52 protein-coding genes and 1 other RNA gene (2 of these 53 running past the window's edge) are annotated in these 56,715 nt (G+C 62.8%); 15 read left to right on the forward strand and 38 right to left on the reverse strand.

Annotated features, from left to right (window positions below; all coding sequences use genetic code 11):
- A protein-coding gene (locus QD408_RS09735) for a DUF2164 domain-containing protein (RefSeq protein ID WP_088681362.1) crosses the window boundary here: on the reverse strand, window positions 1-204 show its 5' portion. 57 nt of this gene lie to the left of the window's left edge; 204 of the gene's 261 nt are visible here — the first part of the coding sequence; the start codon lies at window positions 202-204; its stop codon lies beyond the left edge, outside the window.
- Between the two features lie 131 nt (window positions 205-335).
- On the opposite strand from QD408_RS09735, the gene QD408_RS09740 reads away from it, so the two are divergent.
- Together QD408_RS09740 and QD408_RS09745 are read left to right on the forward strand one after the other, a co-directional pair.
- Window positions 336-1,067: an AzlC family ABC transporter permease gene (locus QD408_RS09740; protein ID WP_414139161.1), complete on the forward strand. Its 732-nt coding sequence runs from the start codon at window positions 336-338 to the stop codon at window positions 1,065-1,067.
- Between the two features lie 3 nt (window positions 1,068-1,070).
- The gene (locus QD408_RS09745; RefSeq protein WP_414139162.1) at window positions 1,071-1,379 is read left to right on the forward strand and encodes an AzlD family protein; all 309 of its coding nucleotides are present in this window, start codon (window positions 1,071-1,073) and stop codon (window positions 1,377-1,379) included.
- A gap of 35 nt (window positions 1,380-1,414) precedes the next feature.
- Here QD408_RS09745 and QD408_RS09750 read toward each other — a convergent pair whose 3' ends face one another.
- Window positions 1,415-3,250 carry an aminopeptidase P family protein gene (locus QD408_RS09750; RefSeq protein ID WP_414139163.1) on the reverse strand — a complete coding sequence of 612 codons (1,836 nt, stop codon included), beginning with the start codon at window positions 3,248-3,250 and terminating at the stop codon, window positions 1,415-1,417.
- 278 nt (window positions 3,251-3,528) lie between these two features.
- Between QD408_RS09750 and QD408_RS09755 the strand changes: the two genes are divergently transcribed.
- Window positions 3,529-3,702 (forward strand): hypothetical protein, encoded by a 174-nt coding sequence (locus tag QD408_RS09755; protein WP_414139164.1) that lies wholly within the window; start codon window positions 3,529-3,531, stop codon window positions 3,700-3,702.
- A gap of 427 nt (window positions 3,703-4,129) precedes the next feature.
- On the opposite strand, the gene QD408_RS09760 is transcribed toward QD408_RS09755, so the two are convergent.
- Window positions 4,130-5,008 (reverse strand): 50S ribosomal protein L11 methyltransferase, encoded by an 879-nt coding sequence (locus QD408_RS09760; RefSeq protein WP_414139165.1) that lies wholly within the window; start codon window positions 5,006-5,008, stop codon window positions 4,130-4,132.
- Window positions 5,009-5,062: 54 nt separating this feature from the next.
- The gene (locus QD408_RS09765; RefSeq protein ID WP_088681358.1) at window positions 5,063-5,665 is read right to left on the reverse strand and encodes an SCO family protein; all 603 of its coding nucleotides are present in this window, start codon (window positions 5,663-5,665) and stop codon (window positions 5,063-5,065) included.
- A 384-nt stretch (window positions 5,666-6,049) separates the two neighbouring features.
- Here QD408_RS09765 and QD408_RS09770 point away from each other — a divergent pair, with 384 nt between their 5' ends.
- Window positions 6,050-8,014: a methyl-accepting chemotaxis protein gene (locus tag QD408_RS09770; protein WP_414139166.1), complete on the forward strand. Its 1,965-nt coding sequence runs from the start codon at window positions 6,050-6,052 to the stop codon at window positions 8,012-8,014.
- Window positions 8,015-8,016: 2 nt separating this feature from the next.
- Complete coding sequence (locus tag QD408_RS09775) at window positions 8,017-8,487, forward strand: chemotaxis protein CheW (RefSeq protein ID WP_088681356.1); 471 nt, start codon at window positions 8,017-8,019, stop codon at window positions 8,485-8,487.
- A 176-nt stretch (window positions 8,488-8,663) separates the two neighbouring features.
- Here QD408_RS09775 and QD408_RS09780 read toward each other — a convergent pair whose 3' ends face one another.
- Window positions 8,664-9,155: a CreA family protein gene (locus tag QD408_RS09780; RefSeq protein ID WP_414139167.1), complete on the reverse strand. Its 492-nt coding sequence runs from the start codon at window positions 9,153-9,155 to the stop codon at window positions 8,664-8,666.
- A gap of 78 nt (window positions 9,156-9,233) precedes the next feature.
- Window positions 9,234-9,824: a 3'-5' exonuclease gene (locus tag QD408_RS09785; protein WP_414139168.1), complete on the reverse strand. Its 591-nt coding sequence runs from the start codon at window positions 9,822-9,824 to the stop codon at window positions 9,234-9,236.
- 273 nt (window positions 9,825-10,097) lie between these two features.
- Here QD408_RS09785 and QD408_RS09790 point away from each other — a divergent pair, with 273 nt between their 5' ends.
- Window positions 10,098-10,634, forward strand: a complete 537-nt coding sequence (locus QD408_RS09790; protein WP_414139169.1) for a GNAT family N-acetyltransferase — start codon at window positions 10,098-10,100, stop codon at window positions 10,632-10,634.
- Here QD408_RS09790 and QD408_RS09795 read toward each other — a convergent pair.
- From QD408_RS09795 to QD408_RS09845, 11 genes are all read right to left on the reverse strand, one after another.
- A complete protein-coding gene (locus tag QD408_RS09795) occupies window positions 10,631-11,008 on the reverse strand; it encodes a helix-turn-helix domain-containing protein (protein ID WP_414139170.1) in 378 nt (125 codons plus the stop codon). The genes QD408_RS09790 and QD408_RS09795 overlap by 4 nt on opposite strands.
- A gap of 19 nt (window positions 11,009-11,027) precedes the next feature.
- On the reverse strand, window positions 11,028-13,184 hold the full coding sequence (gene ligA, locus QD408_RS09800) for an NAD-dependent DNA ligase LigA (RefSeq protein WP_414139171.1): 2,157 nt from the start codon (window positions 13,182-13,184) through the stop codon (window positions 11,028-11,030).
- Window positions 13,185-13,280: 96 nt separating this feature from the next.
- Window positions 13,281-13,781, reverse strand: coding sequence for a GNAT family N-acetyltransferase (locus QD408_RS09805; RefSeq protein WP_414139172.1), 501 nt, complete (start codon window positions 13,779-13,781; stop codon window positions 13,281-13,283).
- On the reverse strand, window positions 13,778-14,065 hold the full coding sequence (locus tag QD408_RS09810; protein WP_088681349.1) for a DUF1778 domain-containing protein: 288 nt from the start codon (window positions 14,063-14,065) through the stop codon (window positions 13,778-13,780). Before QD408_RS09810 ends, QD408_RS09805 begins: the two co-directional genes overlap by 4 nt.
- Before the next feature lie 503 nt (window positions 14,066-14,568).
- Entirely contained in the window at window positions 14,569-16,242 is a 1,674-nt protein-coding gene (recN, locus tag QD408_RS09815) for a DNA repair protein RecN (RefSeq protein WP_088681347.1), read from the reverse strand.
- Window positions 16,243-16,247: 5 nt separating this feature from the next.
- Window positions 16,248-17,117, reverse strand: a complete 870-nt coding sequence (locus tag QD408_RS09820) for an outer membrane protein assembly factor BamD (protein WP_190237397.1) — start codon at window positions 17,115-17,117, stop codon at window positions 16,248-16,250.
- A 261-nt stretch (window positions 17,118-17,378) separates the two neighbouring features.
- On the reverse strand, window positions 17,379-18,335 hold the full coding sequence (gene lpxC, locus QD408_RS09825) for a UDP-3-O-acyl-N-acetylglucosamine deacetylase (RefSeq protein ID WP_414139173.1): 957 nt from the start codon (window positions 18,333-18,335) through the stop codon (window positions 17,379-17,381).
- A gap of 263 nt (window positions 18,336-18,598) precedes the next feature.
- Window positions 18,599-20,314, reverse strand: a complete 1,716-nt coding sequence (gene ftsZ, locus QD408_RS09830; protein ID WP_088681344.1) for a cell division protein FtsZ — start codon at window positions 20,312-20,314, stop codon at window positions 18,599-18,601.
- 56 nt (window positions 20,315-20,370) lie between these two features.
- Window positions 20,371-21,702: a cell division protein FtsA gene (ftsA, locus tag QD408_RS09835; RefSeq protein WP_064803798.1), complete on the reverse strand. Its 1,332-nt coding sequence runs from the start codon at window positions 21,700-21,702 to the stop codon at window positions 20,371-20,373.
- Window positions 21,699-22,631 (reverse strand): cell division protein FtsQ/DivIB, encoded by a 933-nt coding sequence (locus QD408_RS09840; protein WP_088681343.1) that lies wholly within the window; start codon window positions 22,629-22,631, stop codon window positions 21,699-21,701. Before QD408_RS09840 ends, ftsA begins: the two co-directional genes overlap by 4 nt.
- The gene (locus QD408_RS09845) at window positions 22,619-23,545 is read right to left on the reverse strand and encodes a D-alanine--D-alanine ligase (protein WP_088681342.1); all 927 of its coding nucleotides are present in this window, start codon (window positions 23,543-23,545) and stop codon (window positions 22,619-22,621) included. Before QD408_RS09845 ends, QD408_RS09840 begins: the two co-directional genes overlap by 13 nt.
- A gap of 450 nt (window positions 23,546-23,995) precedes the next feature.
- Here QD408_RS09845 and QD408_RS09850 point away from each other — a divergent pair, with 450 nt between their 5' ends.
- Complete coding sequence (locus QD408_RS09850; protein WP_414139174.1) at window positions 23,996-24,925, forward strand: UDP-glucose 4-epimerase family protein; 930 nt, start codon at window positions 23,996-23,998, stop codon at window positions 24,923-24,925.
- A 3-nt stretch (window positions 24,926-24,928) separates the two neighbouring features.
- Here QD408_RS09850 and murB read toward each other — a convergent pair whose 3' ends face one another.
- The 18 genes from murB to QD408_RS09940 all read right to left on the reverse strand — a co-directional run bounded on the left by murB (window position 24,929) and on the right by QD408_RS09940 (window position 44,525).
- On the reverse strand, window positions 24,929-25,903 hold the full coding sequence (murB, locus tag QD408_RS09855) for a UDP-N-acetylmuramate dehydrogenase (protein WP_414139175.1): 975 nt from the start codon (window positions 25,901-25,903) through the stop codon (window positions 24,929-24,931).
- Window positions 25,900-27,315 (reverse strand): UDP-N-acetylmuramate--L-alanine ligase, encoded by a 1,416-nt coding sequence (gene murC, locus QD408_RS09860; RefSeq protein WP_414139176.1) that lies wholly within the window; start codon window positions 27,313-27,315, stop codon window positions 25,900-25,902. The genes murB and murC overlap by 4 nt, the downstream gene beginning before the upstream one ends.
- Window positions 27,312-28,436, reverse strand: a complete 1,125-nt coding sequence (gene murG, locus QD408_RS09865; RefSeq protein ID WP_414139177.1) for an undecaprenyldiphospho-muramoylpentapeptide beta-N-acetylglucosaminyltransferase — start codon at window positions 28,434-28,436, stop codon at window positions 27,312-27,314. The genes murC and murG overlap by 4 nt, the downstream gene beginning before the upstream one ends.
- 6 nt (window positions 28,437-28,442) lie before the next feature.
- Window positions 28,443-29,597 (reverse strand): putative lipid II flippase FtsW, encoded by a 1,155-nt coding sequence (ftsW, locus tag QD408_RS09870; protein WP_088681337.1) that lies wholly within the window; start codon window positions 29,595-29,597, stop codon window positions 28,443-28,445.
- Window position 29,598: 1 nt separating this feature from the next.
- Entirely contained in the window at window positions 29,599-31,011 is a 1,413-nt protein-coding gene (murD, locus tag QD408_RS09875; RefSeq protein WP_414139178.1) for a UDP-N-acetylmuramoyl-L-alanine--D-glutamate ligase, read from the reverse strand.
- A 7-nt stretch (window positions 31,012-31,018) separates the two neighbouring features.
- Window positions 31,019-32,119: a phospho-N-acetylmuramoyl-pentapeptide-transferase gene (gene mraY, locus QD408_RS09880; RefSeq protein WP_088681335.1), complete on the reverse strand. Its 1,101-nt coding sequence runs from the start codon at window positions 32,117-32,119 to the stop codon at window positions 31,019-31,021.
- Between the two features lie 21 nt (window positions 32,120-32,140).
- Window positions 32,141-33,580, reverse strand: coding sequence for a UDP-N-acetylmuramoylalanyl-D-glutamyl-2,6-diaminopimelate--D-alanyl-D-alanine ligase (locus QD408_RS09885; protein ID WP_414139179.1), 1,440 nt, complete (start codon window positions 33,578-33,580; stop codon window positions 32,141-32,143).
- Complete coding sequence (locus QD408_RS09890; RefSeq protein WP_414139180.1) at window positions 33,577-35,097, reverse strand: UDP-N-acetylmuramoyl-L-alanyl-D-glutamate--2,6-diaminopimelate ligase; 1,521 nt, start codon at window positions 35,095-35,097, stop codon at window positions 33,577-33,579. Before QD408_RS09890 ends, QD408_RS09885 begins: the two co-directional genes overlap by 4 nt.
- A gap of 6 nt (window positions 35,098-35,103) precedes the next feature.
- On the reverse strand, window positions 35,104-36,861 hold the full coding sequence (locus QD408_RS09895) for a peptidoglycan D,D-transpeptidase FtsI family protein (protein ID WP_088681332.1): 1,758 nt from the start codon (window positions 36,859-36,861) through the stop codon (window positions 35,104-35,106).
- Entirely contained in the window at window positions 36,861-37,337 is a 477-nt protein-coding gene (locus QD408_RS09900; RefSeq protein ID WP_414139181.1) for a hypothetical protein, read from the reverse strand. The genes QD408_RS09895 and QD408_RS09900 overlap by 1 nt, the downstream gene beginning before the upstream one ends.
- Before the next feature lies 1 nt (window position 37,338).
- On the reverse strand, window positions 37,339-38,364 hold the full coding sequence (rsmH, locus tag QD408_RS09905) for a 16S rRNA (cytosine(1402)-N(4))-methyltransferase RsmH (protein WP_088681330.1): 1,026 nt from the start codon (window positions 38,362-38,364) through the stop codon (window positions 37,339-37,341).
- A 17-nt stretch (window positions 38,365-38,381) separates the two neighbouring features.
- On the reverse strand, window positions 38,382-38,819 hold the full coding sequence (gene mraZ / locus QD408_RS09910) for a division/cell wall cluster transcriptional repressor MraZ (RefSeq protein WP_245313492.1): 438 nt from the start codon (window positions 38,817-38,819) through the stop codon (window positions 38,382-38,384).
- 412 nt (window positions 38,820-39,231) lie between these two features.
- An RNA gene (rnpB, locus tag QD408_RS09915) (RNase P RNA component class A) lies at window positions 39,232-39,629 on the reverse strand.
- A gap of 55 nt (window positions 39,630-39,684) precedes the next feature.
- Window positions 39,685-40,860: an NAD(P)/FAD-dependent oxidoreductase gene (locus tag QD408_RS09920; RefSeq protein ID WP_414139182.1), complete on the reverse strand. Its 1,176-nt coding sequence runs from the start codon at window positions 40,858-40,860 to the stop codon at window positions 39,685-39,687.
- A gap of 10 nt (window positions 40,861-40,870) precedes the next feature.
- Window positions 40,871-42,058, reverse strand: coding sequence for an NAD(P)/FAD-dependent oxidoreductase (locus QD408_RS09925; RefSeq protein WP_414139183.1), 1,188 nt, complete (start codon window positions 42,056-42,058; stop codon window positions 40,871-40,873).
- Window positions 42,059-42,174: 116 nt separating this feature from the next.
- Window positions 42,175-42,798, reverse strand: a complete 624-nt coding sequence (locus QD408_RS09930; protein WP_414139184.1) for a lytic transglycosylase domain-containing protein — start codon at window positions 42,796-42,798, stop codon at window positions 42,175-42,177.
- Window positions 42,799-43,059: 261 nt separating this feature from the next.
- Complete coding sequence (locus QD408_RS09935; RefSeq protein WP_414139185.1) at window positions 43,060-43,821, reverse strand: N-acetylmuramoyl-L-alanine amidase; 762 nt, start codon at window positions 43,819-43,821, stop codon at window positions 43,060-43,062.
- Window positions 43,818-44,525, reverse strand: a complete 708-nt coding sequence (locus QD408_RS09940) for a J domain-containing protein (RefSeq protein ID WP_088681324.1) — start codon at window positions 44,523-44,525, stop codon at window positions 43,818-43,820. The genes QD408_RS09935 and QD408_RS09940 overlap by 4 nt, the downstream gene beginning before the upstream one ends.
- A gap of 392 nt (window positions 44,526-44,917) precedes the next feature.
- Here QD408_RS09940 and QD408_RS09945 point away from each other — a divergent pair, with 392 nt between their 5' ends.
- The 3 genes from QD408_RS09945 to QD408_RS09955 all read left to right on the forward strand — a co-directional run bounded on the left by QD408_RS09945 (window position 44,918) and on the right by QD408_RS09955 (window position 47,909).
- A complete protein-coding gene (locus QD408_RS09945) occupies window positions 44,918-46,129 on the forward strand; it encodes a pyrophosphate--fructose-6-phosphate 1-phosphotransferase (protein WP_414139186.1) in 1,212 nt (403 codons plus the stop codon).
- A 57-nt stretch (window positions 46,130-46,186) separates the two neighbouring features.
- Window positions 46,187-46,822, forward strand: coding sequence for a LysE family translocator (locus tag QD408_RS09950; RefSeq protein ID WP_088681322.1), 636 nt, complete (start codon window positions 46,187-46,189; stop codon window positions 46,820-46,822).
- A 145-nt stretch (window positions 46,823-46,967) separates the two neighbouring features.
- A complete protein-coding gene (locus tag QD408_RS09955; protein WP_414139187.1) occupies window positions 46,968-47,909 on the forward strand; it encodes a transglycosylase SLT domain-containing protein in 942 nt (313 codons plus the stop codon).
- A gap of 38 nt (window positions 47,910-47,947) precedes the next feature.
- On the opposite strand, the gene QD408_RS09960 is transcribed toward QD408_RS09955, so the two are convergent.
- Complete coding sequence (locus QD408_RS09960; RefSeq protein ID WP_414139188.1) at window positions 47,948-49,375, reverse strand: serine hydrolase domain-containing protein; 1,428 nt, start codon at window positions 49,373-49,375, stop codon at window positions 47,948-47,950.
- A gap of 190 nt (window positions 49,376-49,565) precedes the next feature.
- Between QD408_RS09960 and QD408_RS09965 the strand changes: the two genes are divergently transcribed.
- The 5 genes from QD408_RS09965 (at window position 49,566) to QD408_RS09985 (ending at window position 54,744) form a co-directional block, all read left to right on the forward strand.
- On the forward strand, window positions 49,566-50,810 hold the full coding sequence (locus QD408_RS09965) for a DUF3419 family protein (protein ID WP_414139189.1): 1,245 nt from the start codon (window positions 49,566-49,568) through the stop codon (window positions 50,808-50,810).
- Entirely contained in the window at window positions 50,807-51,481 is a 675-nt protein-coding gene (locus QD408_RS09970; RefSeq protein ID WP_414139190.1) for a class I SAM-dependent methyltransferase, read from the forward strand. The genes QD408_RS09965 and QD408_RS09970 overlap by 4 nt, the downstream gene beginning before the upstream one ends.
- Window positions 51,482-51,608: 127 nt before the next feature.
- Window positions 51,609-52,406: a GH25 family lysozyme gene (locus QD408_RS09975; RefSeq protein ID WP_414139191.1), complete on the forward strand. Its 798-nt coding sequence runs from the start codon at window positions 51,609-51,611 to the stop codon at window positions 52,404-52,406.
- An 81-nt stretch (window positions 52,407-52,487) separates the two neighbouring features.
- Window positions 52,488-53,708, forward strand: coding sequence for a lytic murein transglycosylase (locus QD408_RS09980; RefSeq protein ID WP_414139192.1), 1,221 nt, complete (start codon window positions 52,488-52,490; stop codon window positions 53,706-53,708).
- A gap of 130 nt (window positions 53,709-53,838) precedes the next feature.
- The gene (locus QD408_RS09985; protein WP_088681315.1) at window positions 53,839-54,744 is read left to right on the forward strand and encodes a DMT family transporter; all 906 of its coding nucleotides are present in this window, start codon (window positions 53,839-53,841) and stop codon (window positions 54,742-54,744) included.
- A 460-nt stretch (window positions 54,745-55,204) separates the two neighbouring features.
- On the opposite strand, the gene metF is transcribed toward QD408_RS09985, so the two are convergent.
- Window positions 55,205-56,107 (reverse strand): methylenetetrahydrofolate reductase [NAD(P)H], encoded by a 903-nt coding sequence (gene metF, locus QD408_RS09990; protein ID WP_088681314.1) that lies wholly within the window; start codon window positions 56,105-56,107, stop codon window positions 55,205-55,207.
- 1 nt (window position 56,108) lies between these two features.
- A protein-coding gene (locus QD408_RS09995) for an ArsR/SmtB family transcription factor (RefSeq protein WP_414139193.1) crosses the window boundary here: on the reverse strand, window positions 56,109-56,715 show its 3' portion. It continues 419 nt past the right edge of the window; 607 of the gene's 1,026 nt are visible here — the last part of the coding sequence; its start codon lies off the right edge, out of view; it ends in the stop codon at window positions 56,109-56,111.

Raw genomic sequence — 56,715 nt, forward strand, 5'->3', positions numbered from 1 at the left:
CAGATCCTCCATCTTCTTCAGGAGGGCCGCATGGGCGTCGCGCAGGCCCTGATTGTAATAATGGGCGCCGATTTCTTCCGCGAAAAAGTCGAGCAGGAATTCGGCCGGCAGGGCGCCGATGGGATCGAGTTCCCGATCGAAATAAGCGCGGATGCGCGAAACGATCTCAGCCTTTTCTTCCCTGGAAAATTCGATCTTCTGCATGCTTGCCTCTCCGCCGAATGCGCTCAGGACGTTGATGCTTCAGCGAAATCGATTGGTCAATCAACGAAATTCAATTGCCGCGGCAAGCCGTAGATCATAAGGGAAAGCTGAATTTCCAACAGGACACCCACATGAATCGCGCCGACTTTGTTGAAGGTTTGCGGGGCGGCTCGGCCGTTGCGCTGGCATCGGCGCCCTTTGGCGCGCTCTTCGGGGCGCTGGCGGTCGAAAACGGCATGTCGCTTTCCGAAGCCGCCTTCATGAGCGCCACGGTCTATGCCGGCGCCAGCCAGATGGTCGGCATCGAACTCTTCGGCCACGATGTCCACGCCTGGCTGATCGTGCTGTCGATCCTCGCCGTCAATTTCCGCCACGTGCTCTATTCGGCGGCCTTGGCGCGCTACATCGGCCATTTCACCCCGGTGCAGAAATTCTTCACCTTCTTCCTGCTGGTCGATCCGCAATTTGCCGAAGCGGTGAAACGCTGCGAGTCCGGCCGCCGGCTTACCTTCGCCTGGTATTTCGGCTTCGGCATCATCATCTACATTCCCTGGGTGCTGATCAGCGTCGCCGGCGGCATGCTCGGCGGCTTCATCGGCGATCCCAAGGTGATCGGCCTCGATATCCTGCTGCCGGCCTATTTCCTCGGCATCGTCCTCGGCTTCCGCAAGCGCGACAATTTCCTGCCCGTGGCGCTCGTCAGCGCGGTGGCCTCCGTGCTCGCCTATCGCTATGTCGGCTCGCCTTGGCATGTCAGCCTGGGTGCGGCCGCCGGCATCGTGCTCGCCGCCCTGCTCCCATTGCCGCGGCAGGCGCCCGATCTCGAAGCCGACGCCCTTCAATCCGAAGTGCACGAGGTCTAAGCCATGGAATTCGATCTTCACATGGCGCTCGTCATCCTTGCCGCCGCAGCCGCCACCTTCGCCACCCGCATCGGCGGCTATATCCTGATCACCCGGATGAAGAGCATTCCCCCGCGCATGGAGGCGGCGCTGAATGCCGTGCCGGCGGCCGTGCTGACGACGCTGGTCGCCCCCGCCTTCTTCATCGGCGGCTGGGAATCGAAACTGGCGCTGATCGCCGCCCTCATCGTCGGTCTGCGCTTTTCCCATACATGGATGCTGGTCGCCGCCTGGATCATCGTGATGACCTGGCGCCACGCCGGCTGGTTCTGAGCACCGGCTGAAGGCCGGCGCCCAAACGCCCTTCTCTAATATTCGAGCGGCAGCGTCGCGTTTTCGAGCCATGCCCTGACGTCGTGATCATGGATCAGCGGCATCAGCGCCTCGCGCGTGCGGCGGTGATAGTCGTTGAACCAGTGCAGCTGGTCATGGGTCAGAAGCTCGGGGATGACGAGGCTGCGGTCGATCGGGCAGAAGGTCAGCGTCTCGAAGCCGAGCATGGCCATGTCGCCGCCGTCGATCTCCTCGGCCCCGCGCACATAGATCAGGTTCTCGATGCGGATGCCGAAGCTGCCCGGCCGGTAATAGCCCGGCTCGTTCGACAGGATCATGCCGGGCAGCAGTTCCTGCGTCGAAAGCCTGGAGATGCGCTGCGGCCCCTCATGCACCGAGAGATAGGAGCCGACGCCGTGGCCGGTGCCATGAGCGAAATCGGCCCCTGCCCGCCACAGCGCGATGCGCGCCAGCGGATCGAGGTCGCAGCCGCGCGTGCCCTTCGGGAAGCGCGCCGTGCTGATATCGATCATGCCCTTCAGAACAAGCGTGAAGAAGCGGCGATGCTCCTGCGAAACCGCGCCGATGCCGACGGTGCGGGTGATGTCGGTCGTGCCGTTGATATATTGCGCGCCGGAATCGATCAGGAAGAGTTCGCCGGCCTCGATCATCCGGTTGGTTTCGGTCGTCACGCGGTAATGCATGATCGCCGCATGTTCGCCGGCACCCGAAATCGTATCGAAGGAAATATCCTTCAGCGGGTTCTGCATGCTCTGGCCGACGCGGGCGCGCGCCGCTTCGAGACGCTCGGCCGCAGCGATCTCGCTCACCGTGCCGGGTTTTTCCTGCGACAGCCAATAGAGGAACTCCACCATCGCCGCCCCGTCCTGCAGATGGGCGGCCGCCGAGCCGTTGATCTCGACGTCGTTCTTCACCGCGCGCGGCAGCTTGGCGGGATCGGCCCCCTCCACCGCTTCGCCACCCGCCTTGCGGATGATTTCGGCAAGCGCGTAAGAAGCGATATCGGGATCGATCAGCACTCGCCCGCCGTCCCTGGAAACGGCGGCAAGCCTCTCCTCCAGCGCCGAGGGCGGCAGCTGCGTCGCGATCTGCGCGAGATAGGCCTCCGGCTCGATGCCGGTCTTGCGCTTGTCGAGGAAGAGTTCGGCGCGCCCGTCGGCATGGATGATGGCGCGCGCCAGCGGATGCGGCGTGTGCGGCACGTCGGCGCCGCGGATGTTGAAGGCCCAGGCGACCGACGAGGGATCGGCAATCAGCACCGCCGCAAGATTCTTCTTCGAAAGGCCGGCGGCAATCGTCGCGATCTTGTCGCTCGCCAGCACGCCGGCCTGGGCGACATTCTGGATGGTCACAGTGCCGAGCGGCTCGGCCGGCCTGTCGCTCCACAGCCGGTCGAGCGGGTTGTGCGGCAGGAAGACCAGCGTGCCGCCGATCTCCGCAAGCGCCCTTTCCAGGCGGCGAACCTCAGCACCGGAATGCAGCCACGGATCGATGCCGAGCCGCACCCCCCTGGCGCCGTTTGCGGCAAGCCACACATGCGGCGGCGCATTGACGAGATCGCCGCCCGAAAAGACCGAACCGTCGACCTGCTCGGCAAGCTGCGTCACATAGCGCCCGTCGACGAAGACGACCGCCTGCGTGCGCAGGATCAGCGCGATGCCCGCCGAACCCGTGAAGCCCGTCAGCCACGCCAGGCGCTCCGAGCATGCGGGAACATATTCGCCGTTGAATTCGTCGGCGCGCGGCACGAGGAAGGCGTCGATGCCGAGCGAATCGAAACCGGCGCGCAGCGCCGATACCCGATCCCTGCCGAATTGCGGCGTGGAGGTGACGTCGAAGGACTGGAACATGCTGGAAACCCGAATGGTTGAGACGAATCCGGTTAAGGGGATGGCCGCCATGTTAGCGAAATTTCAATCGATGGGGAGAAAAAGCGACAAAACGAGTCGAGACCGTTGAGCCCGCTCAATATTTTGACAGAACTGTGACGGCAAAAGTTAATTTGGCACGCTTTATGCATTTGCCGCATGGCTCCCATGAGCGAAACCCTCTGCCTCGGCGTTTCAGAATAGCTATATAGCAGCCATCGAACGGTTCGGACGAACCAGCAAACAAAGGATTTTTTGAAATGACCGCCTCTCTCTCGCGCTTCGCATACAGCAGCCCGGTGCAGGCTGGCGAACGCCAGACCGTGCGTCACATCATCGGCGCCCGCCGCCCGCAGAACGACGACAGCCTCAAGCTGCTCGGCGCCGGCCAGCGCGCCACGCGGCACAAGGGCGCTCCTAGCTACGCGTTCTGAGTCTGAAGGCCTGTCCGTCTCCTCCTCCCTCCCCGGACCGGCCTATTGGAATGCAGTAGAGCCCGCTCGAGCACTCCTCCTCCTTCGAGCTCGCGGGCATTGACCGGATAGACCGGTCCAAGGCGGTGCCATCGGCGCCGCCTTTTTGTTTTTGTGTTGAAGGCACCTTCTGATTTTTTGGACGGTGCCAAAAGCAGCTCTGTTCTATGGGGCGCGCAAACCTCTCCTCCCTCATTCCTGTGCTCGTCACAGGAATCCAGTGCGCCCAAGTCTTTGGGCGCGGGAGACTCTCTCCAGCGCGTATGGAGTCATTCACCGCGCGGACGCGCGGTGGCTGGATTCCTGTGACAGGCACAGGAATGAGGGAGAGGAGGAGAGGCCCGCCCTAAGGACAGCACACGTTTCAAGGCGAGTTTGAGCCTCGTAATCAAGCCCGATCCAAATGGATCGTCACCCAACCATTCCGCCAGATCGTCCTGACGTGGCGAAGCCTTGCGCCGCTATAGGCGGCGATCACCTTCCAGCGCTGCGCGGCCAGAATCCCCGAAAGGATCACCGAACCACCCGGCGCAAGATGGGCCGCAAGCTGCGGCGCCATGCGGATCAGTGGCCGGGCGAGGATGTTGGCGATGATGAGATCGAAGGGACCGTGCTCGGAAAAGGCGGTCGAATGAAAGCCGGGCGCAGTCCTCACGACGATGCCCGACGCAATGCCGTTGCGGCGCACATTCTCGGCCGCGACCTTCGTCGCCACCGGATCGATGTCTGTAGCCAGCACCGGAATGTTCCTGAGTTTGCGCACCGCGATCGCCAGCACGCCGCTGCCGGTGCCGAGATCGAGCGCGTTGCGGACCCGGCGCGAGCGCACCACGGCGTCGATCACTTCAAGGCAGCCGGCCGTCGTGCCGTGATGGCCGGTGCCGAAGGCCTGGCCGGCGTCGATCTCGATGGCGATGTCGCCGGAGCGGACCTTGTCGCGGTCATGCGATCCATGCACGAGGAAGCGCCCTGCCCTGACGGGCTTCAGCCCTTCCAGCGATTTCACCACCCAGTCGACATCGGGAATGACTTCGCGCTGAAGGCGGGCATCGGGAAAGGCGATCTCCAGCGCCGCCTCGACGCGGGAGCGCACTTCCGCCTCGTCCTCGGCCATCATATAGACCGAGGCCTCCCAGATATCCTTCTTCTCATCGACCTCGGTGGTGCCGATAGCAAAGTCTTCTTCGCCGAAGACCTCGCTCAGGAGATCGAGGATCCGTTCGGCCTCGCTTTCGGTGGTGGACACGTAAAGGCGGATTTCACTCACGATAGGCGGTCTTTCCCGTTTCCATTGCCCGCCGCCGGCCGGGCCAGCGCCCGATCACCCTTTGCTGGCGAGATTCTCCAGCTTCTTTATCGCCGTGTCGGGGTTTTCGCCATAGGCGATCGTTCCGGAAAAACGCCCGGCCGAATCGAGCAGGAAGACGGAGGCGGTGTGATCCATCGTGTAGTCGCCGTTCGGGTCCTTCTCGTCGACCGGCACCTTCTTGGCGTAGACACGATAGCCTTTGATGACCTCGGCGATCTTGTCCGGCGGGCCTGAAATGCCGGTGATGCGCTTGGAAACGTTGGAGACGTACTCGTTCATGATCTCGGGCGTGTCGCGCTCGGGATCGACGGTGACGAAATAGGCCTGCAGCTTGGTGCCGTCCGGATCGACCTTCTGCATCCAGCCGTCCAGCTCGAAGAGGGTCGTAGGGCAGACTTCGGGGCAATGGGTGAAGCCGAAGAACAGCGCCGTCGGCTTGCCGCGCAGCGCCTGCTCGGTGATCGGCTGACCGCTCTGGGAGACCAGGGTGAATGGCACGCCGAAGGCTGCCTCCGACACGGCGTCCCGCGATTTCATGGGATAAAGCGTCAAAAAGCCGAGAGCCCCGGCGAGGACCACCACGGCGACCCAGATGACGATGCGGAATGTCTTCATTGGCATGAACCTCGATCCGGGCGGATATGCGCCGCCCACCCCTTGCGCGTTTCGCGTGATTATAGTCTCGGCCGGATGCACGCAATTCAAGAATATGTTTTCTGACCCGTGATTTATTGTCTCACCGGATCAGGCCGAAAATCGCCGCGCCGCTTTTGACATGAATCAAAAAACCTCGTGTTTTGAATGTTTTATCTCAAGCCGAACAGGTAATGGCGAGACACATATCGTTAGGAAAGACTTAAGCCGTCATATCTATATTTAACAGTGCGTGCGGCCCTATCGTGCCGTTCTGACATGATGTCTGCCGAGTGGCGAAAACCCCGGACGTCCGCATGAGGGTAGGAAAGCACAAACCCGAGCGGTTTGTGGAGGGGTCTTTTTATGACGAATTCAGCAGTGCGCAAGAGCCTGTCGGTCAGCCAGCGGCTCTGGACGCTCGGCGCAGCCGCCTTCCTCGGCTTCGGAACGATGCTCGGCGTCGGCTGGTATGAAAACGCGCGCGTCGACGCCGGCCTGCGTCGCGCCAGCGAGATCCAGGCGAGCGTCGACCGCATCGACGACATGCGGCTTGCGAACCTCACCCTGGTGCTGGCCGCGATGGATACGATCGTCGACAAGGACGACAAGGCGGTACAGCCGGAGCGCATCAAGCTGATGGCCGATTCGCTCGCCACGCTTTCCAACGGCTCGAAAGACATACATCTGCTTGCCGGCGAGATGAATAACGCCGAGCTGCTGAAGAGTTACGATAGCGACGTCGCCGCAATGGGCAAGGCGATCCAGGTCGATCTCGTCGCGCTGGTTCAGCAGGGCGCGTCCGACCCCGAATTCGACAAGATCGACGATACGATTGACGGCGCCGGCGAAGAGCTGACCAATACGCTCGACAAGCTTGCGGCAAACGGCGCGGCCTTCGCCAATCAGCACGTCCAGGCCGCCAATGCCATAGCGCAAGGCGCCCTCTACCTGCAGATCGGGCTCGGTATCCTCGCCATCCTCACCATGGCCGTCCTGCAATATGTCCATGGCGGCTCGATCCGCCGCGGCATCGCAGCCGTCAGCGAAAGCATGCAGCGCATCATGAGCGGCGATCTTGCCAGCAACGTTGCGGAAAAGACCCGCGGCGACGAGATCGGCGAAATGGCCCGCGCCGCCGATGCCTTCCGCCTTGCCGCAATCGAGAAGCGTGACCTCGAGGCGCAGAACCAGAGCGACAGGCAGCGCAGCGACGCGGAGCACCATGCCCGCGAAGCCGCCAAGCTCGCCGACGCCGAAGCGCTCAACGCCGCCGTCACCGCCCTCGGCGCCGGCCTCACCCGTCTGTCGGGCGGCGACGTGACCGTGACGATAGAGCAGCCTTTCCGCGAAGAGCTCGACCGCCTGCGCCTGGACTTCAACCAGACGACCGCGACGCTGCGCAAGGCGATGAGTGACATTGCTGTCAATAGCAGTTCGATCGAAGCCAACAGCCGCCAGATGCGCGCCGCCGCCGACGATCTCGCCAAGCGCACGGAACAGCAGGCCGCCTCCCTGGAGGAGACCTCCGCCGCCCTCGACCAGATCACCGCCACCGTCCGCAACGCCACCAGCCGCGCCGAGGAAGTCGGCCACATGGTCTCGCACACCCGGCAGAATACCGCCAAGTCCGACATCGTCGTCGGCGATGCGATGGCAGCGATGCAGCGAATCGAAGGCGCTTCCCGCGAGATCGGCAAGATCATCAACGTCATCGACGAGATCGCCTTCCAGACGAACCTGCTCGCGCTCAACGCCGGCGTCGAGGCCGCGCGTGCCGGCGAAGCCGGCAAGGGTTTTGCCGTCGTCGCCCAGGAAGTGCGTGAACTTGCCGGCCGCGCCGCGGGCGCTGCCAAGGATATCAAGGCTTTGATCGGAAAATCCGGCGATGAGGTGAAGACCGGCGGCGAGCTGGTGACGGCCGCCGGTGAAGCCCTTCGCCAGATCGGCGAAGATGTTCTGCGCATCGACGAACACGTTAAATCAATTGTAACCTCTGCGCGCGAACAATCGGTTGGATTGAACGAAATCAATACTTCGATCAGCCAGATGGATCAGGTCACGCAGAAGAACGCGGCCATGGTGGAAGAGACGAATGCCGCAAGCCATACGCTCGCCATCGACGCGGAAAATCTGACGCAGCTGGTCAAGCAGTTCAAAATCGGCGAGGGCATGAGCGCCCGGCAAACGCCGCGAGAGGCAACCGCCGCCTCGCATTCGAGACCTTCTCCCGCACGCAGCCTGATCGGCAAAGTCGCGGGCGCATTCAACGGCGGTTCTGCCGCCAAAGCCATCGCCGCTCCCGTCGGGGACAACTGGGAAGAATTCTGATCATGAACAACAACAATGCCATCAAGCAGTCGGGCTCTTATCTCGAAATCGTTTCGTTCCACCTGGGCGATCAGGAATTCTGCATCGACATCATGGCCATCCGCGAAATCCGCGGCTGGGCGCCGGTGACGCCGATGCCGCACACCCCGCCCTACGTTCTCGGCCTCATCAACCTGCGTGGCGCGGTCATCCCCGTCATCGACATGGCCTGCCGTCTCGGCATGAAGATGACCGAGCCTTCCGAGCGCTCGGCGATCATCGTCACCGACATCGCCGGCAAGCTGGTCGGTCTGCTGGTCGAGCAGGTTTCCGACATGATGACCATCAAGAGCGAAGACCTGCAGCCGCCGCCGGAAATCATCCCGGAAGCCCAGCGCGCCTTCTGCCGCGGCATCGTCGCGCTGGAGAAGACCATGGTCTGCTTCCTCAACCTCGACACGGTCATCGCCGACGAGCTGTCGCAGGCTGCTTGATATTCTCTACACTGATGTTGGAAGGCCCGGCTCGTCCGGGCCTTTTTTGTTTGATGTCGAGAGCATGGTTTCCGACTTTACGCAAAAACCCCTCCCCAAACCCGTCCGGGGTCGAGCCACGGGTCTCGACCCCGGACGGGTTTGGGGCGGGGTCTTTTATGATGAGAACCCCACCCTTACGGCTTCCCATTCTTCCAAGTCACATTCTGCCCATAGAGCGGAATGGTCGAAATCGACATCTTCGCCGAGCCATCCGTCAGTTCCCTGGAATGGGCAAGATAGATCAGCGTGTCGTTGGTCTTGTCGTAGATGCGGTTGACGACCAGCGTCTTCCAGATCAGCGACATGCCCTGGCGGAATACTTCGCTGCCATCCTTGGAGAGGTCGATATTGCCGATCTCGATCGGCCCCGTCTGCCGGCAGGCGATGGAATTGTTGGAGGGATCTTCGAACCAGTTGCCGTTCTTGAACCGGTCGATCAGGCTGCGGTCGAAATAGGTGACGTGGCAGGTGACGCCCTTGACTTCGGGATCTGAGACCGCCTCGACGATGATGTCGTTGCCGATCCAGTCGACCCCGACCTTGCCAACGACTTCGGCCGAGGCGGTACCTGCGGAGATGGCGGCGAAAGAAAAGGCGACGAGAAAAAACGTGCTGAGCTTGGACATGGCGGCTCCCTGGATGATCCGCATTCTAGATAAGCATGCACCCATGCTTTGCAAGAAATCGCGAGGGCGTCGCGGCGCTCAAGCCTTCCGGCAGGTGCAGGGCGCATAACCCCGCGCCGTCAGCCGCCCCGGCGTCATGCCGATCAGCGCCGGAATCGCCTCCACGGCTTTCGCCTTGACCGCCTTCGCCATCTCGATGGCCGCAGCCGCGCAGACCGCTGCATCTTCGGCGGCGTTGTGGTGCATGAAGCGCAGGCCGAGATGCTCGGCGATCAGGTTCAGCCGGTGCGAGAGGAAATGCGGCCATATCCGCTGCGCCATTTTCAGGCTGCAGAGATAGGTGAGCTCGGGATAGGATTGCCGGTAGAGATCGAGGCTCGACCGCCAGACGCTGAAATCGAAGGCGGCATTATGCGCGATCATCGTCGCGCCCCTGAAATCGTCGTGGAACTCGTCCATCACTTCGGGAAATTCAGGCGCATCCTCGACATGCTCCGGCCGGATGCCGTGGATCGCGATATTCATCCCGGAAAAGCGCATCTGCTTCGGTCGGATCAAGCGTTCCTCGACCCGCGTCACCTGCCCGTCCTCGATCCAGGCAAGCCCAACCGAACAGGCGCTGCCGCGCTGCTCGTTGGCTGTCTCGAAATCGATGGCGATGGTCTTCAACGGCAAAATCCGAATCGTCTGCCCTACCGGAATAATCTGAGCCGCAGGCGAAGGCAAATTCCGACCTGTTGACATCTGCACGCAAATGGGGAAACTTCCACGCATGATCAACTCTGTGACATCGACCATGCATCATATCGCCACGACCCTTCCAGGGCACGCGGGAGCGATGGTGCGTCACTAGCCGTTCGATCATCCCGAGAACCCTGCCGAGGCGAGCAGGGTTTTCGAAAAAGCCGGCTCTCCTCCCCTGAAACCCAAGGAGGCCACCCCATGTCTGAAAACGAAGAGAATGAACCCCGCGACCGAGCGCGCCTGCCGAATGGCGTCGTCGTGCGCGCCGTGCGTCTTTCCGACGCCGAGGAGATCACCGATCTCATCAACCTGCCGGGCTATCGCGCCGGCACCCTGCGGCCGCCGTACCAGCGGGTCGAGGAAGTCCGCAAGAACATGGAAAATCCCTCGCCGGGCGCGCTCAACCTCGTCGTCACCCTGGATGGCAAGATCGTCGGCAATTGCGGCCTCAACCGCCTCGGCGGCCGCCGGCAGCACGTCGCCAGCATCGGCATGGGCGTGCATGACGATTTCACCGGCCGCGGTTTCGGCCGTATCTTGCTTGGCGCCATGGTCGACGCCGCCGACGACTGGCTCGACGTCAAGCGGCTGGAACTGACCGTCTACACCGACAATGAGGCCGCGATCGCCCTCTACGAAAAATTCGGTTTCGAGAAGGAAGGGCTTCTGCGCGCATTCGGCTATCGGGCCGGAGAGTATGTCGACGCCTATACGATGGCGCGGCTGAGGGCTTAAGCGACGGCCAGGCGATAAGGCTTGACGAGGCATTCGGCGGGAACGCCCCATGCCTCGTTGAGCTTGAAAATCATATCGACCGTCAAAGCACGCTTGCGGTGCAGGATTTCCGAGGCGCGGGAGCGCGAACCCAGGACCTCGCCGAGGTCAGTTTGACTGCGGCCGGTCATCTCCATGAAGGCATGCAGGAAATCGACCGGCTCCAGTTCGATTGTGGGGAAATGCCGGTTTTCATAGGCTTCGATAAGATCGGAGAGCACGTCGAACCTGTCCGCATCAGCCGAGCCTTGCAGCGGCGGATTGTCGAAATACGGAGCGACTTCTCCAAGCGCCCATTCCAAATCGCCAGCGCTTTTGATCGGCCTTATGTCCATTACACCGTCTCCGGATCAATCACCCGCCAATCAACGCCAGCCACTCGTCCTCGTCCATCGTCTGGACGCCGAGTTCGCGGGCCTTGTCGAGCTTGGAGCCGGCACCAGGGCCGGCGACGACGATGTCTGTTTTCTTCGACACCGATCCCGCCACCTTGGCACCGAGGCTTTCGGCCCTCGCCTTCGCCTCGTCGCGCGTGAATTTTTCGAGTGAGCCGGTGAAGACCACGGTCTTGCCGGCGACGGGGCTGCCTGATGTAACCGGCTGTTCGGCCTCCGCGGGCGTCACCTCGTCGAGCAGGCGGCCGATCACCTCGATATTGCGCGGCTCCTTGTAGAACTCGACCATGGCACGCGCCACGACCTCGCCGATGCCCTCGATGGCGTTGAGATCGTTCCAGGCGTCACCGGAAAGCGGTGCGGCCTCCTCCATCGCGGCCGCAAAGGCCCCATAGGTGCCGTAGGAGCGCGCCAAGAGCTTCGCCGTGGTCTCGCCGACATGGCGGATGCCGAGCGCATAGATGAAGCGGTGGAGCGCGATGCTGCGCCGCTCGTTGATCGCCGCATAGAGCTTGCCGACGCTGACCTTGCCGAAGCCGTCGATATTCTCCAGCTTGGTGAGCGATGGCTGCTGGCGCTTCTCCAGCGTGAAAATCTCCGGCGCCGTGCGGATCTGCAGCGACGGGTCCTCGTTTTCGAAGAAGAAGTCGATCTGCTTCGAGCCGAGCCCCTCGATATCGAAGGCGTTGCGCGAAACAAAGTGCTTCAGGTGCTCCGTCGCCTGCGCACGGCAGATGAAGCCGCCGGTGCAGCGGCGCACCGAATCCATCTTGCCGGTCTTCTCGTTGACCTCGCGCACGGCATGCGAACCGCAGACCGGGCATGTCTTCGGAAATTCATAGGGCTTCGCCTCGGCGAGGCGCTTTTCCATCACCACGTCGAGGATCTGCGGAATGACGTCGCCGGCGCGCTGGACGATGACGGTATCGCCCTCGCGGATATCATGCTCCTCCGGCCGGATGCGTTCGCCGCTATTGCCGATGCCCCTGATGTAATCCTCATTGTGCAGCGTCGCATTGGTGACGACGACGCCGCCGACCGTGATCGGTTTCAGGCGCGCCACCGGCGTCAGCGCCCCGGTGCGGCCGACCTGGATCTCGATCTTCTCGACCTCGGTGAAGGCCTGTTCGGCCGGGAATTTATGCGCCGTCGCCCAGCGGGGGCTACGCGAGCGGAAGCCGAGGCGCTGCTGCAGTTCCAGACTGTCGACCTTGTAGACGACGCCGTCGATATCGTAATCGAGATCCGGGCGTTTCAGGCCGATCTCGTCGTAATGGGCCAGGATGTCGGCAACCGAGTTCAGTCGCTTCATCAGCGGATTGACCGGGAAGCCCCAGTCCTTGAAGGTCTGCACCATGGCAAATTGCGTATCGGCCGGCATCTCGGACATCTCGCCCCAGGCATAGGCGAAGAATTTCAGCTTGCGGCTCGCCGTCACCTTGGCGTCGAGCTGGCGCAGCGATCCGGCCGCCGTGTTGCGCGGATTGACATAGGTCTGCTTGCCCTCCGCCTCCATCTGCCGGTTCAGCGCCAGGAAATCGCTCTTGGCCATATAGACCTCGCCGCGGATCTCGACGACCGCGGGAACGCCCTTCGGCAGTTGGCCCGGAATTTCGGCGATGGTGCGGATATTGGCCGTGACGTTTTCCCCCGTCGTGCCGTCGCCGCGCGTGGCAGCCGTCGTCAGCCTGCCGTTCTCGTAGCGGATCGACATCGAAAGGCCGTCGATTTTCGGCTCTGCGGTAAAGGCGATCGATTGGTCCGGCAGCCGGCCGAGGAAGCGATAGACGCCGGCAACGAAATCCTGCACGTCCTCCTGCGAAAACGTGTTGTCGAGCGACAGCATCGGCCGCGCATGAACGACGGGCGAGAAGGTGACGGAAGGCGCCGCCCCCACCCGCCGCGACGGGCTGTCCTCACGGATCAGTTCCGGAAACCGCGCCTCCAGCGCATCGTTGCGGCGCTTCAGCCCATCGTAATCGGCATCCGAAATCTCCGGCCGGTCCTTGCCGTGATAGAGCGCATCGTGATGCGCGATCTCCCTCGCCAGCCGCTCGAGCTCGGCGGCAGCCTCTTCGATCGTCAACGTGTCGATGGCGGAACCTTCGGTGGACATGGAACATCACTCCAGAGAATCTGGCCAGAAACTGCATTGTTTTTAGAGCAAAATCGACGGATGAAAAGAGAGGCTGCGCGATCGACTTACGGGAGATCAGAGTGATTTCGCCACGGTCGCCAGCGAGAGGAAAAGCTGCAACGGTTTCGTTTCGAAAGCGATGAATCCGAAATGCCGATAGAAGGCGGCGGCCTGCTCGTCTTTCGCGTCCACGGCCAAAGCAAAAACGCCCAATTCCGAACGCAGGGCACGATTTGCGGCGTCCCATAGCAGTGCCGCGCCAAGTCGCCTGCCCTGAAAATCCTTGTCGATCGCCAGCCGTCCGATCCGTGCAACGGGAATGGCTGGATAAGGCGGAAGCCGACGGGCCTTGTCTTCCGGAATATCCTTCAGCGCCACGTCTCCGGCTGAAAGCGTATAATATCCGGCGATACGGGAGGAACCCTCCGGAGAGGCGACATAACAAAGGGCGGCGCGGCGTTCGATATCTTGCCCCGCCTGCTCTTTCAAATAGCGATCCAGAACGAATACGCCGCAAGCAAAGCTCTTTCGATCATGCCCGGAATTCAACGCTTCGATTGTGAACTGCACCGTCACTGCGCTTTCAGGATCAGCGCGTCATGGGCAGCCTTGGCGCGCTTGAGGGCCTCCGCAGGCTCCGGCGGATCGAGCAGCATGTCGACAAAACGCGCCTGATCCTCGATCGACAGACGGATAAGCTGGTTTTCCTCAATCGTCCGCCGCGCCGCGTCCTGTGCCGCAGAGACGACGAAATCGCTGAGGCTGCGGCCCTCCATCTCGGCCGCTCGCTTGACGATCGCCAACGCCTCGGGACTGATGCGAGCTTCCAATCGGGTCGTGCGGCTGTTTTGCTGCGGCATCAGTTTTCTCCTTGCTCAGGATTGTACGGCGAAACACCGGACAAATGCAAGAAGGCTGCGAGGGGGAGAACAAAGGAAAGGGCATGCCGTGTGGCACCCCCCTCTGGCCTGCCGGCCATCTCCCCCACAGGTGGGGAGATTGGCTGGGCGCACTGGCTTCCCCAAACAACGACCGCAGAGTTATTCGATACAGCAGAGAGGGACGGATGATCCAACCTCTTGCCGATCTCCACCCTTGTGGGGGAGATGCCCGGCAGGGCAGAGGGGGTAGCCCCACGGAATGTTTGTCACCGTTGCATGTATAGAATGCCGGATCTCAGCATCGGACGAGCTCGCCTACCTCTCCTCCTCATTCCTGTGCCCGTCACAGGAATCCAGCCACCGCGCGTCTGCGCGGTGAATAGCTCATGGGAGATCAAAAGTTTCCCGCGTCCAAGGACTTGGACGCACTGGATTCCTGTGACAAGCACAGGAATGAGGGAAATCGGGGTCGGCCGCAGCAATCACCCATTACCCGCCAGCAGCCGCTTCGCCGCTGCCCTCGCCTCCTCCGTCACCGAGGCGCCGGCGAGCATGCGGGCGATCTCCTCGGTCCGGTCCTTGTGCGCCATCGTCGCGACGCGCGTGGCGATCTTTTCGGAGCCTTCGGCCGCCGGCCCCTTGGAGATCAGCAGGTGCGTCGCCGCCCTTGCCGCCACCTGCGGCGCGTGCGTGACCGAGAGAACCTGCACCCGGTCGGACAGGCGCTTCAGCCGCTGGCCGATCGCATCGGCCACCGCGCCGCCGACGCCGGTGTCGATTTCGTCGAAGACGAGCGTCGGGGCCGAGCCGCGATCCGCGAGCGCCACTTTCAGCGCCAGCAGGAAACGCGAGAGTTCGCCGCCGGAGGCGACCTTCATGATCGAGCCCGGACGCGTGCCGGGATTGGTCTGGACGTGAAACTCGACGACGTCGATGCCTTCGGCGAGCGCCTCTCCGGCATCCGTGGTGATTTCCACCATGAACCGGGCGCGTTCGAGCTTCAGCGCCGGCAGTTCGGCCATGACGGCCGCAGCCAGCGCCGTACCAGCGTGATGGCGCTTCTCCGACAGCGAGCGTGCCGCCGCATCGTAATTTTCCCGCGCCTGCCCGACCTCGGCTTCGAGCCGGGAAAGCTTCTCCTCGCCCGCATCGAGATCGGCGAGATCGGCGATCATGCGCACGGCAAGCGCCGGCAGCTCGGTGACGGGAACGGAATATTTGCGCGAGGCGGCCCTGAGCGCAAAAAGCCGCTCCTCCACCCGCTCCAGCTCGCGCGGATCATATTCGGTCTTGCGCAGCGCCGCTTCGACTTCCATCTGCGCGTTGGAAAGCTGGTCAAGGGCTGCATCGAGCAGCGCCACGGTCTCTTCGAGCAGTCCCGGCGCCTCGTGGCTCTTGCGCTCCAGCCGGCGCACCAGCGAGGCGATGTGCGGCACCGGCGAGGCATTGCCGTTCAGGAATTCGGACGCTTCGGCGATATCGCCGGCGATCCGTTCGGCCTTCATCATCTTCTGCCGGCGGTCGGCGAGCTCGTCCTCCTCGCCGTCCTGCGGCGAGAGCTTTTCCAGCTCCTCGACGGAGGCGCGGAGATAATCGGCTTCGCGCGCCGCGCTTTCCACCTTCTCCCGGTGCTTCTTCAGCGTCCGCTCGCTGTCGCGCCACAGGCGGTAAAGCCGGGCGACCTCGGCAACCTCGTCGGTAAGGCCGGCGAAGGCATCGAGCAAGGTTCGGTGGGCGTTCGTATCGACAAGGGCGCGGTCGTCGTGCTGGCCGTGGATTTCGACCAGCATCTGGCCGGCCTGGCGCATCAGCTGCACGCTGACGGGCTGATCGTTGACATAGGCCTTGGTGCGTCCGTCCGCCGATTGCTGGCGGCGGAAGATCAGATCGCCCTCGTCGTCGATGCCGTTTTCACGCAGCAGCGCACGGGCGCCGTGGTCCATGCCGACGTCGAACACCGCCGTCACCTGGCCCTTGTCCTCGCCATGGCGCACCAAGCCGCCATCGCCGCGCCCACCGAGCGCCAGCGAGAGGCTGTCGAGCAGGATGGATTTGCCCGCCCCGGTCTCGCCCGTCAGCACGGAAAGACCGGTCTCGAAGGCAAGATCCAGCCGCTCGATCAGGACGATATCGCGGATCGAAAGCTGGATCAGCATTGGTTTTATGAACCGAGCAGGAGTTTCTTGCCTGCCGCAGCGATCCACGAGCCCTTATTCTCTCGCGGCTCGGCGCCGCCGGTCTGCAGCAGCTTGTAGGAATCGGCGTACCACTGGCTGTCGGGATAATTGTGGCCGAGAACGGCGGCCGCCGTCTGCGCCTCGTCGACGATGCCCATGGCGTAATAGGCCTCGACCAGACGCGCGAGCGCCTCTTCGATCTGGTTGGTGTTCGGATATTTCTCGACGACGATGCGGAAACGCGAGATCGCGGCCAGATATTCCTTCCGCTCCATATAGTAGCGGCCGATCTGCATTTCCTTGCCGGCCAGCTGGTCGCGCGCGAAGCGCATCTTGGCCTGCGCGTCATCGACATATTCGGAGTTCGGATAATTGTCGACGACGGCCTGCATCGCTTCGATCGTCTTGGCGGAGGCGCGCTGGTCCTGCGTCACGTCGACGATCTGCTTGGAATAGGTGAGACCGATGAGATACTGCACATAGGCAGCATCCTGGGATTTCGGATATTGCGCCATGTAGCGGTTGCCGGAGGCGAGCGCATCGTCGAGGCGGCCCTGGCGATATTTGACGAAGGTGCTCATGACGAGCGCCTTGCGCGCCCATTCGGAGAACGGGTTCTCGCGGTCGATCGCGTCGAACTTGCGCGCCGCTTCCGCCATGTTGCCGGCCTTCATGTTGGCGAGGCCCTGATTGTAGAGCACGTCTGGCGGATCGGTCTCGAGGCCGAGCTTGGTGATATCGATATCGGGGTCCGACTGGCAGCCCGAGATAGCGGCGCCTGCGCTGAGCACCAGAAGCGATGCGAACAAAGCACGCGCTGTCTTCATCATACCTTCAGATCCTGCATAAGCCATTCAAAAGAACCCCACTGCCGCCGCTCGCTCCACGGCAGCCACGCCTCGCTGGCGTTTCTAGCCACAAATGTGCATCAAGAGCAACGCAATGATAAGGCATTAACGCATTTTTGTGGCGGCAGCCGCCGGAATGACCGGCTTTTCATCTTCTTTCCAACCTGTTGCAGCTACGCATCGGCAAGAAAGCCCATCACGCCAGACCGGCATAAAAAAACCGCCTCCTGGGAGAGAGGCGGCCTGGTCTCAATCATATGCTGGAGGTCATGCCGACCAGGGAGCGAATTCCGAAGCGCTGACCGCGATCATCTCGCGGGCGGCGACGCGCTGACGCGGCGTCGACGTCTCCACAACCTCGTAGGCGGTGGGATCGCTGAGCAGCGCCTTCAGCGCATTGGCGTTCATCTTGTGGCCGCCGCGATAGGAACGATAGCAGCCGATGAACTGGACACCGGCAAGCGCCAGATCGCCGACGGCATCGAGCGTCTTGTGGCGGACGAATTCGTCCTTGGCGTAACGCAGCCCCTCGACGTTGATGACGGTGTTGTCGTCCGAGATGACGACCGAGTTTTCGAGCGAGGAGCCGAGCGCGTGGCCCGATGCCCAGAGACGCTCGACATCACGCATGAAGCCGAAGGTGCGGGCGCGGGAGAGTTCGGCCTTGAAGACGGAGGCCCTCATGTCGCCGGCCCATTTCTGACGGCCGATCAGCGGGCATTCGAAATCGATCTCGACCTCGAATCGCGTGCCGTCATAGGGACGGAATTCGCTCCAGGAGCCGCCATGCTCGATCCGCACCGGCTTGGTGATGCGGATATAGCGGCGCTTGACGCCGAGAGAGACGAGGCCGGCCTGCTCGATCGCTTCGACGAAGGGCAGCGAGCTGCCGTCCATGATCGGCATTTCGGCGCCATGCACTTCGATCATCACATTGTCGAGACCCAGCGCATAGATGGCGGCCATGACATGTTCGACCGTCGCGACAGAATGGGCGGGAGAGAAGCCGAGCACGGTGCAGAGGTCGGTATTGCCGACCTGCGAGGAGACGGCCTTGAGTTCGGTGACGTCACCATTGGCGTGCAGGCGCTGGAAAACGACGCCGGTATCCGATTCGGCCGGGTTCAGGGTGATCGAAACATCAGCGCCCGAATGGACACCGATGCCCGAGAGCGTCACGGGACGCGATACCGTCGTTTGAAAACCCAGCAAGCCAATTGCCATAAAAATTCTGCCTTTATTTTTCCGCTCCAGCGGTTGGTGCCACGGCGCGGTTATCATTCATTCTGCAGAAGGAGCTTTGTCCAGAGGACTCCTAGGGCAGTTTCCTTGCACCATACTTACGTGCGCCGGCGCTCCAATCCAAATCACTGTTTCTTTCGTTTTGTTACGAAGTCACACGATTGAATTCGCTCGGAAATTCCGGGCTGAAAAACGCAAATGCCCGGGACCTGAATCCCGGGCATGAACAGTGTCGAATCGAAGCCTCAGTTCGACTGGCGGCGCAGGAATGCCGGGATTTCCAGCTGGTCGTCTTCCTGCATCATGCGAGCCTGCGGAACCGCGCGGCCCTGGTCGTCGAGATTGCCGCGACGCGGTGCGTAGAGGCTTGCTTCCGGCGACAGCGGACGACGCTGCTGCGAAGCGGCCGACGGCGCGGCCGTCATGTCGGCGGCAACGGCGTCGTCATCGCGGCGGCCGAGCGAATTGGTGATTCGCTTGAGCAGGCCCATCGGACCGCGCTCTTCCTGCTGATGCGCCGAAGCCGGCTGCGTGCGATGGTCGAGTTCGGCCTGAACGACAGGCGGGAAATCCTCGACCTTCGGCATGCGCATCGGTTCGGGCGCCTGGCGGATGATCGGCTCCTGCCGGACTGCCTGGGGCTGAACCGGCTGCTGCTGCACCGGCTGGCTCATGACGGGAGCCGGAGCCGGCTGGACCGGTGCCGGACGCATGACCGGAGCTTCTTGCGCAGGCGCGAAAATCTTGCTCTGCGGACGGAAGACTTCCTGCTGTACGGCGGGCTGCTGGACGGGGGCGCTGGCACGCGGGGCCGGAATTTCGAGCTCGCGTTCCATCTCGGCTTCGCGGATGGTCTGCGCGATCGGATCGATGGCCTTCGGCGCCTGCATCACGGGGGCAGGCTGAACTGCGGCCGCTGCCGGAGCAACAGCCGCCGAGGGACGGATAGCGGGCTTTGCAACCGGCTGGAAGCTGCGCTCGGCGGCTTCGCTGATCGCCCGGTCGATGCCGGTCGCGACGACCGAGACGCGGATGATGCCTTCGAGCGATTCGTCGAACGTGGCGCCGAGGATGATGTTGGCGTCCGGATCGACTTCTTCGCGGATGCGGGTCGCAGCTTCGTCGACTTCGAAGAGGGTGAGGTCGCGACCGCCGGTGATGGAGATCAGCAGGCCTTGAGCGCCCTTCATCGAGGTTTCGTCGAGCAGCGGGTTGGCGATTGCCGCTTCGGCTGCCTGCAGTGCGCGGCCGGAGCCGGAGGCTTCGCCGGTGCCCATCATCGCGCGGCCCATCTCACGCATCACCGAGCGGACGTCGGCGAAGTCGAGGTTGATGAGGCCTTCCTTCACCATCAGGTCGGTGATGCAGGCAACGCCCGAATAGAGAACCTGGTCGGCCATGGCGAAAGCGTCGGCGAAGGTCGTCTTGTCGTTGGCAATGCGGAAGAGGTTCTGGTTCGGAATGACGATCAGCGTGTCGACAGACTTCTGCAGTTCCTGGATGCCCATCTCGGCCAGACGCATGCGGCGTCCGCCTTCGAAATGGAACGGCTTGGTGACGACGCCGACCGTCAGGATGCCCTTGTTGCGGGCGGCTTGCGCCACGACAGGAGCAGCACCCGTGCCGGTGCCGCCGCCCATGCCGGCGGTGACGAAGCACATATGCGTGCCGTTCAGGTGATCGATGATCTCGTCGATGCACTCTTCGGCGGCCGCGCGGCCGACTTCCGGCTGCGAGCCGGCGCCGAGGCCTTCGGTGACGTTGGCGCCGAGCTGGATGATGCGCTCGGCCTTCGTCATCGTCAGCGCCTGCGCATCCGTGTTGGCAACGACGAAGTCGACGCCCTGGAGGCCTGCGGTGATCATGTTGTTGACGGCGTTGCCGCCGCCGCCGCCGACGCCGAACACGGTGATGCGCGGCTTCAGCTCTGTGATGTCAGGCTTTTGCAGCTTGATGGTCATGGTACCTGTTCCTTCTCTCTCTGGCCGCATCGCCACGCCGGCCAATTACGCAAATTTCAGAAGCTTTCCTTCAGCCACTGGCCCATGCGGGCTATGCGGCTGTTATTTCCCCCAAGCGACATGAGCAGACCGCTCTGTGACGCATGTGTCTCCATGTCCGCGACCTGCGGATAGATCATCAGGCCGACGGCCGTCGAAAAGGCCGGACCCTTGGCCGCCGTCGGCAGTCCCGAGACGCCCATCGGGCGGCCGATGCGGACGTTGCGGGCAAGAATGCGCCGCGCCACCTCGGCAAGGCCGGTCAGCTGGCTCGCGCCGCCCGTCAGAACGACGCGTTTGCCGACGATCGGGCTGAAGCCGGAGCGCTGGATGCGGTCGCGGATCAGTTCCATCGTCTCTTCGATACGCGCCGAGACGATGCGCGAAACCAGCGCCCGCGGCACTTGCGACGGCTGGTCGCGATCGTCCTCGCCGATCGGCGGGATCGAGATCAGTTCGCGCTCGTCGGAGGAATTCAGAAGTGCGGAGGCATGCACGACCTTCAGCCGCTCCGCATCCTCGATGCGGGTGGAAAGGCCGCGCGCCAGATCGGTGGTGACATGATGGCCGCCGAGACCGACGGCATCGGTATGAACGAGCTTGCCTTCGGCGAAAACCGAGATCGTCGTCGTGCCGCCGCCCATGTCGATCGCAGCGCAGCCGAGCTCGACCTCGTCATCGACGAGAGCGGCAAGGCCCGATGCATAAGGCGTCGCGACGATGCCTTCGACCGACAAATGCGCGCGGTTGACGCTGAGTTCGAGGTTCTTCAGCGCCGAGCGCTCCGCGGTCACGACATGCATGTCGACGCCGAGCGCGTCGCCGTACATGGCAAGCGGATCGCGGATGCCGCGCTCGCCGTCGAGCGAGAAGCCGGTCGCCAGCGAATGCAGCACCGAGCGGTCCTGGCGCAGCGACTGCTGGCAGGCGGCCGACAATACCTTCTTCAGGTCGTTGAGTTCGACTTCCTGGCCGCCGAGATCGATCGTCGCGGTATAGATGTCGCTGCCGAGGCGGCCGGCCGTCAGGTTGACGATCAGGCTTTCGACGGTCAGCCCCGCCATGCGCTCGGCCGCATCGACGGCAAGACGGATGACGCCTTCCAGCGCGTCGAGATCGGCGATGACGCCGGTCTTGATGCCGCGCGAGCGCTGATGGCCGATACCGATGATCTCGATATTGTGCGTGCGGCCCGGCAGGATCTGGCTTTCCTCGCGCGGCGTCAGCCGGCCGATCATGCAGACGACCTTGGTCGAGCCGATGTCGAGCACCGAAACGACATGTGACCGCTTCGACGAAAGCGGCTTCAGGCGCGGCAATCCGAAATGGGATGAACCGAACAAGCTCATATATTCTGCCCCGACTTCTTCAATTCCTTCGTACGCTCCGTCACTGCCGCCTGCCTGCGGACCGCCGCTTCCGGCGTCAGCTGGATCGCGGTCCTGTCGGGCAGCCTCAGATCGACGGCAGCGATGTCGCGCTCCAGGAGCTGATGCTGTTTGTCGAACTTCGAAAGCGTCGCCAACGCCTGATCGATGCCGTCTTCCGGCAGCTTGACGATGACGCCGTTATCCATGTGCAGGTCCCAGCGACGGCCCGATATCCAGACATAGGCCTTCACGCGGGCCTTCACGTCGGGCCACTTCGAGAAGGCGTCGTCGAGCGAAGCCGCTGCGGTTTCGGCGTCGCGGCCGACGACCAGCGGCAGCGCCGAAAACTTGTTGTCGCGCAGCGGCGCAATGACGCTGCCGTTCTTCTCGATCAACGAAAGCTCCTGCCCGTGCTGCCAGATCGCATAGGCCTGGCGCTCCTTGAGCTTCACCTCGATCGTCTTCGGATAGATCTTGCGGACCTCGACACTCTCCACCCAGGGAAGATGCGCGATCTTCCGGCGGGCGGCATCGACATCGAGCGCGACCAGCGAGGTCGTGCCGTCGAGGCCGATCAGTTGCAGGATCTCGATTTCGGAGGTTTCCGAATTGCCGGAGACCTTCACGTCTTCAATCGCAAAACCCGCAGCCGTCGTCGTCGCCTGCGCGACGGCTTCCGTATGACCGCCGAGCGACATGCCGTAGAGGCCGGTCGCAGCCAGGAAGGCGAGCGCCGACACCGTGCCCGTATGGGCGGGAATGTAGATGCGGCCGCTGCCGAGGCTGATCAGGAAGCGCGTGACGCGGCGCAGCGGGCGCGGCAGGACGAACCGCTCTTCGGCTTCCATGACCGGAAGCACGGCATGATGGCTGGGACGCCCTATCCTCTTGACCGTCAACGCAAACAAGACGCGTCCTCCACCATCCACCGGAGAAACTCACCAAAGGAATAGCCGGCATGACCGGCCATTTCGGGCACGAGCGAGGTTGGAGTCATGCCGGGCTGGGTATTGACCTCCAGCCAGATGATTTCGCCGTCTTCGGAGAAACGATCGTCGTAACGAAAGTCGGACCGACTGACGCCGCGGCAACCGATTGCCTGATGCGCCCTTAGGGCCAATGTTTGTATTTTTTGGTAAATATTCGGTGAAATTTTCGCCGGGATGACGTGTTTTGAACCGCCTGCGGCATACTTGGAATCGTAATCATAAAAATTGTGTCCCTGCGGCACCACTTCCGTGACGCCGAGCGCGACATCGCCCATGACGCCGCAGGTCAGCTCGCGGCCGTAAACATAGCGCTCGACCAGCACCTCCTCGCCGTAGCGCCATTCGGGGGAACTGACGACCTGGGGCGGATGCGTCTGATCTTCCGTGACGATGACGACGCCGAAGCTCGATCCCTCGCGCACCGGCTTCACAACGTAAGGAGGCTTCATCGGATGGGTCGACGGAAAGGCAAAACGGTTGATCACCTGCGATTCGGCGACCGGAATGCCGGCTGCCGCGGCCACACGCTTCGCCTTGCTCTTGTCCATCGCCAGAGCCGAGGCAAGCACGCCCGAATGCGTATAGGGGATCTCCAGATATTCAAGGATGCCCTGGATGGTGCCGTCCTCGCCGAACGGCCCATGAAGCGCGTTGAAGACGACATCGGGTTTCAACGCGGCAAGCTTCTCGGAAACATCGCGGGCAACGTCAATCACCGTCACCTTGAAGCCTTCGGCTTCGAGGGCTTCTGCGCAAGCCTTTCCCGAAGAAAGGCTGACGGGCCTTTCCGAGGAAAATCCGCCCATCAGGACAGCGACATGCTTGCGACTCATCAACACCCCCAAAAATAACTTCCACTTTTAAAACCGACGCTTGCGCGAAGCTGTCTGCGCCGTTTCAGGCCTTTGTCCGGCCTTGCATGCATTAGAGCATCATTATGGTTAATGAAGTGTTTACTTTCGTTAACTCTTTCCCCGAAACTTGGCGCCCCTTTACCTTTTGCTCATCGTGCGGCCATCCCCTCGCCATCCGAAAACGAACCCGAGCGGAAACGAAAAACACCATGGATTCAACGGCATATCCAACCGCGCTCACCCGCGATGGAATCAGCCGGGGGAATCGGATGCCATCTCTCCGCCGGATACCGGCAACAGTGAGGCGGAAGCCGGCGTCTCGATTTGATTAATGAGAGGGAGCCGCATCACTCGGCCGTCGCCGCTTTTCTATTGATGCCGATATCGCTTCCGGTTAGCGAAGGCCCATGGGTGAGCAAGGAGAAGATCATGCGTTGCCTCGTCACCGGCGCCGCCGGCTTCGTCGGTAGCCCGCTTGTCGAACGGCTGCAGGCAGAGAAGATTTGCGATCTCGTGGTGACTACGAGATCCCGGACCTCTGCCTTCCCGCCTGATGTCAGGCATCTTCCGATTGATATAACCGAGGGGACCGACTGGGCCACGGCGCTCGAAGGCGTCGACGTCATCGTCCACCTCGCCGCCCGCGTTCACATCATGAACGACCGCGCAGCCGATCCGCTTGCGGAATTCCGCCGAACCAACACCGCCGCCACGCTCAATCTCGCCGAACAGGCCGCCCGATCAGGCGTGAAGAGATTCGTCTTCGTCAGCACCATCAAGGTCAACGGGGAAGAGAACGACCGGCCGTTCCGCCACGACGACACGCCGAAGCCGATCGATCCCTATGGCATTTCGAAGCTGGAATGCGAAATCGGCCTGCGCGAAATCGCGGCGCGCACCGGCATGGAAGTCGTCGTCATCCGCCCGCCGCTGGTCTATGGCCCCGGCGCACGCGGCAACTTCGCCCTGCTCGTCAGTCTCGTCCGCAGGAAACTGCCGCTCCCCTTCGCTTCGCTGACGAACCGCCGCACATTGGTCGCGGTGCAAAATCTCGTCGATCTGATCATCACCTGCATGCGCCATCCCGCCGCCGCGGGCGAGACTTTCCTTGCCGGGGACGGCGAGGATCTCTCGACACCGGAGCTCATCAGGGGAGTTGCCGCAGGGCTCGGCGTCAAGCCGATGCTGGTCCCCTTCCCGCCCGCGCTGCTGCACATGGCGGCGAAGGCGGTTGGGAAGGAAGCCGTCTACCAGCGCCTTTGCGGCTCGCTGCAGGTCGACATATCCCGGGCGCGCGAGCTTCTCGGCTGGTCGCCCGTCGTCACCCCGCGCGAAGGCCTGAAACTGGCGGTGAAATAGCTACTATTCGCTCGTCACGCCCTGGAATGGGCGCACTTCGCGGCCGGGCATGAAGACGCCGAGGCGCTTGATTTCCCATTCGAGCTTGATGCCCTGTTTCTCGAAGACCTCGCGGCGCACCTGCTCGCCGAGATATTCGAGATCGTAGCCGGTCGCCTGCCCCATGTTGATCATGAAGTTGCAGTGAAGCGACGACATCTGCGCGCCGCCGATCACCAGGCCTCGGCAGTCTGACTCGTCGATCAGCTTCCAGGCCGAATGACCCTCCGGGTTCTTGAAGGTCGAGCCGCCGGTCTTTTCGCGAATCGGCTGCACCGTCTCGCGATGATTGCGCACCGCATCCATTTCGGCGCGGATCTGGGCGCGATCCTCGGGATAGCCTTCGAACAGCACGGAGGTGAAGATCAGGTCGGCGGGTGCTGCGGAATGCCGGTAGGAATAACCCATCTCGGCATTGGAGAGCACATGCTTGTTGCCCTTGCGATCGACCGCGTTCACCTCGATCACCCGCTCGCGCGTCTCCACGCCGTTGGCTCCGGCATTCATGCGCGCCGCGCCGCCGATACCGCCCGGGATGCCGTAATAGAAATGGAAGCCGCCGATGCCGTGGTCCATCGCCATCGCCGCCACATGCTTGTCCGGGCAGATGGCGCCGGCGAGAATGCGGTTTTCGCCGGCAAGCTCGACGAAGCCGAAGCCCTTGGCCGAGAGGCGCAGCACGACGCCCGGAATGCCGCCGTCGCGCACCAGGATGTTCGAGCCGACGCCGACCACCGTCAGCGGCACTTCTTCCGGCAGGATCTTCAGGAAGGCGATGAGATCGTCGACGTCATGCGGCTGGAACATCAGCTCGGCAAGGCCGCCGGCCCGGAACCAGGTGACGCGGTCCATGGGGGCATCCGGCGTGATGCGGCCGCGGATATCCTTTATACCGTCTCCGAGAGACGCGAGAAGCTTTTCCCCATTCACCTGTTTCATGCGGACTTTCCCGATAGGCCTTCCAGTTGCTTGGGCAGCGCCGCTGCCCAGGATGTGATGCTCCCAGCCCCCAACAGAACCACGAAATCGCCAGGCTTTGCAACCTCCGCAACCATCTGCGGCAGAAGTTCCGCCGAAGCGAGGAAGCGCGCATCGCGATGACCGCCGGATTTGATGCGCGAGACGAGCGACTGGGAATCCATGCCTTCGATCGGATCTTCGCCCGCGGCATAGACCGGCGCCAGGAAAATACTGTCGGCATCGTTGAAGCAGGCGGCGAATTCCTCGAACAGGCTCGCCAGGCGGCTGTAGCGATGCGGCTGGTGGACCGCGATGATGCGGCCCTTGCAGGCTTCGCGCGCAGCCCTCAGCACCGCCTTGATCTCGACGGGGTGGTGGCCGTAATCGTCGAAGATCTGCACGCCGTTCCATTCGCCGGTCAGCGTGAAGCGGCGCTTGACGCCGCCGAAGGAAGCAAGCCCCTTGGCGATATCGGCATTCGATATGCCGAGCCGGTTGGCAACCGCAATCGCCGCCGTCGCATTCGAAATATTGTGGCGCCCGGGCATCGGCATGACCAGCCCCTTGAGCTCGATCACCTGGCCGGTGCGGCGGCGGCGGATTTCGACGTCGAAGATCGAGCGCGTGCCGTCGATGCGCACATTCTTGAAGCGCACGTCGGCCTGCGGGTTCTCGCCATAGGTAATGATCTTGCGGTCCTCGATGCGGCCGACCAGCGCCTGCACCTCGGGATGATCGAGGCACATGACGCCGAAGCCGTAGAACGGCACATTCTCGACGAACTGCCGGAAGGCGGCGCGCACGGCGTCGAAATTGCCGTAATGGTCGAGATGCTCGGGGTCGATATTGGTGATGACGGCGACATCGGCCGGAAGTTTCAGGAAGGTGCCGTCCGATTCGTCGGCCTCGACAACCATCCACTCGCCCTCGCCCATGCGGGCATTGGTGCCGTAGGCATTGATGATGCCGCCATTGATGACGGTCGGATCGAGGCCGCCGGCTTCGAGCAGGGTCGCGACCAGCGAGGTCGTCGTCGTCTTGCCATGCGTGCCGCCGATGGCGATCGCATTGCGGAAACGCATCAGCTCGGCGAGCATTTCGGCGCGGCGCACCACCGGCAGCAGCTTTTCGCGCGCGGCGATGAGTTCCGGATTGCTCTTCTTGATCGCGGTGGAAACGACGACGACTTCGGCGTCACCCAGGTTCTCGGCCCGATGGCCGACGGAGACCTCAATGCCCTTGTCGCGCAGGCGCTGGACGTTGGCGCTGTCGGACTGGTCCGATCCCTGCACCTTATGGCCGAGATTGTGCAGCACCTCAGCGATACCGCTCATGCCGATACCGCCGATGCCGATGAAATGGACGAGACCGATCGCCTTCGGCAGTTTCATGCGCGTGTCCTCTTGAATTCCGCTATTGTCCGTCCGGCGGCAATAGCCTCAACCATGTCGGCAAGCAAGTTCGCCGCATCAGGTTTTCCGGCGAGTTTCGCCGCAGCCGCCATGCCGGCGAGCTTTTCCGGGTCGTTCATCACATGGCCCAGAATGGAGGCGATGCGTTCGGGCGAAAGCTCCGACTGCGCGATCACCTTCGCCCCGCCGGTCGCGGCGAGCGCCGCGGCATTGGCCGCCTGATCGTGGTCGAGCGCATGCGGATAAGGCACCAGCACGGCCGGGCGCCCGATCACGGAGATTTCCGAAACCGTGGACGCGCCCGAGCGGCAGATCACCAGATGCGCTTTCGCCAGCCGCTCCGCCATGTCGGTGAAGAAGGGCGCAATATCGGCTCCCATCTCCAGCCTGGCGACGCAGCCGCTGACCATCTCCATATCTTCCGGGCGCACCTGCTGGGTGATGCGCAGGCGCGCTCGAAGCGCGTCGTCGAGCAGGCTGATCGCCGTCGGCAGCGCCTTGGAGAAATATTGCGCGCCCTGGCTGCCGCCGAAGACGACGAGATTGAAGGCCTCGCCTGGCTGCGACGGCGTATAGGGCACTTCGGCCGCGGCAATGATCGCCGGGCGAACGGGATTGCCCGTCGTCACCGTCTTGTCGGGAAAGGCAGCGCCGCCCTCCGGCAGGAAGCCGCCGGCAATGCCCTGCACGCGGGTTGCGAGCGCCTTGTTGGCGCGGCCCATCACGGCATTCTGCTCATGGATCATCGCGGGCACGCCGAGCCGGGTGGCGGCCAGCAGCGGCGGCACGGTGGGATAACCGCCGAAACCGACGACGACGACGGGCTTCAGCCGCTGGATCAGCCTCTTTGCCGCCCGCATGCCGCTCCAGAGGGTCCATAGCGAACGGGCGACGGCAACCGGGTTCTTCGAGCCGATCGTCGCCGACGGCACGACATGGATCTCCTCGGCCGGGAACTTGCCGGCATAACGCTCGGCCCGGCTGTCGGTCACCAGATGCACCGAATAGCCGCGCTCCTTCAGCTTGAAGGCCAGCGCCTCCGCCGGGAACACATGGCCGCCGGTCCCCCCGGCGGCAAGCAGAACGATGCCTTTGCTCATAGTCTCTTACTCCGCCGGCATGCCGTGCGGAACGCGGAAGAGGCTCCGGTCCTGCGCACGTTTTTCCGGACGATGGCGCGTCAGCGCCAGGATGAAGCCGGCGGTGACGCAGATCGCCACCATGGACGAGCCGCCGTAGGAAATCAGCGGCAGCGTCATGCCCTTTGCCGGCAGCAGCTCCAGATTGACGCCGATATTGATGATCGACTGGATGCCCATCTGCAGCACCAGGCCGGCGACGGCGAAGCGGTTGAAATCGTTCCGCTCGCGATAGGCATGCGACAGGCCGCGCAGCACCAGCACGGTAAACAGCGCGACGAGCGCCATGCAGAAGACGATGCCGAACTCCTCGGCCGCGACCGAGAAGATGAAGTCGGTATGGGCATCCGGAATGATGCGCTTGACGATGCCTTCACCCGGTCCCTGGCCGAACCAGCTGCCGCGGATGATCGCCTCGCGCGCCGTGTCAATCTGGAACGTGTCGCCCTCGCCGGTCATGAACTTGTCTATTCTGAGCGCAACGTGCGGGAAGACGTAATAAGCGCTGAGCAGGCCGCCGGCCCCGCCGATGCCGAGCAGCATGATCCAGATCCACGGCATGCCGGCCATGAAGAACATGCCGCCCCAGACGGCCGTCGTCAGGATGGTCTGGCCGAGGTCGGGCTGCGCGACGAGAAGGGCCGCAACGATGCCGAAGAGGATGATGGCGAACAGATTGCCGGGGATCTCAGGCTGGCGCGCATGCTCGGCAAACAGCCAGGCGCAGACGACGACGAAGGCCGGCTTCATGAATTCCGACGGCTGAATGGAAAGGCCGGCGATCCAGATCCAGCGCCTGCCGCCCTTGACCTCCTGCCCGACGAAGAGAACCAGCACCATCATCGCCAGCGAGATGATGAGGAGCAGGATTGCGGTGCGCCGCACCTGGCGCGGCGTCAGGAATGACAGCCCCAGCATCACGCCGATCGAGGGGATCATGAAGGCCGCATGGCGCTTGACGAAGTGGAAAGGTTCGAGCCCGATGCGCTCGGCAACAGCGGGAGACGCCGCAAACGACAGCATGAAGCCGATGCCCATCAGGAAGATGAACATCGCCAGGAAGAAGCGGTCGATGGTCCAGAACCAATCGGCCAGAGGCCCACGTTCCGCGCGGCTTACCATGTCATTTCTCTCCTGCTACAGGACCGATCAGCATCGTCATTCCGTCAAGCGCCGCCACGTGGCCGACGAAGGCATCGCCCCTGACTTCGAAGTTCTTATACTGGTCGAAGCTTGCGCAAGCCGGGGATAACATCACCGCCGAAGAGCCGCTCTCGTCGCGCTCCGCATCGGCTGCCGCATGCGCGACCGCCCGCTCCAGCGTGCCGGAGATCTCGTAAGGCACGGCCTCGCCGAGGGTGGCTGCGAATTCCGCCGCCGCCTCGCCGATCAGATAGGCCTTGGCGATGCGCGGGAAATAGGGCGCGAGCGTCGTGATGCCGCCTGATTTCGGCAGGCCGCCGGCAATCCAGTAGATGCGATCATAGCTCGAAAGCGCAGGCGCTGCCGCATCGGCGTTCGTCGCCTTGGAATCATTGACGAAGACGACGCGGCCTCGTTTGCCCACAGGCTGCATGCGGTGCTTGAGGCCGGGAAAGGAGGCAAGGCCCGAACGAATGTCGTCGGCGGAAACCCCGACCGCAAGGCAGGCGGCGACCGCTGCCGCCGCGTTCTGCGCATTGTGGCTGCCGCGCAGCGTCTGAATGCCGTCCAGATCGGCAAAGGGCAGCATGGCCCCACCGGCGGCCTGAACGAGCCTGGTGCCCTCGGCATAAATGCCTGATGCCACCACGTTGCGGCGCGAAATGCGCACCACCTTGACGCCTGCCCGCTCGACGCGGTCGGCGATCAGCGCCGAATGGCTGTCGTCGATGCCGACGATCGCGGTATCGCTGCCGGCGACCAGCCGCTCCTTGACGTCGGCATAATGCTGCATGGTGCCGTGACGGTCGAGATGATCGGGCGTCAGGTTGAGCAGGATGCCGGCCGAAGGGTTCAGCGTCGGCGCCAGATCGATCTGGTAGGACGAGCATTCGACGACGAAATAACGCCCCGCTTTCGGCGGATCGAGCGTCAGCACGGCCGTGCCGATATTGCCGCCGAGCTGCGTGTCGTAGCCCGCCGATTTCAGGATATGGGCGATCAGCGCCGTCGTCGTCGACTTGCCGTTGGTGCCGGTGATGGCGATGAAGGGGCAGTCCGGCGCATGGGCGCGGCGCTCGCGCACGAAGAGTTCGACGTCGCCGACGATGTCGACGCCCGCCGCACGCGCGAGATCGACGGTCCAGTGCGGTTTCGGATGGGTGAGCGGCACGCCGGGCGACAACACGAACAGCGCCTGCTGGCTCCAGTCGATGCTGTGCAGGTCTTCCGTCCGGATACCATCAGCCGAAGCCTTGGCGACGCTGTCGGGATTGTCGTCCCAGGCGGTCACATCGGCGCCGCCCGCAATCAGCGCGCGGGCGGTGGCAAAACCGGAGCCGCCGAGCCCGAAGAGCGCGACCTTCTTGTCCTTGAGCGTCGTGACCGGGATCATCGCCGCCTCACCGCAGCTTCAGCGTCGAGAGGCCGAGCATGGCAAGACCGACCGCAATGATCCAGAAACGGATGACCACCTGGCTCTCGGTCCAGCCCTTCTTTTCGAAGTGATGATGGATCGGCGCCATCAGGAAGACGCGCCGGCCGGTCATTTTGAAGAAGCCGACCTGGATGATGACCGAGAGCGTCTCCATGACGAACAGACCGCCGATGATTGCCATGACGATCTCGTGCTTGGTGGCGACGGCGACGGTGCCGATCGTGCCGCCGAGCGCCAGCGACCCGGTATCGCCCATGAAGATGGCGGCCGGCGGCGCATTGAACCAGAGGAAGCCGAGGCCGGCGCCGATGACGGCGCCGAGCACGACGGCAAGCTCGCCGGTACCGGGCACGAAATTGATCTGCAGGTAGTTCGCAAACACCACGTTGCCGGCGAGATAGGCGATCACGCCGAAGGAAGCGGCGGCGATCATCACAGGCACGATGGCAAGCCCGTCGAGCCCGTCCGTCAGGTTGACGGCATTGCCGGCGCCGACAATGACGAAGCCGCCGAAGACGACGAACATGATGCCGAGATTGATCAGGAAGTCCTTGAAGAAGGGAAAGGCGATCGAGGAACCGAAGGTCGAGCCGGCCGTCCCCGAGGCAAGGGCGGTGCGCATCATGAAATAGACGGCGATGCCGGCTATGATGAACTCGATGCCGAGGCGCGCCTTGCCGGAGAAGCCCTTGTGGCTCTGCTTGGTCACTTTGAGATAATCGTCATAGAAGCCGATCGCGCCGAAGCCCAGCGTCACCAGCAGCGTGGCGACGACATAGACGTTGGAAAGATCGGCCCAGAGCAGCGACGCCCCGACGATGCCGGCAAGGATCATCAGCCCGCCCATGGTCGGCGTGCCGGCCTTCTTGAAATGCGTCTGCGGCCCGTCGGCGCGGATCGGCTGGCCCTTGCCCTGGCGGATGCGCAGCGAATTGATGATCGTCGGCCCGAACAGGAACACGATCAATGCGGAGGTAAAGAGAGCGGCGCCCGTGCGGAAGGTAATATATCTGAACAGGTTCAGAAATTTGAAATATTCCGACAGTTCGACAAGCCAGATCAGCATTCAGGGCCCCTTGTTACCCGGTCAAAGTTCGCGTTGCGTGTCGGCAAATGCCGGGAACTTGTCAAGAAGCGCGGCGACGATCTTGCCGAAACCGATGCCCAGAGACGATTTCACCATCAACACGTCGCCCGGGACGACCGAGTTCAATACATAGTCCGTCAATTCGCCGGTCTTCTCGCGGTATTCGACATGGACGCTTTCCGGCAGTGATTCCCTGAGCGCGGCCATATCCGGGCCCGCAAGCCAGACATGTTCGATGCCGGCGGCAAGAAGCGGGCCGGCAAGATCGGAGTGAACCTTCTCGGCATATTCGCCCATCTCGAGCATGTCGCCGAGCACGGCGATACGGCGTCCGCGGCCGGTCGGCTCGGCGGCCGCCAGCAGCGCGATCGCCGCGCGCATCGAGGCCGGATTGGCATTGTAGCTCTCGTCGATCAGCGTGAAGCTGCCGCTGCCGCTGCCGATAGAAAGCCGGTGGCGCTTGCCCCTGCCCTTTTCCGGCTTCAGCGTCGCAAGCGCCTCGATCGCCTTCTCCATGTCGGCGCCGACGATCCTGACGACGCCGAGCGCCGCCAGCGCATTCTCGGCGATGTGGCGGCCCGGCGCGCCGAGCGCCACCTCCAGCGTCTCGCCGCCGATCGTCAGCCACAGCGTCGAATTCTCGTCCGAGCCGTTGAATTCCGCGAGCCGGTATTCGGCTTTCGCATGCTGGCCGAAGGAATGGATATGCTCGATGCCGAGCGATTGCGCCGTCCGCTCGAGGAAATTGAACTGGTCGTTGTCGCGGTTGAGCACGACATGGCCGCCGGGCTCAAGCCCCTCGAAGATCTCGGCCTTGGCGGCCGCGATCTCCTTGATGCTCTTGAAATTGCCGAGATGGGCCGGCGCGATCGTCGTGATGACGGCGACATCGGGGCGGATCATCGCCACCAGCGGCCGGATCTCGCCCGGATGGTTCATGCCGACTTCGAAGACGCCGTAATCGGCATCATCCGGCATGCGTGCCAGCGTCAGCGGCACGCCCCAATGATTGTTGAAGGAGGCGACGGAGGCGTGCACCTTGCCCGAGGGCGACAGCACGTGCCGCAGCATTTCCTTGGTGGTGGTCTTGCCGACCGAACCGGTGACGGCGACGATCTTTGCCCGCGAGCGCTCGCGCGACGCCTGTCCCAGGCGGCCGAGGGCGGCAAGCACGTCTTCCACGACGATCATCGGCACCGTCAGGCGGCCCATGGCCGGAAGCCTCGCCTCGCTGACGACGAGCAGCGAAGCCCCGTTCGCCATCGCCATCGAAGCAAAATCATGACCGTCGACGCGGTCGCCCTTGATCGCGAAGAAGGCTTCGCCTGACGTAATCGAGCGGCTGTCGATGGAAATGCCGGTGATGCCTTCGGGCAGCGCGCCGAAGGGGCGCCCCGCCATCGCTGCGATCATGTCTTCGGTCGTCCAGAGCCAGCTCAAGATTTCAGTTCCTCCAAGGCCTTGCGCACCTCCGCATGATCGGAGAACGGCAGCGTGACGCTCCCGATCGTCTGCCCTTCCTCATGCCCCTTGCCGGCGACGATCAGCGTATCGCCCGATTTCAGCATGCCCACAGCCTCGCGGATCGCCGCGGCGCGGTCGCCGATCTCGGAGGCGCAGCTTGCCGCCGCCATGATCTCGGCCCGGATCGAAGCCGGCTCCTCCGAGCGCGGATTGTCGTCGGTGACGATGACGACATCGGCAAGGCGGCAGGCAATTTCGCCCATGATCGGCCGCTTGCCGCGGTCGCGGTCGCCGCCGCAGCCGAAGACGACAACAACGCGGCCCGTCGTGAACGGTCGGACCGAGCTCAGCACGTTTTCCAGCGCATCCGGCTTATGGGCGTAATCGACATAGGCGAGCGCACCGTCCTTGGTGTGGCCGACCAGTTCGAGACGGCCGGACGCGCCGACGAGCTTCTCGAGCGCGGCCATCGCGACCTTCGGCTCGATGCCGGTCGACATGGCAAGCCCTGCCGCGACAAGCGCGTTGGCGACCTGGAAATCGCCGGCCAGCGGAATATCCACCTCGAAGATCTCGTCGCCGATATGGATCTCGGCCGTCTGCTTGTGGCGGAAATGCTCGACGCGCTTCAGCGTGAGATAGTCACCCTTGCGCCCGACGGTGCGGACGTCGTGACCGGCATCGGCCGCAGCCTTGATGGCCTGCGCGGACCAGGGATCGTCGGCAAAAATGATGGCCGGCGAGCCCTTCGGCAGCAGCGTATCGAAGAGCCGCATCTTGGCGGCCATATAGTCCTCGACCGTGGGATGATAATCCATGTGGTCGCGGCCGAGATTGGTGAAGGCGGCCGCAGCAAGCTTCACGCCGTCGAGCCGGCATTGGTCGAGACCGTGGCTGGAAGCCTCCATCGAAGCGTGCGTGACGCCCTCGTCGGCGAGCTCGGCCAGCAGCTTGTGCAACGACACCGGATCGGGCGTCGTCAGCGAGCCATATTCATTGCGTGTCGGCGAAACCACGCCCGTCGTGCCGATCATCGCGGCCGCATGGCCGGCATGCGCCCAGATCTGCCTGACAAAGGAGGCAACCGAGGTCTTGCCCGCCGTGCCGGTGACCGCGACCATGGTTTCGGGCTGCCTGCCGTAAAGGCGCGAGGCGGCGATGGAAAGGAAGCGGCGCGGCTCCTTGAGCGCAAGCACGGGAATGGAGGCCTCGACGGCTTGGGAAGCGATCGCGACGGCCGCACCCCGGGCGGCGGCATCGGCGATGAAGCCCGCGCCATCAGCCTTGGTGCCGGCGACCGCGACGAAGGCATTGCCCGGCTCCACCTTGCGGCTGTCCGAAGACAGGCCTGAAATATCAAGCAAGCCTGCCGGGCCTTCGAGCTGTGCTTCAAGTTCCGGAAACTGATCTCCGGCCAGGTCTCGCAATTTCATCGAATGCACTTTTCTCTCTTGAAGCCGGTTCACCCCTCGCGAATCGGCGCCGATATTCATTCACGCTCAATAAGACACCAGCAAGGCCGATCCGCCCTCCCCAAATTTCGGCTCGATGCCGAGAATGGGCGCCGCGCGGCGAATGATCTCGCGGGCGATCGGGCCGGCGGTGCCGGCGGAGATCGTTCCGCCATACTGCTTTTCACCGGTTTTCGGCTCGTCGCAGAAGGTGATGACGGCATATCTGGGATTGTCGATCGGGAAGGCTGCGATGAAGGAATTGAAGTTCAACGTCGAGGAATAACGCCCGTTCACCACCTTGTCGGCCGTACCCGTCTTGCTGCCGACGCCGAAGCCCGGCACGCGGGCGACGCGCCCCGACCCCTTGTAACCGTTGAAATCGAGGAGGTAGCGGACCTCGTCGCTGGTCGACTTCTTGAGGACCTGTACGGCGATCTGATCGGCCTGTTCGCGGGTGCGCGGCAGGAATGTCGGCTCGATCAGCTTGCCGCCGTTGACGAGGGCCGCAGCCGCCACGCCGGTCTGCAGCGCCGTCGTCGAAACACCATGGCCGAAGGAAATCGTGATCGAATTGATCTTCTTCCAGACGCGCGGCTGGCTCGGCATCTTCACTTCGGGCAGCTCGGTCTGCATTTTCGTCAACAGGCCGAGCTTGGTCAGATAGTCCTTCTGCGCGTCGATGCCGACGAGATCGATGACGCGCGCCGTGCCGATGTTCGAGGAATACTGGAAGATTTCCGGAACGGTCAGCCAGCGGCGCTGCCCGTGAAAGTCATGGATGGTGAAGCCGCCGATATAGATCGGCTTGCTGGCGTCGAACGTATCGGACATCTTCACCTTGCCGCTGTCGAGCGCCATCGCCAGCGAGAAGGTTTTGAAGGTCGACCCCATTTCGAAGGTGCCGTTGGTCATCCGGTTGAGCCAGCCTTCCTTGGCGCCCTCCTGCGGATCGTTCGGATCGAAGTCGGGCGCCGACGCCATGCCGAGCACCTCCCCCGTATGCACGTCGATAACGGCCGCACCCGCGCCCTTGGACTGGAAGTTGTTGACGGCGTTGATGACCGCATCGCGGACGATGTTCTGCACACGCAGGTCGATCGACAGCCGCACCGGCTCCAGCGGCTGATCGCTGGTCATGCCGACCGAGGCGAGATCGGCGAGCCCCTGGTCGTCGATATATTTCTCCATGCCGGCGACACCGCGGTTGTCGATGTTGACGTAGCCGAGAATATGCGCGGCGGTCGCCCCGCCAGGATAGAAGCGGCGCTTCTCCGGCCGGAAGCCGATGCCGGGAATGCCGAGCGCCAGGATCTGGCTCTGCTGCTTCGGCGTCAGCTGCCGGCGCAGCCAGGCGAAATGCGAGGTCTTGACCGAGAGCTTCTTATAGGTGTCCCTGACGTCGAGCTCAGGCAGGACGGTCGAAAGCTTCTCGACGGCCTCGTCGACGTCAACGATCTTGTTCGGCTCGGCAAACAGCGAGACGGTGCGGATGTCGGTCGCCAGCACCTCGCCGTTGCGGTCGAGGATATCGGGGCGTGAAGCCATCAGCCGGTCGGGCGGCAGGATGCTGGAGACGACCTCCTGATCCTTCATCGCATATTCGACGAGGCGGCCGCCGATGACGGCGTAGACGCCCATGAAACCCATGATCAGCAGACCGACACGGCTTTTCGCCTGTCCGGATTTCTTCTTGCGCGACCCTTCGATCGCCAGGCCGGCGGAAGGGCCGCCGAAACGGTTATAAACGCCGGCGGAGAAATGCGCCTGGCTCTTCAGAACCATGATGCGGGAAAGAAACGACATTATTCCACCGACCCCGTTTCGATCTCGTCCGCTTCATTATCCTCCACGAGGCCGTGCTGCGCCGCCGCGCCGCCCGGCTTCGCTGCGCCGCGGGGCGCGGGCGTCGGAACCGGCTGCGCCTTGGCGCTGGCCACGGTCGCGCCCTTGGCGCCAGCCTTGGCCTCCGTCGTATCCGACACGGGAACCTCCGACCTCAACATCGGCAACTCCTTGGCATGCACGAGCGCCGTCGATTCCGTCGGCTGCAACTGCAATTCCTCATTATAGGCGTTGACCAGCCGCTCCAGCCGATTCGGCTGCGATTGCAGCGCCCAATCGGCCTTGAGAAGGTCGATCGTATCCTTCTCGAGCTTGATCTCGGCTTCGAGGCGATGAACTTCCTCGAGCTTCAATTCGGCGCGATGCTTGATCGTGTAGGTGACGGCGGCCGTTGCCGTCATGACGCCGATGAGCACGAGATCGAACGTTTTCAGCATATCAACCTCCAAGCTTTCCGAGAGTGGCAAGATTGGGAAACCCGAAGAGCGACATATCCGCCGCCTCGGCGGCGGCATCCGTGCGCAGACCGGCGCGCAGCTTGGCGGAGCGGGCGCGCGGATTGGCCTCGGCCTCCGCTTCGCTTGCCGAAACCATCGGCTTGCCGATGGCCGTGAACGTCGCTGCCCGCTCATGCGCAACCGGCAGGTGACGCGAACCCGACGCCTTGCCGGCGCGATCGGAGAAGAATTTCTTGACGATGCGGTCTTCGAGCGAATGAAAGGTGACGACGACGAGCCGCCCGCCGGGCTTCAGCGCTCGCTCCGACGCAAACAGCGCCTGCGCCAGCTCCCCGAGCTCGTCATTGACGAAGATGCGGAGCGCCTGGAAGACGCGTGTCGCCGGATGGATCTTGTCCTTCATCTTGCGCGGGGTGACGAGCTCGATGAGGCCGGCGAGATCGCGTGTCGTTTCGAACGGCTTTTCCTCGCGGCGCTTCTCGATCGCATGCGCGATGCGCGGCGACTGGCTCTCCTCGCCGAGGAAATGAAAGATGCGGATGAGATCGGCGACCTTGGCCCGGTTGACGACATCGGCGGCCGAAACGCCTGTCCCCGACATGCGCATGTCGAGCGGGCCGTTCTTCTGGAAGGAAAAGCCGCGCTCGGCCTCGTCGATCTGCATGGAGGAGACGCCGATATCGAGCACGACACCATCGAGCCCGCCTTGCGGCGCATGGTCGGCAAGATTGGAGAATTGCGAATGAACGAGCTTGAGGCGGCCGCCATGGGCAGCGACCATCGCCTGACCCGCCGCGATCGCTGTCGGATCACGATCGAGCGCGATCACGTCGGCACCGGCCGCAAGGATGGCCGAGCTGTAGCCGCCCGCGCCGAACGTACCGTCGAGAATGAGCTTGCCGGGCGCGGGCGAGAGCGCTGCGAGGACTTCATCGAGAAGAACGGGAATGTGACGAACCGGTCCGCCACCGGCATCAGTTGAACCTCCGCCAGGATTCGCCACCATTCCGTTCCCTCGTCCTTTCAGGAACGCTTGCCCGCCAGCTTGCGCTCCCCTCGTGCCTGCGTCTGCGCCGCCAGAAATGCCTGCGGCTGCCACAGCTGAAAATGATCCGCCCGACCGACGAAGGTCACTTCGTCCGAGATGCCGGTGAAGTCGCGGATAAAATCCGTGACCATCAGCCGCCCCTCGGCATCGAGCTTCATGAAGACCCCGCCTCCGTGAATCAGAAGCGACATCGCGTTCGCATCCGGCGAAAACGGATCTTCCGCAGCAATCTGCCGCTCGAATCTTTCGAGAAGATCCGGGCCGCCGACGCTGATCGCCGGAAACACAAAGTCCTGGAAACAGTAGAGCTCCTGAACGTTGCGCTGCGCCAGCACGGAACGAAATGCCGAAGGCACGGAAACCCTGCCCTTGGCATCGATCCTGTTGGTCGCGTTCGAAAGGAAGCGGCTCATGACTCGAAACATCCGTTCCCGCAGGGAGCCGGACAAAAAGACGCCCGAAAGTCCCAATATCAGGCACAGCTTCGCAAGCCGGATGAGCTAAATCCCACCCGACGCTTCCGGAGAGGAAGACGCCTTTGCTTTGCGATGAATGGGCAAATGATTGCCCTTGTGCAGTGCGCATTTGGGATAGCATGGGACCATATGGGCGTCAATGGGATACGCCCACTTTGCAACGGGCGCATGATCAAACATTTATAAGCTGTTAAGTTTAACAAAGGGTTAGCGGCACCATTTTACAGACGGCACGCATTGGTCGCACCGCACAAAAATCCACCCTGGAGATGCATGAATATGAGCTTGAAAACAGCCTGTTTCAGCGGCTTAGGCTGAAAATCCAGGCCTTGCCGCGGCACGGAAGTTAATCGCCAGTTGGCCTGTAAGCCGGGTTCTGTATGGCTCCGGCGTGAACCGGAACGTGGCAGCCATTCCTCTGGGACAGCGCTCGCACGCTGCCTCACGCAACCCACCCGGATGACTGGCCTGGAAACCGGCCGGAGGGCCTTTCGGCCCGCCACGTCATCCCTATTCGGTCTTGCTCCCGGTGGGGTTTACCGTGCCATATCCGTTGCCGGAAATGCGGTGGGCTCTTACCCCACCCTTTCACCCTTACCTGTCATGACAGGCGGTTTGCTTTCTGTGGCACTTTCCCTGAGGTCGCCCTCGCCGGACGTTATCCGGCACCGTGTTTCCGTGGAGCCCGGACTTTCCTCACCTTACCGCCTTTCGGCATTGGTAAAGCGCGGCTGCCCGGCCAACTGGCAGGGCTCCCATAACTGACGGAGATCGCAATTGCCATCGAAATAAGCGATATCGCTTAACGAAATTGCGGTGTGAAATCCGTGGAGTAGCCTTGTTCGCTGATTCTGCCTGACAAAAGCAGCTCCGCGCCCAGCCTGCCGATTTCGTCCGAACTCTTGGCCGAGGTGCCGGCGCAGCCCGTCAGCACCGCGATCGCGGGCGAAGAGGTATAGCCGATCATCGGATAGCTGCTTTCCGTGAACGAGACGACGCAGGCGGCCGTCGAAATCGAAAGCGGCGTCATATTGGGCACGAGGCCGGCGACGATGCGCTGCAGATGCGAGCGCACGCTCTCGCGCCCCTCGGTCCTGAACCAGGCCCGCATCTCCGCGTCGCTGCGCAGAACCAGATCAGCGGGATCGCCGCCGATCTTCAGGTAGAATTTGCCATCGGGATAACGGATCGGCGGCAGCAGATAGATATGGATGCCGGGCACGTCGAGAATGAGCGACGGCATCGCCGCAAGGCGGGCGGCATCTGCCTCGCTCACTTCAAACAGCGTGACGGTCCGGCCATAAACCGTCATGGCAACCGGCTGCGGCAACAGATTCTCGGCAATGGAAAATCCGCCCGCCGCCAGCAGCACCTTTTCACCGCGATAGGTGAGACCCCCGGCAGTCCTGACGGTCGCCAGCCCGTCCTCCTCGCGGATCGAGACCACATGATCCCGGATGACCGCGGCGCCTGCCCTTTCCGCAAGCATAGATTGCGCCTTGACCAACTTGCGCGGACTGATATGCCCAGCGCCCCTCGGCTCGAACACACCGGCACTTGCGTCGGGAAAGGCAAAGAAGGGAAAGGCGGCCTTCAATCCGGCGTCGTCGAGAAGGCTGGTCTCGACGCCGAGCGAAACGGCGGCCCGCCCGGTCCTTTCGAGATAATCGCTTCCATCAGGTGCAACGACGACGCAGCCGGCCTCACGATAGAAATCGATGCCGCTCTCGCGCGCGATCTCGCCGTAGCGGCCGATCGAGCGATTGGCGAGCAGCGCCCAGTTGCGGTCGGGATCGATGGTGCGGGTGATGCGCCCCTCGTCGTAATGGCTGGCGAAGACCCCCTCATGCGCCTTGCGGTCATCGGGCTCGTCCGGGCCGATCACCGCGACGCCATCCGCCTGCCGCGCCAGATGCCGCGCGGCGGCGGCTCCCATCAGCCCGCGGCCGACGACGATATATTTGAAATCGACTGGCATGATATTCCTCTCAAGCGAAAACCGGCGTCAGCTCGCGCCCGAAATCCTCGTCCCCGAGCTGTCCCTTCTTAAGAAGCACGGCGCCGAGACGCCCGAGTTCGTCGGAGGATTTGGCCGCGACGAAATTGCCGCCGGTCAGCACCGCGATGCGCGGCGACTGGGTGAATCCCACATAGGGATAGCCGGTCGGGGTGAAATTCGCCGCGCACGGAGCCGAGGTGACCGGGCAGCCGGCAAGCTCCGGCATCAGTTGCAGGGCAATGCGTGAGAGATGATCGCGCTCGGCCGTACTGCCGTCGGAGCGAAACCACGCGCCGGCATCCTCCAGCCGGCTGAAGGAAAGCGCCTCGGTATCCCCGCCGAGCTTCAGATAAGTCTTGCCGTCGGGATAATGCACCGGCGGCAGGATATAGATGTGATCTTCCTCCCGGTCGCCGAGCACGATGGTCGACGGCATGTCGCCGAAAACAGTCATCTCGCGCTCGCCGATTTCGTAGAAGACAACGGTACGCGCCATGACTCTCAAATCGACGGGACGCGGCAGCAGGGCATGGAAATTGCTGAAAGCGCCGGCCGCGACCAGCACGCGCTCGGCGCTGTAGTTTCTGTCGCCGGCCGTCACCTCGACATGGGAGCCCGCGTCGCGCACCGATGTCGCGGTCGCTTCGATCAGCGAAACGCCAGCCTGTTCGGCGAGCTTGGCTTGCGCGCGCACCAGCGCCCGCGGATTGATGTGCCCGGCGCGCCTGCGCTCGAAATACCCGCTGAAATCAGGGCCGACACTCAGATAAGGAAAACGCCGGCCGAGGTCCGCAGGCGCGACGATCTCGATATCGCTACCGAGTGTCCCGCTGACGGTCAGCGCCCTTAGAAGAAAGTCCTGCTCATCCTTAAGCGGCGGGCCGGCGAAGAGGCAGCCGACTTCCGAAAAGAAGGAAATGCCGCTCTTCGCCTCGATCTCGCGGTAGCGCGAGAGCGCCCGCGCGGCGAAGGTTCCCCAGGCGAGATTGCCGTCGAAGGTGCGTGTAATACGTGCTTCGTCGTAGTGGCTGGCAAAGACGCCGTGATGGGCCTTGCGCTCCTCGGGCTCCCGCGGGCCGATCAGCGCGATATCGTCGGCCATGGAGGAGAGATGCCGCGCCGCCGCGGCTCCCATCATGCCGCGCCCGATGACGATGAACCTGAAATCGACTGCCATACCTCACCTCATCTCGAGGTGGCCCACCTCGTTTCGAGGTGGGATATCACGGCGCGCGTCCCGATTCATATCGCAAAAATAGCGGTGGAGGATTTTCCTCCCGTCCGCTCGGCGGCTCAGTCGAGCATTGCCAGGACCTTGCCGCAATAGGTCTTCGACACCGGGTTCATGCGCGTTGCGCCATGGCCGGCGTTATACTTGAGGATGGTATTGCACGTCTCTCCACCACCGAGATCATGGGCAGCAGCCAGATATTTCATGCCGTACTTGATGTTGGTTTCCGGATCGAACAGGCCCTTGGCGCTGCCGGAATAACCCATCATGCGGGCCGTTGCAGGCTTTATCTGCATCAGGCCGATTTCACCGTGGCTGCCGCGTGCATTCGGATTGAAATTGCTTTCGACGCGGATGACCGCGGTCGCAAGCGCAACCGGTACAGCATATTCGTTCGCATATTTGCTGATCAGGGCGGAATAGGAATTGCCGGAAACATTGGCGACGGGATAACCGCTCTGGCGCTCGACCGTCTTCAGCGGGCGTTCCGCCGTCTTGAGCGGACGCTTCGCCGGCTTGACCGAACGTTCCGCTTTCTTCAACGGACGTTCTGCCTTCTTCGAAGGACGCTCGACTTTCTTCACCGGCGCATCGGCCCGCACACCCCAATCATTCGCAAACGCAAAGCTATTCCCCGCCAGCACCATGCCAACGCATGTTGCAGCAACAACAATCAGTTTTCTCATGTAGTCTTGAACACTCCGACCCAAAGAATTTCCGGACGGCGCGCCTCGCTGTCATAATGAATACCAGATCAAGGAACGATTGGTATTCACGGTAATTCTTATCGTTTCACATATCGCCCGTGGTTTAACTCGAAAACAACCCCGAGCACCGCTTGGCGGACGTTCTTAGACCATCGCAATGAGGAGATAATAGGGAAATGATGTGGCAGGCCGAATTTCGCGCTGCAATGCGAAATTCGGCGTTTCAGTAATTGCCGAGAATCAGGAATAACGCGGCAGCGTCGACAGCAGCCGGTGCAGCGTGTCGATCGTCGAAAAATCGGCGATCCCGTCCACCCGCTCGGGCCGGAAATGGCGCTGGAAAGCTTCCACGTCACCGGCCGTCTTTTCGGAGAATTCCCCCGTAATTTCAGTGCCGTAACCATAAAGCGACAGCATCGACTGCAGCGCCTCCACCGGCTGGCCGGCGTCGCCGCGCTGAAAGAAGCGCCCGCCAGTGATCGTTGCCGGCTCGACCCAATGGCCCACACCCGCCCGGTGAAGCTCGGCCCAGGGGAATTTTTCGCCCGGATCGACCTTGCGAATCGGCGCGACATCGGAATGCCCGAGCACTCTTTCCGGCGCGATCGACCAACGTTTGACACAGTCGCGACACAATTCGATCACCGCTGCGATCTGCTCTTTCGGATAGTCGGGAAGGCCGCCGGGATGGCCGGGATTGGCGATTTCGATGCCGATCGACAGCGAATTGATATCGCTCTCGCCCTGCCAGCTGCTTTTGCCCGCATGCCAGGCGCGGCGCGCCTCCGGTACGAGCTGGACCACCTCGCCATTCTCATGCACGAAATAATGGCTGGAAACCTGGCTTTCGTCCCGACAGAGCCAATCGAGCGCGCCGTCCGCCGTCGGCATGCCGGTATAGTGCAGCAGGATCATGTCGGGACGGCGCCCGTCCGTCCGCTCGCCGTGATTGGGCGACGGCCGCACGCAAGCGCCTCGGTAATCGGCCTCGAAAGAGGTCATGCGGCGCGGCGTTCCTTCTCGATCGCCGCATAGGCCGCGTTCAGCGCCGCCATGCGTTCGTTGGCGATCACATGGAACTCCTTCGGCACCCCGCGCGAGACCAGCCGGTCGGGGTGATGTTCGCTGACGAGGCCGCGGTAGCGGCGGCGGATCGTCGGGAAATCGTCGGAGGGCGAAACGCCGAGCACCTTATAAGGGTCGCCGCCGGACGAGACGTGGCGGGCGGCGATCTGCTCGAAGCGGGTCTCGCTCATCTGGAAGATCTCGGCGATATGGCTGAGGAAGTTCAGTTCCTTCTCGTGGATCAGCCCATCGGCCTTGGCGATGTGGAAGAGACCGTCAAGTACGTCTTCCAGCACCGGGCAATTGGCCGCGCAAGTGACGCAGAGCGTCGAGAGCCGCTCGGCATAGGCTTCATAGCCGGCGACGTCCTGGCGGGCGAGATTATAGAGCCGGGCGACGTTCTTCGCCTGATCCTCGGGAAATTCGAAGATTTCGCGGAAGGCTTCGACCTCCTTCTCGCTGACGATGCCGTCGGCCTTGGCCATCTTGGCCGAAAGCGCGATGATCGCCACGGAGAAAGCCACCTTGCGCCGGGTCTCGGGATCGCCTTCGAAAACCGTCCGGATAGCCTCGACCACCGCGGAGAGCGCATTGCCCGCGGTATTGCCAATGGCATTCAACAGTTTTTCCCAGAAGGACATCGAAAATCTCTCGCACGCTTGTCAAGTATGAGCAATCAGCTTGACCAAAGAATCGTAGCCTTTGCAAGGCGGCTATTGGTCGTAGGATCGAAAACAGTTTTCACGATTCGGTAATTATTGCAGCGCAGCAGGCGCTCGATCCGTTTCGCCCGATCGTCCGGGAGAGGATTGCCCGCACCAATCCTCCCTCAACGCCTAACCGCCGATTTCCACAAACTGTTCCCGATGAGCAGATCGCGCTTGAAACGATTATATCGACGCTTCGCGCCACCTTTGCCGTTCAACCCGGCAGAAAGGCGCATTTTTCGTAAATTCTTTACTTTACAGGGCCCTTTCCCTGCCGCATCCATGCGTTAGCTAACGCTGCCGCACTGAACACCATAGGAGGGATCATGGCCAAACAGAAAGTCGCAATGCTGACCGCCGGAGGCCTGGCGCCCTGTCTTTCCTCCGCCGTCGGCGGCCTCATCGAACGTTACAGCGACGTCGCGCCCGAGATCGATATCGTCGCCTACAAGTCCGGCTACCAGGGCGTGCTGCTCGGCGACCGTATCGAGATCACCCGCGACATGCGCGAAAAGGCGCCGCTCCTGCACCGCTACGGCGGCTCGCCGATCGGCAACAGCCGCGTCAAGCTCACCAACGCCGCCGACTGCGTCAAGCGCGGCCTGGTCAAGGAAGGCGACAACCCGCTCCGGGTCGCCGCCGAGCGCCTTGCCGATGACGGCATCACCATTCTCCACACGATCGGCGGCGACGATACCAACACCACCGCCGCCGACCTTGCCGCCTATCTCGCCGCCAACGGCTACAATCTCACCGTCGTCGGCCTGCCGAAAACCGTCGACAACGACGTCGTGCCGATCCGCCAGTCGCTCGGCGCCTGGACGGCCGCCGAAGTCGGCGCGCATTTCTTCGACAATGTCAGCAACGAGCAGACGGCAGCACCCCGCACCCTCGTCATCCACGAGGTCATGGGCCGCCATTGCGGCTGGCTGACGGCGGCCACCGCCCGCGCCTATCTCCAGCGCACCAGCCGCAATCAGTATGTCGACGGCCTGATGATGGACGCGCATCTGAAGAGCATCGACGCAGTCTACCTGCCCGAAATGGCCTTCGACCTCGACGCCGAGGCCGCCCGCCTGAAGGACATTATGGACCGCACCGGCCACGCCACCGTCTTCGTGTCTGAAGGCGCCTGCCTCGACGCCATCGTCGCCGAGCGGGAAGCCGCCGGCGAAACCGTCAAGCGCGACGCCTTCGGCCATGTGAAGATCGATACGATCAATGTCGGCGCCTGGTTCCAGAAGCAGTTCGCCAGCCTCCTGAACGCCGAGCGCTCCCTCGTGCAGAAGTCGGGCTATTTCGCCCGCTCCGCGCCTGCCAACGCCGACGACCTCAGGCTGATCCAGAGCATGGTCGATCTCGCCGTCGAAAGCGCGCTCAATAAAGTCTCCGGCGTCACCGGCCACGATGAAGCGCAGAATGGTAAATTGCGCACTATAGAATTCCCGCGCATCAAGGGCGGCAAGGCTTTTGACCTGTCTACGGCATGGTTTGCCGAAGTCATGGACAATATAGGCCAGAAATACAAAGAAGCGTGATTGACGGATCGTTAATATGATGTCTTTGCTTCTTCCTGAGGAATAGGAGGAGACACCATGTCGCTTGAAGCCTGGATCGCTTTTGCGGCCGCATCTGCCATCATGCTGGCCATACCGGGGCCGACGATACTGCTCGTCGTCTCCTATGCGCTCGGCCATGGCCGCCGGACGGCGCTTGCGACGGTCAGCGGCGTGGCGCTCGGCGACTTCACCGCGATGACCGCGTCCCTCTTCGGTCTCGGTGCGGTGCTGGCCGCCTCCGCCACCCTCTTCACCGTCTTGAAGTGGATCGGCGGCGCCTACCTGATCTGGCTGGGAATCAAGCTCTGGCGGGCTCCCGTGATCGGCGAGCCCGTCGCCGACAACGACAATCTGCCCGAGGAAAAATCGCTCAAGATCTTCCTCCACGCCTATGTCGTCACCGCCCTCAATCCGAAGAGCATCGTCTTCTTCGTCGCCTTCGTGCCGCAGTTCCTCAATCCCGCCCTGCCCTTCTTCGGGCAGATGGCGATCATGGAAGCGACCTTCCTCGTGCTGGCGATCCTCAACGCCGCCACCTACGCATTTCTCGCCCATTCCGCTCGCGGACTGATTCGCAAGGCGAGCGTCCAGCGCGCGGTAAACCGCACCGGCGGCACCCTGCTGATCGCTGCAGGCGCCGTAACGGCCGGGTATCGCCGTATTGCGGCTTAAAAAGCCAGGTATCGCGCTGTTGCAGCTTGGAAATAATCCGTGGTTGCCGGAATGCAACGAATAGGTTAATGGGGTCGTCGGGTTTAAGCTTTTTAGTAACTTTTATAACGCTGCCGGGGCGGCGCGATTTCACGAAAGTGACGGAATGGTAGCGATCGGATTGTCCGGCCTGAAACGCGGTCTTGTCGTTTCCACGGTGCTCTGCTGCGGCGTGATCACCGGCTGCACGAGCGTCGAATACACCTCTCAGGCCGAACTGACAGCTGCCCAGACCGTGGTGCCGACACCGAAGCCGGGCGAAGACGCGATGCTTGCCGCGGTCCCGACCGCAGAAGGCGCGGCCGGCCAGGCAATCGCAGGCGCCATGCTTCCCCAGACAGGCCCGTCGCTCACCGCAACGGCGATGCCGGCGGTGACCGCATCCCAGCCAGCCGATCTCACCATGCAGGCCGGCATACAGCCGGCAGCCTATGCGCAGATCCCGCTGACGCCGGAGATGACGGCGATCCAGTCGGTCGTGCCGACGCCGCGCCCGGGTGCGCCGGCGCAGCCGGCAACGCAGCTTGCCTTTGCCGCCACGCCGCAGAACAGCGCGCTTGCAGCGCTTGCCGCAGTCGACACCACGCCGCGCTCCATGGATTACGGCTTCGACGAATCCGGGCCGATCGATCCGCCCACGGCTCCCCCGATGTTCAGCGACGACGACAAGGACGATGCGCCGACCGTCGAGAAGAGCTTCGTTACCAAGCTCATCCAGAAATATTCGAAGATCTACGAAATTCCCGAGACGCTGCTCCATCGCATCGTCCATCGCGAGAGCCGTTACAATCCGAAGGCCTATAACAAGCGCGGCTATTTCGGCCTCATGCAGATCAAATACAACACCGCCAAGTCCATGGGCTATGACGGTGCGCCCGGCGGCCTCTTCGACGCCGAGACCAACATCAAATATGCCGCGAAATATCTGCGCGGCGCCTGGCTCGTCTCCGACAACAGGGAAGACGACGCCGTCCGCCTTTATGCGCGCGGCTATTATTACGACGCCAAGCGCAAGGGCATGAACGACATCGCCCAAGGCAATTACTGACAGCCACGATTGAAATACGTTGAAGCGGAAGCGCCGGCCTATGGCTGCGCTTGCGTCCGTTGTTGCGATCCGGCCTGCTGCTGCGGCGCCCCCGATGGCGGCGAGGCCGCCAGGATCGCCTTGAGAAGCGGCTGCGGCTGATAGTCGAGCCAGCTCGGCGTCAGCCCGAGCCTGACGATAACCAGATTGGCGGAAGGCACGATCGCCATGCTCTGCCCGTCATGCCCGCTCAGCCAGAACGTATCCTCCGGCAGCCCGAAGGCGGCGCTCGAGCCGCCGCCGGGAGCGAGCCAGGCCTGGCCCTGCGTATACCGGCCGTTCGAGGCTGCTGTCGGCGTGCGCATGGCGCCGACGAAACCCTCCGGCAACAGCCGCCGGCCGTTCCACACGCCGTCCTGCAGCAGGAACTGCCCGAAGCGCGCCCAGTCATGCGCCGTCGCATAGAGATAAGAGCTTCCGGCGAAGGTGCCGCGCGCATCGAGTTCGAACACGGCGCTCGTCATGCCGAGCGGCGCAAACAGCGCGTCGTGCGGATAGGCAAAGGCCGCCTGAGCGTTGCCGACCCTGTCCATCCAGATGCGCGACAAGAGCACCGCCGTGCCGCTCGAATAGCGGAACCGTTTACCGGGCGCCGCCTCCATCGGCGCATTGGCCGGCAGCGATACCATGTCGGGATCGAGGTAAAGCATGCGCGTCACATCGGCGACGTCGCCATAATCCTCGTTGAAGGCAAGGCCGCTCTCCATGCCGAGCAGGTCGGAAACCTTGATGTTCCCACGCGCATCGTCCTTCCACTGCGCCAGCAGATGATCGTCGTCGAAGGAGATCTTGCCGTCGAGCATCAGCCGGCCGAGGATTGCCGCATTCACCGTCTTCGTCATCGACCAGCCGACCAGCGGCGTCTTCGCCGAAAATCCCGGACCATAGGCTTCGGCGACGATGCGGCCGTCGCGCACCACCACGATCGCCCGCATCGCCGGACCGGCAAGCTTGGCGTCGGCCAGGAGCGCGGCGATCTTCCCGTCCGGCTGATCACCGGCGCCCTCCCCATCCGGCCACACCGCGTCGCTCGCCTGCATCCTGGCCGGCGCATCGAAGGGCACGGCATGCGCCGCCGCCTCGAAATCGCCGTCCGGTACGCTCGTGCAGCCGAGACCGCTGCGATAGAGCGCGTAACTCGGCGCGAACAGCCCCATGAAGCGCGCCGTCACGCGGTCGTTGTCTCGGTCGACGCTGACGCGCATGAGCCGCAGCAGCGGATTTGCGGGCGCCTGGACGTCGTCCTGAAGCACATCGTCCGCGTCCCGGCCGGCGATGAAGACATTGGAGCAGACGATCTTGGCGGCGTAACCGTCACCGACGCGCAGGAGTTCCGGCGGCCGGACGAAGAGCCAGCCGGCGCCGGCGATGACGAGGAGAACGAGAAGGAGAGCAAACGCCTTCAGGATACGCAGGACAGATCGCATGGCATTCCTCCATGCCGGGAGAGAAGCAGGAATCGCGCCGGCGCGAAAGGGGGCGGCGCGAAGAAGGCCCGTCATGCCGATCACTTCACCGGGAGGGCGATGTATCCGAAGAGCGGCGCCCACAGGCCGCGTCATCAAACTGTAGCAGTGGCGCGCTACACGCCCTGAACGCTAAAAAGGTGACAGACTCATGTCAGAATTTGCACCGGATGCCGGCTTCCGCAAGAACCGGAAACTCAAGGACGCCCTTCTCCGCCACAAGGCTTTTTCGAAGGATGGTTTCTCCGAGCGCCTCTTCGGTCTTCTCTTCTCCGGCCTCGTCTATCCGCAGATCTGGGAGGATCCGGATCTCGACATGCAGGCGATGGAGCTGAAGCCCAATCATCGCATCGTCACCATCGGCTCCGGCGGCTGCAACATGCTCGCCTATCTCTCCAAGGCGCCGGCCTCGATCGACGTCGTCGATCTCAACCCGCACCATATCGCGCTGAACAAGCTGAAGCTCGCCGCCTTCAAGCATCTGCCCGATCACACCGATCTCGTCCGCTTCCTGGCGATGCCGAACGAGAAATCGAACAGCCGCGCCTTCGACCGGCATCTCGCCGAAAGGCTGGACGAGGCGACCCGCAGCTATTGGAACGGCCGCAAGTTCGGCCGCCGCCGCGTCACCGTCTTCGACCGCAACATCTATGAAACCGGTCTGCTCGGCCGCTTCATCGGCGCTGCCCATCTTCTGGCCCGCCTGCACGGCGTCAAGCTGCGCGAAATGACCAAGACCCGTTCGATCCGCGAGCAGCGCCAGTTCTTCGACGAGCAGATCGCGCCGCTGTTCGAAAAGCCGGTCGTGCGCTGGATCACCGGCCGCAAGAGCTCGCTCTTCGGCCTCGGCATTCCGCCGCAGCAATATGACGAGCTGGCAAGCCTTGCCGACGATCATTCGATCGCGCCGGTCTTGAAGCATCGCCTGGAAAAGCTCGCCTGTCATTTCCCGATGCGCGACAATTATTTCGCCTGGCAGGCCTTCGGCCGCCGTTATGCCACCGCGGAGGAAGGCCCGCTGCCGACCTATCTGAAGCCGGAGCACTATGAGGTGATCCGCGCCAATGTCGACCGCGTCAACGTTCACCATGCAAGCTTCACCGAGCTTCTGGCCCGCGAGCCGGCTTCCTCGCGCGATCGCTACATCCTGCTCGACGCGCAGGACTGGATGACCGACGGACAGCTGAATGACGTCTGGCGGGAAATCACCCGCACGGCGCGCGAAGGCGCGCGCGTGATCTTCCGTACCGCCGCCGAAAAGAGCATCATCGAAGGCCGCCTGTCTGTCTCGATCCGCGACCAGTGGGATTATTTCGAGGAGAAGTCGCGCGAACTGACGGCGCTCGATCGCTCGGCGATCTACGGCGGCTTCCACATTTACGGGAAGAAAGCGTGAGCGAGGTCGGCGCCGAGACGGTGGGAAAGAGCGATAACCATGCCAGCCTGATGGATGGCATGTACCGCTACCAGCGCCATATCTACGACCTCACCCGCAAATATTACCTCCTCGGTCGCGACAGCACGATCCGCAATCTCGACGTTCCGGATGGTGGCACCCTGCTCGAAGTCGGCTGCGGCACCGGGCGCAACATGGCTTTGGCTCATAAGCATTTTCCGGGCGCCAAGCTGTTCGGCCTCGACATTTCCCAGGAAATGCTGATCTCGGCCCGCAAGACCTTCGCCACCAAGGCGACCATCCCGGAATTCCGCGTCGCCGACGCCACGGCGTTCACACCGCGCGAATTCGGCGTCAGCGGCTTCGACCGCATCCTGATCTCCTATGCCCTGTCGATGATCCCGGACTGGGAGCGCGCCGTCGATGCGTCGATCGCCGCGCTCAATCCCGGCGGCCAGCTGCACATCGTCGATTTCGGCCAGCAGGAGGGCCTGCCGCGCTGGTTCCGCCGCATGCTGCAGTCCTGGCTTGCGAAGTTCCACGTCACCCCGCGCCGCGACCTGCGCGAGGTTCTGGAAGCCCAGGCCGATGAGCATAATGCGCGCCTGGTATTCGAAACCGTCGGGGGCGGTTATGCCTGGCGGGCAGCTATTATCAGCAAGCGCTCATAATTCGCTTGAAACTAACCGATTTTTTACGTTGATATGGTGAAAAGAGGGTTATTCCTCTGCTGGACTCGTTTTTCTCGAAGGTCAGGCTGTGGGGCAAAGAGATCATTCGGTTCACGACGGGATACCCATGCGCCGGCTTTTGTTTTGCGTTCTGCCTCTGGCCATCATGCTGGCCGGCTGCTCCTCCTCCGGTCAAGACTATCTCGAAACCGCATCGATAAAGCCGAAAACCCGCTTTCAGGACACCGATCCGCAGGATTTCGGCCCGAAGCATCCGCAGCAGAACGCCATCCACGGCATCGACATCTCCAAATGGCAGGGCGATATCGACTGGAGCACGGTGCGGAATTCCGGCGTCGCCTTCGCCTTCATCAAGGCGACGGAAGGCAAGGACAGGGTCGATCCCCGCTTCGACGAATATTGGCGCGAGGCGCGCGCCGCGGGCATCCCGCACGCCCCCTATCATTTCTATTATTTCTGCTCCTCGGCCGACGAGCAGGCCGACTGGTTCATCCGCAACGTGCCGAAGGAGGCGATGCGCCTGCCGCCGGTGCTCGATGTCGAGTGGAACGCCGAATCGAAAACCTGCCGCTATCGTCCCGACCCGGAAACGGTGCGCTCGGAAATGCAGCGTTTCATGAACCGCCTGGAAGCCTATTACGGCAAGCGCCCGATCATCTACACCTCGGTCGATTTCCATCGCGAAAATCTCGCCGGCTATTTCCAGGATTATCATTTCTGGGTCCGCTCGGTGGCAAAACACCCGGAAGTGACCTATTCCGACCGCCGCTGGGCCTTCTGGCAATATACCTCGACCGGCGTTATTCCCGGCATCAAGGGACCGACCGACATCAATGTCTTTGCCGGCAGCGCAAAGAACTGGAACAATTGGGTCGCGGCCGTTTCCAAGGATAGAAATTCTTAGTAACGTCTTCCAATCTTTCTTGCTTCCGTCACATTCCTCTGTGAAAGCGACGGGCATCCATTTGCTATAAGGACAGCATTCATGCACCGCTCGCTCGCAAGCCGCTCTGCACTCGCCCTCCTGTTTGCCCTCGCTCTCGCAGGCGGCGCAGCCGCCCAGCAGGCGCCCGCGGCCTCAGCCCCGGCGGCACCCTGCGGCGGCGATCTCTCCGCCTTCCTCCAGGGCGTCAAGGCCGATGCGGTCGCCGCAGGCGTCAGCGCCGCAGCCGCCGACGAGGCGCTGGCCGGCGCTGAAATCGATCCCAAGGTTCTGAGCCGGGATCGCGCCCAGGGCGTCTTCAAGCAGACCTTCCTCGAATTCTCCCAGCGCACCGTCAGCCAGGCCCGCCTCGACATCGGCCGCCAGAAGATGAAGCAATATGCCGACGTCTTTGCCCGCGCCGAGCAGGAATTCGGCGTTCCCTCCGGCGTCATCACCGCCTTCTGGGCGATGGAAACCGATTTCGGCGCCGTCCAGGGCGATTTCAACACCCGCAACGCCCTGGTGACGCTGTCGCACGACTGCCGCCGCCCGGAACTCTTCCGCCCGCAGCTGATCGCCCTCATCGAGATGGTCCAGCACGGCGATCTCGACCCCGCCACCAACACCGGCGCCTGGGCCGGCGAGATCGGCCAGGTCCAGATGCTGCCGCGCGACATCATCGCCTATGGCATGGATGGCGACGGCGACGGCCATGTCCGCCTGAAACAGAGCGGCCCGGACGCCATCCTGACGGCGGCGAAATTCATCCAGCATCTCGGCTTCGAGCGCGGCCAGCCCTGGCTGCAGGAAGTCACCCTGCCCGACAGCCTGCCCTTCGAGAAATCCGGCCTTGGCGGCACGATGAAGGCCGCCGAATGGTTCGCGCTCGGCGTCAAGCCGCGCGACGGCAACACCGCCTTCGGCGATCTCGAAGGCGACCTCGTGCTGCCGCAGGGCCGCATGGGACCGGCCTTCATCGCCTATCCGAATTTCAAGATCTATCTCGAATGGAACAAGTCGTTCATCTACACGACGTCGGCCGCCTATTTCGGAACCCGCCTTTCCGGCGCCCCGACCTATCTCAAGGGCGTACCCGAGCAGGGCCTTTCCAACGACCAGATGAAACAACTGCAGACGAAGCTGGATTCGCTTGGCCATGATGTCGGCGAGATCGACGGCATCCTCGGCTCCGGCACACGCGTCGCGATCCAGAAGGAACAGCAGCGCTTGGGCATGCCGGCCGACGGCTGGGCGACGCCCGCCCTCCTCAATGCCCTCTGATCACTGCTGACAGCTTGCCGCCACCCGCTTTGCAAGAAACGGGTGGCGCCATGCGCCGCCTCAGCTAAGACTTCCATTGAAGAATCGATGCCGTTTCGGCAGCGATTCGGTTTGCTATGGAGGACGCGGCTTGGACAGCAGAATGAATGCCTGGACCTGGGGACTGCTGGTCCTGCTCGGCCTGATCTGGGGCGGCTCCTTTTTCTTTGCCCGCATCGCCGTTGAGCACGTGCCGCCGCTGACGCTCGTCTTCCTCCGGCTGCTGCTCGCAGCGCTCGCCCTGCATGTCTATATCGCCGGCCGTCTCGACATCTATTCGATCCTCAGTGACCGCTGGCGCGAGTTCCTGATCCTCGGCATCATCAACAATGTCCTGCCGCATGCCTTGATCTTCTTCGGCCAGACCCGCATCGGCGCCGGTCTTGCGGCGATCCTGAACGCGACGACGCCGATCTGGACCGTGCTCATCGCCAATTACCTCACCTCGGACGAAAAGCTGTCTTCGGCCAAGATCGCCGGCTGCCTCGTCGGCCTCGCCGGAACGATCGTGCTGATCGGCCCCGGCATCTCCGGCGGCAGCGAAGCCCCGCTCTGGGCGCTGCTGCTGCCGGTGCTCGCCGCCGTCTCCTACGGTTTCGCCGCCACTTACGGCAAACGCTTCAAGGGCGTCCCCGCCCCCGTCACGGCCGCCGGCCAGTTGACCGCTTCCTCGCTGGTCGCGCTGCCGCTGTCGCTGCTGGCCGATCGCCCCTGGACACTGGCTGCGCCGCCGCTGGATGCGCTGCTTGCCATCCTGGCGCTGGCGCTGCTGTCGACCGCCTTCGCCTACATTCTCTATTTCAGGATCATGGCAATGGCCGGCGCCACCAACGCTTCGCTCGTCACCCTGCTGGTACCGCCGGGCGCCATCCTTCTCGGCGTGCTCTTCCTCGGTGAAAGGCTCAGCCTCGCCGAATTCGCCGGCATGGCGCTGATCGGTTTCGGCCTCGTCATCCTTGATGGCCGCGCCTATCGCCTGCTGGTGAAGCCTGCCTGACGGCCAGGTTGCAGTTTTCCTATGTTTTCAACCTGTTGCGGGCTCGCCATGTTTTGGGCGCATAGATGAATCCACGATCGCCTGATTTAACGCCGTGTTAAAATGTGTGAAGAAAAATTTTCCTTAAATTATCGTTTCATCTCAATGACTTGGGAAAACGATGCTCGACTTATCCACCGGCCATTTCGGCAGCGCAGCATAGAATCCGCTTCCCAACCGACATATTTCAGACATAATATCAGGCGGTTAACGCGAGGAGACAGACATGGGACTCACGCAATCCTTGAATGTTCTGTTGGTCAGTGCAGCGTTTGCTTTCGTCTTATCCATGCTCTTCATTTGAGCCGGGATGACGGATGCGGAACGCTGATAGTGCCTAAACTCCCCTGATCAATCCGCCAAAGAAAAAGCGCATGTCCCGCCCGACATGCGCTTTTTCACTTTTGAACGTCTGAAACGATCAGGCGGCAGCACCCGCGCTCTTCGGCGACCGGCGGGAGAAGCCGAGATTGTCGAGCACGGCGGAAACCAGCGGCGCACGGTTCATCGTGTAGAGATGGAACTCGTCGAGGCCGCGCCGGACGAGATCCTCGATCTGCTCAGCCGCGACGTCGGCCGCAACCTTCGCCCGTTCCTCGGGCTTGTCGTCGAAGCCCGCGAAGCGTTCGTCGAGGAAGGCGGGGATGACGGTGCCGCAAGCGCCGGCGAAACGCTTCAGCTGCGTCAGGTTCTGGATCGGCATGATGCCGGGCACGATCGGGATCGAGATGCCGGCGGCGCGCACCCGCTCCAGGTAGCGCTCGAAATTGTCGTTGTCGAAGAAGAATTGCGTCAGCGCGCGGTCGGCGCCGTTGTCGGCCTTGCGCTTCAGCATGTCGATATCGGCGGCGGTATCGCGGCTTTCCGGGTGCTTTTCCGGATAGGCGGAGACCGAAATCTCGAAATCGGCGATCGACTTGAGGCCGGCCACCAGTTCCGCCGCATTGGCGTAACCGCCGGGATGCGGCTGATAGGGCGCGCCGGCGCCGCCGGGTGCGTCACCGCGCAACGCCACGAAATGCTTCACGCCGACCTTGCGGAACGTATCGATCATATGATGCGTTTCTTCCTTCGTCGCACCGACGCAGGTGAGATGCGAGGCGGTGGCGAGCGGCGTCTGCGACAGGAAGCGCGTGACGGCCGACAGCGTCGGCGCCTTGGTGGTGCCGCCGGCGCCATAGGTCACCGACACGAAATCCGGCTCCCAATCCTGCAGCTTGGCGACGGTGTCCCAGAGCTGCCCTTCCATCTCTTCCGATTTCGGCGGAAAGAATTCGAAGGAGATCCCGAAGTTGCGCCCGCGTGCTTCGTTTTTCAAAGCCATGTCATACTCTCCCGGCAAATGTAGGTTCGGCGTCTTCGCTCGTCTGCGAAGCCATGAGACGCCTCGGATCGCGCGCGAGCCAGACGGTGACCGTCAGCCCCTGCCCGCCCTGCTGACCCGGATGAAGATCGACGACCTGCTCGACGTCGAGCCCGGCCTTGCGCAGCCAGTCGGACATCGCCTGGTGCGAAAAGCCGAGACGGACATGGGCATGTTCGTCGCGGAGATATTCGAGCGTGTGCGGTGCGAGGTCGATGACCACGAGCCGCCCGCCCGGCCGGAGCATGCGCGCCGCTTCCGCGATCGCAATCTCCGGCTGGTCGAAGAAATGCAGCACCTGATGGATCGTCACCAGGTCGAAATCCTGCCCCTCGAACGGAAGGTTCAGGATATCGGCGTGGCGGACCGTCGCCTTGGTGATGCGTGATTTGTCGAGATTGGCGCGCGCCACGCTCAGCATATCGCGGCTGGCATCGACGCCGATAGCCCGGCGATAAAGCCCGGACAGGAGCTCCAGGATGCGGCCGGTGCCGGTGCCGAGATCCAGCAGTGAATCGATCGGCTGGTTGCCGAGCAGCCGGATGACGGCGGCATCGACCTCCTCATCG

This window comes from Rhizobium sp. BR 249 (genome assembly GCF_047445895.1).
GTDB lineage: Bacteria > Pseudomonadota > Alphaproteobacteria > Rhizobiales > Rhizobiaceae > Rhizobium.

What these genes read in the sequence shown, in the direction of transcription:
- QD408_RS09925 (WP_414139183.1), bottom strand. Translation starts at nt 42,058, where the DNA reads ATGGCAGTCGATTTCAGGTTCATCGTCATCGGGCGCGGCATGATGGGA.
- murC (WP_414139176.1), bottom strand. Translation starts at nt 27,315, where the DNA reads ATGAAACTGCCGAAGGCGATCGGTCTCGTCCATTTCATCGGCATCGGC.
- QD408_RS09900 (WP_414139181.1), bottom strand. Translation starts at nt 37,337, where the DNA reads ATGCTGAAAACGTTCGATCTCGTGCTCATCGGCGTCATGACGGCAACG.
- ftsW (WP_088681337.1), bottom strand. Translation starts at nt 29,597, where the DNA reads ATGGTAAGCCGCGCGGAACGTGGGCCTCTGGCCGATTGGTTCTGGACC.
- QD408_RS09895 (WP_088681332.1), bottom strand. Translation starts at nt 36,861, where the DNA reads ATGTCGTTTCTTTCCCGCATCATGGTTCTGAAGAGCCAGGCGCATTTC.
- QD408_RS09745 (WP_414139162.1), top strand. Translation starts at nt 1,071, where the DNA reads ATGGAATTCGATCTTCACATGGCGCTCGTCATCCTTGCCGCCGCAGCC.
- QD408_RS09810 (WP_088681349.1), bottom strand. Translation starts at nt 14,065, where the DNA reads ATGCCGCAGCAAAACAGCCGCACGACCCGATTGGAAGCTCGCATCAGT.
- murB (WP_414139175.1), bottom strand. Translation starts at nt 25,903, where the DNA reads ATGAAACAGGTGAATGGGGAAAAGCTTCTCGCGTCTCTCGGAGACGGT.
- QD408_RS09935 (WP_414139185.1), bottom strand. Translation starts at nt 43,821, where the DNA reads ATGACCTCTTTCGAGGCCGATTACCGAGGCGCTTGCGTGCGGCCGTCG.
- QD408_RS09765 (WP_088681358.1), bottom strand. Translation starts at nt 5,665, where the DNA reads ATGAAGACATTCCGCATCGTCATCTGGGTCGCCGTGGTGGTCCTCGCC.
- QD408_RS09770 (WP_414139166.1), top strand. Translation starts at nt 6,050, where the DNA reads ATGACGAATTCAGCAGTGCGCAAGAGCCTGTCGGTCAGCCAGCGGCTC.
- QD408_RS09740 (WP_414139161.1), top strand. Translation starts at nt 336, where the DNA reads ATGAATCGCGCCGACTTTGTTGAAGGTTTGCGGGGCGGCTCGGCCGTT.
- ftsZ (WP_088681344.1), bottom strand. Translation starts at nt 20,314, where the DNA reads ATGACCATCAAGCTGCAAAAGCCTGACATCACAGAGCTGAAGCCGCGC.
- ftsA (WP_064803798.1), bottom strand. Translation starts at nt 21,702, where the DNA reads ATGAGCTTGTTCGGTTCATCCCATTTCGGATTGCCGCGCCTGAAGCCG.
- QD408_RS09950 (WP_088681322.1), top strand. Translation starts at nt 46,187, where the DNA reads ATGTCGCTTGAAGCCTGGATCGCTTTTGCGGCCGCATCTGCCATCATG.
- QD408_RS09780 (WP_414139167.1), bottom strand. Translation starts at nt 9,155, where the DNA reads ATGTCCAAGCTCAGCACGTTTTTTCTCGTCGCCTTTTCTTTCGCCGCC.
- QD408_RS09850 (WP_414139174.1), top strand. Translation starts at nt 23,996, where the DNA reads ATGCGTTGCCTCGTCACCGGCGCCGCCGGCTTCGTCGGTAGCCCGCTT.
- QD408_RS09920 (WP_414139182.1), bottom strand. Translation starts at nt 40,860, where the DNA reads ATGCCAGTCGATTTCAAATATATCGTCGTCGGCCGCGGGCTGATGGGA.
- QD408_RS09890 (WP_414139180.1), bottom strand. Translation starts at nt 35,097, where the DNA reads ATGAATATCGGCGCCGATTCGCGAGGGGTGAACCGGCTTCAAGAGAGA.
- QD408_RS09975 (WP_414139191.1), top strand. Translation starts at nt 51,609, where the DNA reads ATGCGCCGGCTTTTGTTTTGCGTTCTGCCTCTGGCCATCATGCTGGCC.
- mraZ (WP_245313492.1), bottom strand. Translation starts at nt 38,819, where the DNA reads ATGAGCCGCTTCCTTTCGAACGCGACCAACAGGATCGATGCCAAGGGC.
- QD408_RS09845 (WP_088681342.1), bottom strand. Translation starts at nt 23,545, where the DNA reads ATGAGTCGCAAGCATGTCGCTGTCCTGATGGGCGGATTTTCCTCGGAA.
- ligA (WP_414139171.1), bottom strand. Translation starts at nt 13,184, where the DNA reads ATGTCCACCGAAGGTTCCGCCATCGACACGTTGACGATCGAAGAGGCT.
- QD408_RS09750 (WP_414139163.1), bottom strand. Translation starts at nt 3,250, where the DNA reads ATGTTCCAGTCCTTCGACGTCACCTCCACGCCGCAATTCGGCAGGGAT.
- QD408_RS09790 (WP_414139169.1), top strand. Translation starts at nt 10,098, where the DNA reads ATGTCTGAAAACGAAGAGAATGAACCCCGCGACCGAGCGCGCCTGCCG.
- recN (WP_088681347.1), bottom strand. Translation starts at nt 16,242, where the DNA reads ATGCTGATCCAGCTTTCGATCCGCGATATCGTCCTGATCGAGCGGCTG.
- QD408_RS09775 (WP_088681356.1), top strand. Translation starts at nt 8,017, where the DNA reads ATGAACAACAACAATGCCATCAAGCAGTCGGGCTCTTATCTCGAAATC.
- QD408_RS09755 (WP_414139164.1), top strand. Translation starts at nt 3,529, where the DNA reads ATGACCGCCTCTCTCTCGCGCTTCGCATACAGCAGCCCGGTGCAGGCT.
- QD408_RS09955 (WP_414139187.1), top strand. Translation starts at nt 46,968, where the DNA reads ATGGTAGCGATCGGATTGTCCGGCCTGAAACGCGGTCTTGTCGTTTCC.
- mraY (WP_088681335.1), bottom strand. Translation starts at nt 32,119, where the DNA reads ATGCTGATCTGGCTTGTCGAACTGTCGGAATATTTCAAATTTCTGAAC.
- murG (WP_414139177.1), bottom strand. Translation starts at nt 28,436, where the DNA reads ATGAGCAAAGGCATCGTTCTGCTTGCCGCCGGGGGGACCGGCGGCCAT.
- QD408_RS09980 (WP_414139192.1), top strand. Translation starts at nt 52,488, where the DNA reads ATGCACCGCTCGCTCGCAAGCCGCTCTGCACTCGCCCTCCTGTTTGCC.
- murD (WP_414139178.1), bottom strand. Translation starts at nt 31,011, where the DNA reads ATGATCCCGGTCACGACGCTCAAGGACAAGAAGGTCGCGCTCTTCGGG.
- QD408_RS09965 (WP_414139189.1), top strand. Translation starts at nt 49,566, where the DNA reads ATGTCAGAATTTGCACCGGATGCCGGCTTCCGCAAGAACCGGAAACTC.
- QD408_RS09820 (WP_190237397.1), bottom strand. Translation starts at nt 17,117, where the DNA reads ATGGCTTATGCAGGATCTGAAGGTATGATGAAGACAGCGCGTGCTTTG.
- metF (WP_088681314.1), bottom strand. Translation starts at nt 56,107, where the DNA reads ATGGCTTTGAAAAACGAAGCACGCGGGCGCAACTTCGGGATCTCCTTC.
- QD408_RS09940 (WP_088681324.1), bottom strand. Translation starts at nt 44,525, where the DNA reads ATGTCCTTCTGGGAAAAACTGTTGAATGCCATTGGCAATACCGCGGGC.
- QD408_RS09795 (WP_414139170.1), bottom strand. Translation starts at nt 11,008, where the DNA reads ATGGACATAAGGCCGATCAAAAGCGCTGGCGATTTGGAATGGGCGCTT.
- QD408_RS09930 (WP_414139184.1), bottom strand. Translation starts at nt 42,798, where the DNA reads ATGAGAAAACTGATTGTTGTTGCTGCAACATGCGTTGGCATGGTGCTG.
- rsmH (WP_088681330.1), bottom strand. Translation starts at nt 38,364, where the DNA reads ATGGTGGCGAATCCTGGCGGAGGTTCAACTGATGCCGGTGGCGGACCG.
- QD408_RS09960 (WP_414139188.1), bottom strand. Translation starts at nt 49,375, where the DNA reads ATGCGATCTGTCCTGCGTATCCTGAAGGCGTTTGCTCTCCTTCTCGTT.
- lpxC (WP_414139173.1), bottom strand. Translation starts at nt 18,335, where the DNA reads ATGGCAATTGGCTTGCTGGGTTTTCAAACGACGGTATCGCGTCCCGTG.
- QD408_RS09945 (WP_414139186.1), top strand. Translation starts at nt 44,918, where the DNA reads ATGGCCAAACAGAAAGTCGCAATGCTGACCGCCGGAGGCCTGGCGCCC.